The organism is Plantactinospora sp. WMMC1484, from assembly GCF_049315195.1.
Taxonomy (GTDB): domain Bacteria; phylum Actinomycetota; class Actinomycetes; order Mycobacteriales; family Micromonosporaceae; genus Plantactinospora.
On the sequence record NZ_CP186055.1, the window covers coordinates 6,750,540 to 6,807,147 of the forward strand.

Here is a 56,608-nt window from a genome sequence, read left to right on the forward strand (position 1 = left end):
GATCGGCTGGTACGCCTGACGCTTCACCACGACCTCCGGAAGGGGTGATGGTCGGTGTGCCCCGGAACATCCCTGCACCGGGCTGCCACGGTCCATCCTTGCACCTTCGACCATCCTCGCACTCGCGGCGGCCACCGCACCGGGCAGCCGCCCTCCCCCGCTCCTTCCTCGCCGCTCCCGTTGCGTGTTACGTGCGTGGTACGCTCCCCCGCGTGGGCAGCAGGTTCGGCTTCACCGACGAGGCGCTGGGCAACCTGAAGGTCCACGACGTCGCCCCCGGCGAGGTGTGGGAGGCGCTGCACAGCGCCCGACGGGTCATCCGGCACCTCGGTGACGACGTGATGGTGGTCTACGCGACCGCACGTCGCGGGCGGCGACTGGCCATCCTGCTGGCCGAGGCCGATCAAGTCGACAACGACTGGGACATCCTCTCCGCGCGTGACCTGACCGACATCGAGTCCAAGCGCTACGAGGAGGCGATCCAGAGGCGGCGAGGATGAGTCCGTCCCCAGGGGCGGGCCCGAGATCGCGCACCAGGAGACCGGGATCGATCACGCGATCGAGCACGGTGACGAGGAGGAGGCGGTGACGATGCACCGAGACGATGCCATCAAGCGATTCGACGCCGGAGACGACCAGCTCGCGGACCTCATCAACGACGCGCAGCCGGTCGAGCTGCCCGCCCCGGACAGCGACGTGCCGATGGTCAGCCGCTCGATACGCCTGCCACTGGACACCTACGAACGGGTCCGTTCGGCTGCCGAGGCACGAGGCATCGGCGTGACCACGCTGATGCGGCAGTGGATCGAGGCCGGTCTCGCCGACCTCGACGACTCGGCGACCGTGTCGCTGGCCGACGTGCGCCGCGCCCTGGCCTCGCTCGCCCACCCGACGGCGGCCTGAGGACCTCGCCGGGGCGGCCGCGGCGCCAGGTGTCGGACGTCAGGTCGGCGGCGTGGACCCTCGGACCCGTGGGTCCCACCCTCCGATTCGACTGCCTCGACCGTCAGATCGGCGGGGCCGGCTGCTCCGGGGCATGGCCACGCGCGCGGCGCAGGTCGGCCAGCGCGACCCCGAGGAGCACGGTGACGACGGTCGCGGCGACCGCCAGCAACGGCAGGATCTCCATCAACGGCACCACCGCACCCAGCAGGAGCACAGCGGCCACCCGGGGCCAGGAGATCCGGCCGAAAACCTGGAACTCGAAGAGGGACCGTCCGGCCAGGAAGAGCGCCGGACCGCCCAGGAGTGCGACCAGCCAGACCGGGACGATCTCTTCGGCCGGATGGGCGATGGAGAGCTCGTAGCCGACCCCGGTCAGCACGATTCCGGCGATCATGACCAGGTGCGTGTACGCGGCGGAGAGACCGAGCCCGGCCGAGTTCCGGGACCGGATGAACGCGGTCGGTAGCACGTGACCGGCCCGGTAGAAGTAGATGCGCCAGAGCAGCACGGTGCTCACCAGCGCCAACCCCAGCGCACCGGTCCGGCCGGGGGTGAACTCGCCCCCGTCACCGCCGAAGGCGATGCCCGTGACGAGGATCAGCTCGCCAAGCCCGATCAGCAGGAACTGCTGGTAGCGCTCGGCCAGGTGCTCCGCCGCGAACGGTTGCTCGCCGTAACGTGCCCGGCCCATGCGAGGGACCGGCCAGCCCAGCGTCAATCCGAGATAGTCGACGCCCACCGCGAGGGTCCAGAGCACCCCACGCAGCACGCTCTCGCCGGCCAACCCGCCGACGAGCCACGGCACGGCGCTCACGGCGAACCAGACGAGCACCCGTCGCGGCCCGGTCGGGTCGGCGGGAGCTGCCCGACCATGCGTGGCGAACAGGAAGAACCCGATCCGGCCCATCTGGACCGCAAGGTAGGCGACGACGAAGACGAGACCGTGTCTGCCAAATCCCTCCGGCAACGCGACCGCAACCACCATGCTGCCGATGACGGTCACCACCACCGCGCCCTGCACGGCGAACGCCTCCGGCTCCAGGGTGCTGGTGATCCAGGCCGTCGAGGACCAGATCAGCCAGAGCGCCAGGAACAGCACCAGGGTCTGGCCGACCTCCGAGAGCAGGACGCGCTGTTCCGCCGTGAAGTCCTCGACCAGCCGCTGCGAGACCCGGGTAAGCGCGAAGACGAAGACCAGATCGAAGAAGAGCTCCAGAAACGTGGCCCGCTGCGAACTGGACTCCGCGCGCAGCAGCGGGTCGGTGGGGGTGTCAGCCATCCGGCGTCGCTCCGGCGGCACCGGTCGGCGCCGCAGGGCGTACCCCGGCCGGTGCCGCAGGGCGTACCCCGGCCGGTGCCGCCGAGAGGTCCACAGCGCCCCCTGAGTGTCGTTGATCTCAACACTCAACGAGTCAGCGACGGATCAGGCGCTACCGTCGGCCGAATCGCCCGACGCCCTGGCCGGGTCAGCCCGCAGCGACCCTGGCGGCGGCCTTCATCTGCTGCTTGTGCTCGCGTACCTTCGCCAGCGACGTCTCGTCGACCACGTCGGCGACCGAATGGTGGACGCCGTCGCGGCCGTAGTCGCCGGCCGCCTCGCGCCAGCCGGGCGGCTGGACGCCGAACCGCTTGCCGAGCAGGGCCAGGAAGATCTGCCCCTTCTGCCGGCCGAACCCGGGCAGGGCGGTGATCCGCCTCAACAGTTCCCGGCCGTTCTCCGCCTCGGACCAGAGCCGGCTCGGGTCGCCGTCGTACCGCTCGACGAGAGCCCGGCAGACCTCCTGGACCCGGGCGGCCATCGCCTTGGGGAAGCGGTGCAGGGCGGGGCGCTCGGCGAAGAGCGCGGTCAGCGCATCCGGGTCGAAGGCGGCCAGTTCGGCCGCGTCCGGATCGTGGCCGAGCCGCCTGGCCAGCTCGTACGGCCCGGCAAAGGCCTTCTCCATGCTGACCTGCTGGTCCAGGACCATGCCGATCAACAGCGCCAGCGGGTCGCGCCGGAGCAGGTCGTTGGCTTCGGCGGCGATGGGCAGCGAGAGCGTCATGGTCTGATGATGCCGCAATCGCCGTGCGAGCAGTTCGACGGCGCGTTGACCGGTGACGAGGACGTCACCGGATAGGGTCATCACTTCCGATGAACGAGGGACGTCTGTCGTGTTCGGGCCGTGGCGGACCAGGAGATGACAATCCATGCACGGCGACATGGTCGGCCGGAGGTCGAGGGACCGGTGGATCTATCACTTCACCCACCTCGACAACATTGCGGTCATCTTCACCGCAGGTCATCTCGCCTGCGATCTGATGGCGCGAGAAGGCCTCACACGCACCGAGGTCGGCGATCCGGCAATCAAGCAGTCCCGCCGCCAGCGGTCGGTGCTGGCCGGACCAGGTGGTCAGGTCGGCGACTACGTCCCTTTCTACTTCGCACCCCGGTCTCCGATGATGTACCGGATAGCCTGCGAGCACCGCGATGGCAGACCAAACTGCTACCCGGACGGTGACCGACCGCTCGTGTACCTCGTGACAACCGTGGGCGCCGTGATCGACACCGGCTCGGACTGGGTTGCCACCGACGGCAACGCCGCCACCGCCACCAGTGAATTCACGGCAAACCTGCGGGCGATGGAAGAGATGGTCGATTGGCCGCTCCTGACTGCAGAACGATGGCACAACACCTCCGAGGACATGGATCGCCAGCGCCGACGCCAGGCGGAGTTCCTGGTCCACCAGAGGCTGCCGACGCGGGCGATCAGGTGGATCGGGGTGTACGACGGTGCCCGCAGGGCACAGGTAAGTGAGGTCCTGCATGATCATCTGCTCGCGCGCTCGCGCATTTCCCGAAGGAACCAACCCAGTTGCCGGTGCGGGACGGTGGAACCGATGTCGTCCGCCATGCAACCTCCTTCCTCGGTCCGAGAAACGTGTGTTGCACGGCTGGTGCAACACGTCGGCGTGGCGATAAAACGGCCCAGATTGCCATCGGAAAACGACCGGCACAACATTGCCGGCCCACAATTCCTATCGGATTCTGAACACGGGCACGGCGCCGATCCGAGGTGACTCCCCCACCGAATCGGGGGGCGCCGTGCCGTACCGGAAACCGGCGCGCCGGTGCGCGTCGTGACCGTACCCGAGACGACCGCCACGATCGAGACTGGAGCGTCGCCCATGAGCAGGACCGGAGCCGAGGCCACGAGTCGATATCCGCCCCTGCACGCGCCGGACGCACCGGAAGCGACACGTACGGCGGAGCGGGCGGACCGGCACCGCCCACCCAACCTCGGTCCGGTGCTACGCCGGCTGCCGTCCCGCCGCTCGCTGTGAAACCCGTGCGACCGCTGTAACGGGCCTGTCGTCGTACGGATCGAGGGTCAGCCGCCGAGAGCAGGCACCCCTGCCGGCCCCGGCCGGTGCCGGCAGGTCACCCGGCCATGAATCCGCTGAGGATCGTCGATGTTGCCGGAGCGGGTCCGGACGTGCTGGAATGGCTCGTATCGCCGCAGTGCGGGGGCAACCGCGCTGGGAACGGCCAGCACGGGAGCATCGCATCGCCGGCAGCGCGCCGCCTTGGCAGACGCTCGCGCTCCGCATCGCCGGGCCAGCTCCACACGACGACGGACACGCATACCCGGGCACGTGTCCCCGAGACGCGTGTCCCTCCGGTACGTGTCCCGGCGACGTCCGACGCACTCGACACTCCGACACAGGTCGGGGGCATGCCAAGCGGTCCGACGCGGTCTGCCAAACGCATCAGAACCGGCGACGAGGTGAGAAGCAATCATGATTACCCGGGAGAGTTTCGCGGGGTGGTACCGGAACCGCTTCGTGTGGGTGGCGGTGATCCTGCTGGCGGTGTCGGCCGGCGCGGTCGTACTGGTCAGGACGGCTGGCTCGAATGCCGAGCCGGCGGATCTGCAGGGACAGATCCTGACCCGGATGCGCACCACGCTCGAACAGGCGGACCCGGAGCAGCACAACCACGCCGGCCACGATATCCAGCAGGTGGCCACCGGCGAGGAGGCGAAGCCGGCGGTGATCTGCGGCGTGCGCGTCTACGGCTACGAGCCGGCCGAGGTCACCGCGCTCGCCGACGTGAAGACGGTCTACGGCTTCCACCTCTGCGGGGTCGCCGAGCAGAAGACACCCTGGGACTGGGCGGTCAAGCTGGCCGGACCGGTGATCATGGACATGTCCCGCGAGCCCCCGGGCATCCAGGTGGTCGAGGCGACGGAGAACGTCATGTTCATCGACCGGCTCCGGCAGATGTTCCCGCCCAAGTACGCGGATCTGGCGCAGAAGGAGGCGCTGGCCGACTCGGAAATGGCCGATCTGCGCCGCCGCTACGACGACGCCGCAGGCGTCTGACCGGGCTGCAGCCGAGCCGGGCGGGCTGGCGGCCGGGTGGGTTGGGTACCGCACCCACCCGGCCTCCCGAACCTCCCGAACCTCCCGAACTAGAGGCTGAACAGCTCCATCACCGGCCCGTTCGGAGCGCCGCCGGAGAGGCTGGCCCAGCCGGTGCCGGTCCACCGGGCGAGGTAGTCGGTCGGCGCGCCGTTCGCCTGGGTGAAGCCGCCGCCGATGATCAAGTCGCCGTAGTGCACGGTGACCGCGTAGACGGAGGTGTTCAGCACCGCGCCCGGCGCGGTGGTGAACGCCGACCACGCGCTGCCGTTCCACCGCGCGATGTAGTTGACCGCAAGCGAGCCGGCGTGGGTGAACTCCCCGCCGACCACCAGCGATCCCTGATAGACGACCAGGTCCCGGACACCGGCGGAGACTCCGGTGCCGGACGGCCCGGTCAGCGCCGACCACGCGCTGCCGTTCCACCGCGCGATGTTGTTGGCCTGCACACCGTCGGCGGTCTGGAAGTAGCCGCCCGCGATCAGTGCGCCGTTGTAGTTGACCAGCGACATCACCAGACCGTTCAGCTCACCGGGGTTGAGACCACCGGCCAGCGCCGACCAGGTGCTGCCGTTCCACCGGGCGACCCTGCTGGCCGGCACCCCGCCGGCCTCGGTGAAGTCACCACCGACGATCAGCGCCCCGCCGTAGATGGTCAGGTCCCAGACGGCGGCGCTGTTCACCCCTGTGCCGGACGACCCCGTCAGGGTGTGCCACTCGGCGCCGTCCCACCGGGCGATGTGGTTGGCCGGCAGGCCACCGGCGTTGAGGAACTGACCGCCGACGATCAGGCTGCCGTTGAAGACCTGGAGGCTGTGCACGAAGTCGAAGGGATAGGTCATCACGCCGGTGCCGGAGGAGCCGGTCAGCGGCAGCCAGTCCGAGCCGTCCCAGCGGGCGATGCCCCGGACCAGGTTGCCGCCGGCGTACATGAAGCCGCCGCCCGCGATGAGATCGCCGTTGAAGGTCGCCAGGACGCTCACCTGGCTGTCGGTGCCGTTGCCGCCGGGACCGGTGAACGCCGACCAGGCACCGCCGCTCCACCGGGCGATGTTGTCGGCCGCCACCGCGCCGACCTGGTCGAAGGAGCCCTCGACCATCAACCCCGGCAGCGCGGCGGCGCCCGCCGGCCAGGCGAAGGCGGATTCGGCACGCAGTGCGCCGAGGTCCCGGATCAGGGTACGCAGGAGCCGGCCCGAGGCACCGCGTACCTCCATCCGCAGCATCCCCGACGCGTCCCCGGCCAGCGCCAGGTCGAGCAGGTTGGCCCCGGCGGAGAGGACCTGGCCGGCGACGAGGACCTGGCCGGCGACGGGTGGCCGGGAGGCGCGCCCGGGCGTGCCGAGGCTGACCCGCAGGCGTACGCCGGGGCCGCCCTGCCAGTCGACGGCCAACCGGGACCGGTCGGCCCGCTCGGGGTCGGGCAGCAGTGTCGCGGTGAGGCCGGCACCGGCTGTGGCACCGGCCGTCGCCGGCACCTGGGCATGTGCCGGCCGGCCGCTCAGGAGTACGGAGAGGCAGATCGCCGCCAGCGCCAGCAACAATGTGCCGCGTCGATAGATCGTGGTCTCGCGTGGATGACTCATGCGGTTTCCCTCCACCAGGTCGGACGGTGCCAGTCGGGCACGGGACACGGTGACAGGGGGAGACACCGGCTGCCGAGACGCGGCTCGGGCCGGCATGCTGATTTCAGATTCCCCCGTGTACGCACCTTCGGCGCGTAGATCGATCCTCCACAATTCCTCAATCGGCTGTCAAGGCGTCGGAAGTCCCGACCCTCCAACCAGGAGCGGGCTGACATTACATTGCTGTGAACCGTTTCCGTCGAAACCGCCGCCGAGCCGGAAGTACGCCCGCAGAAACGCTCACCGGCGACCGGTCCCAACTTCCGGGAAGAATCGACAGTAAGGTTTCCGGTGGAACTCGGATCTCCGGAGACGCCGTCGTGCGGCGCCACCGGGCGGGCTCCGATCGCCCCGATACACTTCCGGATGTCCGGTGCCAGACGCGGCGGACCGGCAGCCGTACCCGAGCGTGGAGGTCGACCCGTGACGACGCCGAGCCGGCCACCGCTGGCCGAGCAGCTCGACCTGGCGGCACATCCGGAGGGCGGCTGGTTCCGCGAGACCTGGCGCTCGGCACACACCTTCACTCCCGACGGCTACGCCGGCCCGCGCGCCGCCGCCACCGCGATCTACTTCCTGCTGCACCCGGGGGAACGGTCCCGGTGGCACACGGTCCGCTCCGACGAGCTGTGGCTCTGGCACTCGGGCGGTCCGCTGCTGCTGCGGCTCGGCGGTTCGGCCGAGGTGCCGACGGCGGAGTACACGGAGATCCGACTCGGATCGGACCTGGCGGCCGGCGAGCGGCCGCAGCTGGTGATCCCGGGTGGCGTCTGGCAGGCGGCCGAGCCCACCGGTGGGCAGCCCGTCCTGGTCAGCTGCGTGGTGGCACCCGGCTTCGACTTCGCCGACTTCCAGCTGGCCTGACTCCCGGGCGCTTCGCCAGGTCTCGCCAAGCCCGGCGAGGCACGGCGGGGCGCCGGTGGCCCGAATTAGCACATGCGGGACCTTCGGCGCGTCACATATCGAGAGCCGCCTATTGATTGAGCCGGCCATCCATGCTGCAATGGTCCATATCGCCGCAGTACGGGGGCAACCGTACCGCGCACGCGGGATTCGGGCCCGCCTATCCAGCAGCAGCCGGTGACCGGGTGCGACAGCGCCACGAGCACGCCGCACACCCCGCCGGCTCCCACCCGGCCGCGCCGCCCGAGGACACCTCTCCCGGCCGCGGCCGCACAGAAGGGATCCACATCCGTGAAACTCCTGCGCAGACTGACAGTCGTCGGTGCCACCGCCGTGCTGACCGCCGGGCTCCTGACGGTGATCTCGCCGAACCAGGCCTCCGCACACGGCGCGCTGATGTTCCCGGCCAGCCGGACCTACGCGTGCTACATCGACGGCCTGACCCCGCAGGGAAACATCGTCAACAAGAACGCCGGTTGCGTCGCCGCCGCCAACGTGAGCGGCGTCTACCCGCTCTACAACTGGTTCAGCGTGCTGCGGTCCGACGGCGCCGGCCGGACCCGGGGCTTCATCCCCGACGGCCAGCTCTGCAGCGGCGGCAACTCCACCTTCCGCGGCTGGGACCTACCCCGGGGCGACTTCCCGAAGGCCCAGGTCAGCTCGGGCGCGAGCGTCGAGTTCCGATACAGCAACTGGGCCGCGCACCCCGGCCGGTTCGACCTCTACGTCACCCGCAACGGCTGGAGCCCGACCCGCCCGCTGGCCTGGAGCGACCTGGAGGCGACGCCCTTCTCCTCGGTCACCAACCCGCCGCAGCGGGGCAACGTCGGCAGCAACGACGGCCACTACTACTGGAGCGGCCGGCTGCCGTCCGGCAAGAGCGGCCACCACATCATCTACTCGGTGTGGACCCGCTCCGACAGCGCCGAGACCTTCTACGGCTGCTCCGACGTGACGTTCTGACGCGCGCAGACAGCACATAGCCCGCAGACAGCACATCGTGGGGCGGGCGGCCGCCACAGCATCCGGTGGCCGCCCGCCCCCGCGTCATCCGGTCCGGCACGCCCGACGTCGTACGCGATCACGGCAGAGTTCCGCCGCCGTCGGGGCCGCATCCTGGAAGGCATGACGACTCCACCTCGGCGATCTCGCCCTGACCCTGGCCATGATCGCGGTCGCGCTGCCGTTCGTGCTGCTCGCCGCGCGCCGGGTCCAGGCCCGGCCCGCCGGTACGGTCTCCTCGGTGCTCGGCCGGCTGAAGACTCGTCGTCAGCGTGCTGGTGCACCTCGGGTACGCGATCGTGGTGCTCGGGCCGGCCCGGCGCCGCCGCTTGCCGACCGCCGCACCGGGCCCGACGCCACCGGAGCCGACTTTGCCCCCGCACCGGAGCCGACGCCCGACGCCGCACCGGAGCCGGTGGGGATGGGGGTGGGTCGGGACGGCTGTGACGGGTACCGGCCGGTTACACCCGACGGGGTGTTACCGCAGGCGGACTGCGAGGGTTGGCGACCAGCCCGGCTCGACGGGCAGGCAGGATAGACGCCGTGGACGGCAATGACATGCTGCTCTCCCCCGCCGGGGTGGACCAGCTCCGGACGGCACTGACCAGCGCGGGCTACACGTCGAGTGGCATCGCCGACCGGCTCGGCGCGGCGGCGACCAGCGGCCTGGCCCGCAACGACTTCCGGGCGGCACTGCGGGCCACCGAAGACCGCGACCCGCTCGCCACCCTGATCCGGCTCTTCGTCTGCGCCCAGACCGAGCCCGAGGCGGCGGTACGCGCGGCACTCGCCCCGCTGCCGCTCGCCGAGGCGCTCGCCGGCGGGCTGCTGGAACGGGTCGGCGACGGCTTGCGGCAGGGCATCGACCTGGAGCCGTACGGGGACTCCTGGTGGGTCCTCTCCGACGTGCCGGCGAGTGCCCGGCCCGGCCAGCCGCTCGCCGCCGACCACGTGCTCGGGATCGGTGGGGCGACCACCACGCTGCTCGGGGCGACGATCCGACGCCCGGTCGGCAGCGCCCTCGACCTCGGCACCGGCAGCGGTGTGCAGGCCCTGCACCTGGCCGAGCACGCCCGCTCGGTGACCGCGACCGACGTCTCCGACCGGTCGCTGCGGTTCGCGGCCACCACCGCCGCGCTGAACGGCCACCGCTGGGACCTGCTCCGGGGCGACCTGGTCGCGCCCGTGGCCGGGCGCCGGTTCGACCTGGTGGTCAGCAATCCGCCGTTCGTGGTCGGTCCCGGCACCACCACGCACAGCTACCGCGACTCGGGCCGGGCCGGCGACGGGGTCGCCGCCGAACTCGCCGCCGCCGCGCCGACGCTGCTCACCGAGGGCGGCACCATGCAGTACCTGGCCAACTGGCTGCACGTGGCCGGGGAGGACTGGGGCGAGCGGGTGGCCGGCTGGTTCGCCGGCACCGGCCTGGACGCCTGGGTCATCCAGCGGGAGGTCGCCGACCCGACGGCCTACGTCGACCTGTGGCTGGCCGACGCCAGCGAGGCGGCCGACCCGCGGCGGGTGGCAGCCTGGCTGGACTGGTTCGACGGGCAGAAGGTGGAGGCGATCGGCTTCGGCGTGGTCAACCTGCGCCGGGGCGGCCACACCGAGCCGGTGCTCCGGGTCGAGGACCTGCGGCAGGCCGTACAGCCGCCGATGGGTGAACAGATCGCCGCCTGGTTCGACCGGCAGGACTGGTTGCGGGCCCGGGACGGTGAGGCACTGCTCGGCACCAGGTTCCGGGCCGTCGACGGGCTGAAGCTGCGCCAGGAGGCGTCGATGGGCGACGAGGGCTGGGCGGTGGACCGGCAGGTGCTGGTCCAGTCGCACGGGCTGCGCTGGACCGAGGAGGTGGACCCGCTGGTGCTGGCCCTGGTCGGCGGGGCCGACGGCAGGGTGCCGCTGCGCGAGCAGGTCGCGGTGCTGGCGCTGGCGCACGACGTACCGGCGGAGGATCTTGCGGAGGCGGCCGGGCCGATCGTCGCGCACCTGGTGGAACGCGGAGTCCTCGCCCCCGTGGCGGACTGACGGCCCGCGCCCGTCGGCGGGCGGACCGGCCGGCCCGGCGCCGTGGCAGACTGACCGCCGTGCGGGCGGTGGTGCAGACGGTCGGGCGGGCCAGCGTGACGGTCGACGGCGAGGTGGTCGGTGCCATCGCCGACGGGCTGCTGGTGCTGCTCGGGGTCACCCACGCCGACACCCGGGCCACCGCCGACACGATGGCCCGGAAGGTCCACGAGCTGCGCATCCTCGACGACGAGCGCTCCGCCGCCGACGCCGGAGCACCGCTGCTGGTGGTCAGCCAGTTCACCCTCTACGGCGACGCCCGCAAGGGCCGCCGGCCCAGTTGGGGCGCGGCGGCCCCGGCCGAGGTGGCCGAACCGCTGGTCACCGCCTTCGTCGAGGCGCTGCGCGGCCGGGGTGCCGAGGTCTCCACCGGCCGGTTCCGGGCGCACATGCTGGTCGAAAGCGTCAACGTCGGCCCGCGCACGGTGCTGCTGGAGCTCTGACCCGCTCTCCGGCCGCCGCCCGCCGGGCAGAGTGCGGTCGGAAGCGCAGAGTGCGGTCGGAAGCGCAGGGTGCGGTCAGAAGAAGAGCCCGCGCTTCTGCATCGACTGGCGCAGCCAGCCGTCGAGCTGCCCGGGCCAGTCGGTCCGGTCGACGCTGGCGTGGTCGACGGTGAACCGGCCGAACGCGTCGCGGCCCTCGGTGAAGAGCCCGCCCCGCTTGTCGATCTCCAGCACGATCTGCAACTGCTGCGGCGTGGCGACGAAGGTCAGCTCCAGCTGGTTGATCGCCCGGGCGTACTGCGGGCCGGGATAGAACTCGATCTCCTGGTAGAACGGCAGGGTCTGGTGCACGCCGTAGATGTGGCCGCGCTCGACGTCGGCCCGGCTGAACCGGAAGCCGAGTTGGAGCAGGGCGTCGACGACCCGCTCCTGGGCCGGCAGCGGATGCACCGCCACCGGGTCGAGGTCCCCCTTGTCCACGGCGCGGGCCACCTCGAGCTCGGTACGCAGCCCCATGGTCATCCCGTGCAGGTGGTGACCGCCGACCTCGGTCAGCGGCGTCTCCCACGGCACCTCGAAACGGAACGGGACGTCGTGGCGCTGCCCGCTCTCCAGCCGGAACGCACCGGTCAGGCGCTGCCGGTGGAACTCCTGGGTGGTGTTGTACTCGCTGTCACCGCTCTCCACCTCGACCCGGGTCACCAGGCCGACCGAGACGTACTCGACGTCGACCGGGTGGTCGCCGCCGGCGATGTGGACCTGGCCCTCCAGATAGCCGCCCGGCCGGCAGTTCGGGTTGCTGAGCACCGTCTCGACCGACGGACCGCCCACGCCCATCGCCTGCATCAACCGCTTGAAGACCACCACGTCCTCCATCCCTCGTTGATCTCGATCCGTCTCGCACGGTAACCGTCGCCGGCAAGCGCTCGCCCCGTCCGGCCCACCCGGCCGTCCGCGGCGCCACCAATCCGATCAAGGCATGGAAATCGGGTCAAACAGCGTCTGGCAACCTCCCGGATTCATGCCAACCCGACGCTCTCCTCACCTTGGCTTCACGCCCTACCGGCCAAGCTAGGTGTCACCAGCGCGGTTGTCGCTGGGACGCGCCACATTGTCGAAGCGGGGAGGCGACAGATGATGGTCCTGCACAACAGCGAGAGCCACACTCACCCGGCCGGCGGGGCCGGCGCCGACACCGAGCCGACCGTCGACGGCGCCGGGCAGGTCATGGTCGATCTCGACGCCACCGACGAGCGCGGAGCCTCAGCCGACCTGGTCCGGGCCTACCTGAACGGTATCGGCCGGACCAAGCTGCTCACCGCCGTCCAGGAGGTCGACCTGGCCCGGCGGATCGAGGCGGGGCTCTACGCGGAGGAAAAACTGAACGCCGACGTGCGGGGGGCACTGCCGGCGGAGTTGCGGGCCGACCTGGAGATCATCGCCAGCCAGGGACGGGCCGCCAAGAACCACCTGCTGGAGGCGAACCTGCGGCTGGTGGTCAGCATCGCGAAGCGGTACACCGGGCGCGGCATGGCCTTCCTCGACCTGATCCAGGAGGGCAACCTCGGCCTGATCCGCGCCGTCGAGAAGTTCGACTACACCAAGGGCTACAAGTTCTCCACCTACGCCACCTGGTGGATCCGGCAGGCCATCACCCGGGCCATGGCCGACCAGGCCCGCACCATCCGCATCCCGGTGCACATGGTCGAGCAGGTCAACCGGATGGTCCGGACCCGGCGCGACCTGGCCACCCAGCTGGGACGCGAGCCCACCGTGGCCGAGGTCGCCGCCGCGTTGGGTGTGCCGGAGTTCCAGGTCATCGAGCTCATCTCCTACGACCGGGAGCCGGTCAGCCTCGACCAGGCGGTCGGCGAGGACGGCGAGAGCGCCCTCGGTGACTTCGTCGCCGCCGTCGACCCTCGGGAGGAGCCGGGCGACGCGGTCTCGGCCGGCATGCTCCGCAACGAGGTGGAGATCGTGCTCGCCACCCTCTCGCACCGCGAGCAGGCGGTGATCCGGCTGCGCTTCGGCCTCGACGACGGCCGGCAGCGCACCCTGGACGAGGTGGGGCGCGAGTTCGGCCTCTCCCGGGAACGGATCCGGCAGATCGAGAAGGTCACCCTGCTCAAGCTGCGCCACCCCTCCCGCGCCGACCGGCTGGAGGCGTACGCGAGCTGATCTCCACGCTCGTCGCCCGGTACGGCACCGGAGCCCTCGCCACCGCATCGGTGGCGAGGGCTCCGGCCGTACGTGCCAGACCCTCGGCGTGCCGCGGGCCGGCCGACCACCAGGAGAGGCCACCGACTGATCGGCCGGTCCTGCCCGCGTTAGACCGGGTGTCGCCACCCGGCACCCCACCGCGGGGCGGTCAGCCGACCGCCAGGTCCCGGCGGCGGAAGGTCACCAGCCCGAGACCGGTCAGCGCGGCGGCGACGAGGAGAAGCACGACCAGCGGCGTGGCGGTCGGATCGGCGGCCGGCACTGCCGGCAGGTGAGTGAAGGGCGACACGTTCAGCACCGCCTGCGGCAACTCCAGCAGCGCGCCGAGCTGGCCGAGCAGCACGCAGAGCAGGAAGGCCGACCAGGACAGCGCCACGGCGAACTGTGGCAGCAGCCCGAAGAACAGCACCACCACGGCGGCGACCACCAGTGCAGCCGGCGCCTGCACCAGCCCGGCCACGGTGAGCCGGCCCACCGGGTCGGGCACGTCGCCGCTGACCATGCCGTAGCCCAGCCCGGTACTCGCCCCGGCCAGCGCCAGCAGGCCGACCGTGCCGAGCACGGTCCAGAGCAGGTGGCTGAGCAGCCAGCGGGGCCGGCTCACGGCGGTGGCCAGCACCCCCTCCAGGGTCCCGGCCGACTCCTCGGCCCGCAGCCGGAGCACCGACTGGACGGCGAACCCCCCGATCGCGAGCGCGAACATCGCCATCATGGTGCCGAGGAACGCGTCGACGAGTTCGTCGGTGCCGCCGAGCTGTGCCATCAACTCGGCGGCCGCCTCGTTTTCGCCGACGAGGCCGTCCAGCTCGTTACCGACCGACCCCATGGCGAAGCCCATCACCAGGACCCCGACCGCCCAACCGATCAGCACCCCGCGTTGCAGGCGCCAGGCCAGGCCGGTCGAGCTGAGCAGGCCCCGAGGCGCCTGCGCGGGCCCCCGGGCGACCTCCAGCAGCCCGGCGCCGTGGTCGCGGTGTGCGGTCAGCACGAACGCCGTCGCAACGGCGAGAACCGAGAACACGGCCGGCAGCGCCAGCACCGCCCAACGGTTCGCGTCGAAGGCCTGGATCTGGTTGGCCCAACCGAGCGGGGAGAGCCAGGAGGGCCAGGCACTGGACACCCGCATCCCGTCGGCGGAGACGTCCCCCCAGGCGTCCCCGGCGGCCCGGAGCAGGAAGGCGATTCCGACGGCGGCCGCGGCCATGCCGTTGGCGCCACGCGCCGTGCCCGAGATCTGGGCGGTCACCGCGGCAACCGCGGCGAACGAGATCCCGATCCCGGCGACCGCCGCGGCCAGGGCCAGCGAGCCGGCCACCGGCAGCCCGTTGGCGACCAGCGCTCCGACGAGCAGCAGCCCGCTGAGCAGGTTGGCCGCCACCGTGCTGAGCAGGGCCGCTGCCAGTGGGGCGTGCCGGCCGACCACCGCCGAGCCGAGCAGCTCCGCCCGGCCGGTCTCCTCGTTCTGCCGGGTGTGCCGGATCACCGCGAAGGTGCTGAGCAGTGCGGCGAGCAGGGCCAGCGACGTGTACGCCTCGGCGGTGACCACCGAACCGAGGCTCGGGCCCGAGACGGGTCCGTTGAACGCCCGGGCGACCACGCTGGCGGCGCTGGCGGTGGCGTAGCCGACCCGGTCCTGCTCCGTGCCGTAGAGGGCGGTGACGCTCTGCGCGACCGCCGCGGTGACCCCCGGCACGGCCAGCGCCCAGACCAGCAGCTTGACCCGGTCGCGCCGGATCGCGAGCCGGGTCAGCCGGGCGGTGCCGGTGAACGCCGTCACCGCGCGCCTGCCGGGACCGGCCGCTCGGCGGAGGCGTCGTCGCCACCGTCGCCGTAGTGCCGCATGAACAGCTCCTCCAGGGTCGGCGGCGTACTGGTCAGGCTGCGTACGCCGAACCGGGCCAGGTGGGCCAGCACCGGGTCGAGGGTGCCGGACTCGACCTCGAACCGGGTGGTCGCGCCGGTCACGGTCACCGCGTGCACCCCGGCAAGGTCGGCGAGGCCGTCCAGCGGGCGCTCCGTCTCGACGGCCATCGGCGTACGGGTCAGGTGGCGCAACTCGGCAAGCGCGCCGGACTCGACCGTCCGGCCGGCCCGGATGATGCTGACCCGGTCGCAGAGCGCCTCCACCTCGGACATCACGTGGCTGGAGAGCAGCACGGTGCGGCCGGCCTCGCGCAGCCTGCCGACGTAGTCCCGGAAGACCGCCTCCATCAGCGGGTCCAGCCCCGAGGTCGGCTCGTCGAGCACCAGCAGTTCGACGTCGGAGGCGAACGCGGCGACGATCGCCACCTTCTGCCGGTTGCCCTTCGAGTAGGTGCGGCACTTCTTGGTCGGGTCGAGGTCGAAGCGCTGCAACAGCTCGTCGCGTCGGGCCGGGTCCAGACCGCCGCGGAGCGAGCCGAACAGGTCGATCGCCTCCCCGCCGGAGAGGTTGGGCCAGAGGTTCACGTCGCCGGGCACGTAGGCCAGCCGGCGGTGCAGCGCCACGGCGTCCCGCCATGGGTCACCGCCGAGCACGCCGACCTCGCCCGCGTCCCTGCGGAGCAGGCCGAGCAGAATCCGGATGGTGGTGGACTTACCTGCCCCGTTCGGCCCGAGGAACCCGTGCACCTCGCCGGAGTGGACCGTCAAGTCCAGTCCGTCCAGCGCGCGGGTGGCCCCGAAGGTCTTCACCAGGCCGGCCACCGAGATTGCCGTCATGACCCTCCCCTGTCCAGTACCTCGGATGACACCATGTCGATGCCAGTGTACTGACCGATGGTAGGACGACCGTCACAGGCTTCTGATCGACGGTCAGTAGCCGGAGGTACGCTGCACCGATGGAGCGACCGCCGCCGCCGGACGACACCCGGTCCCGGATCCTGCGTGCCGCGCTGGACCTCTTCGCCGCGCAGGGCTACCAGCGCACCCCGCTGCGGCAGATCGCCGACCGGCTGGGCCTGACCAAGGCCGGCGTGCTCTACCACTACCCCAGCAAGGAGCACCTGCTGGTGGCGCTCGCCGAGCCGCTCATCTCCGACCTGGAGGCGGCCCTGGAGCGGGCTGCCCGGCTGCCCTGGCCGGCGTCCCGCCGGGCGACGCTGGAGGGGTGGCTCGACACCCTGCTGCGGCACCGCGGCCCTCTCGGGACGCTCTACCACGACATGACGTTGTTCTCCCAGGGCAGCACCTACAGCCGGCTGCTGCGGATCGCCACCCAGGCGTACGCCCTGGTGGCCGGGCCCGACGCGACCCGGCTTGAACGGGTCCGCGCCGTCCAGGCCACCGCGATGCTCTCCGATCCGATCATTTTCTTCACCGACGTGTCCGACGAGGAACTCCGGACGGAGATGCTCGACGGGGTGGCCAGGCTGCTGGGCGAGGCACCCCCACCGGCCGGCCACCCCGGAGGCCGGGATCCGCGCGCGGCGGACGAATCGGCGGCGGACGAATCGGCGGCGGACGACCGCCCCGGCCGGCGGAGCGGCCCGGCCGGATCGGACGATGCCGGCCCGTCGACGGAGGCTGGAGCCGGCCGTACGGACCGGATCTCCGCCGGCCGGCAACTCGGTTCGGAAGATGGCCGCCCGGGACGGCGGCGCCGGGCCGGTCGACGGCCGGGGCTCAACGCGGAGCAGGTCCGGACGGCGAGGTCGATGCATGTCGCCGGCCTGCACACCGTGGACCAGATCGCGGCGAGCCTCGGCGTTTCCCGGGCCACTCTCTACCGGCACCTGCGGGCCGCCGACCGGGCTGAGGCGGACCACAGCCAGACAGCGGACCACAGCCAGACAGCGGGTTATAGCGAGACATTTTCCGACACTAAATAGAGCCTATTTCGAGACGCGGATCCGGTCAGAGTGCCGGGTCCTGCGGGTCTAGGTCGTGCAGCGGGAAGACGGCCCTGCGGGTGGCCGTGATCGCCCCGTCCACCGCATCCGGCTCGCCGGTAGGCTGCCACGGCTCGTACGAGCCGTCCGAGTCGTCGGTCATCCGCAGCGGCACCTCCCGCTCGGGACGACGGCTCCGGGCCAGCGTCCGCCAGGCCGGCGGCGTCAGCGTCGCCGGCTCGATCGGCTCACCGCTGGCCACCGCGAGCAGGTGCGTCCAGGCCCGGGGCACCACCTCGACGAGTGCGTAGCCGCCACCGCCGGTGGCCACCCAGCGCCCGTCGCAGAGTTCGTCGGCGAGCGCCCGCAGCGCCAGATAGCTCGCCCGCTGGCCGTCCACGCTCAGCCGGAGGTCCGCGAGCGGGTCCAGCCGATGACTGTCCGCACCGCACTGGGAGACCAGGATCTGCGGCCGGAACGCGCGCAGCAGCGCCGGGACGGTGGCGTGGAAGCCACGCAGCCAGCCCGCGTCACCGGTACCCGGCGGCAGCGGCAGGTTGACGGCACTTCCCTCGGCGCCCGGCGCTCCGGTCTCGTCCGGAAAACCGGTACCGGGAAAGAGGGCGAGCGGCGTCTCGTGCAGGCTGATCGTCAACACCCGGGGATCGGCGTAGAACACCTGCTGCACCCCGTCACCGTGATGCACGTCGACGTCCACGTAGGCCACCCGCTCGGCGCCGAGGTCGAGCAGCCGCGCGATGGCCACCGCCGGGTCGTTGTAGACGCAGAACCCGGCCGCCCGGCTGGGCATCGCGTGGTGCAGGCCACCGGCCACGTTGACCGCCCGGCGGGCCTCGCCGCGCCAGACCGCCTCGGCCGCCGCCAGACTCGCCCCGGCCACCAGGGCGCTCGACTCGTGCATCCCCTCGAAGATCGGGTTGTCCGGTGTGCCGAGCCCGTATCCGGAGAAGAGCGGGTCGCTCGGTGCAGCCCGGACCGCGTCCAGGTAGTCCGGCCGGTGCACCCGGGCGAGCGCCGCGTCGTCGGCCGGGGTGGGCGGGACCAGTCGTACGCCGGGACGGTCCAGCACGCCGAGTTCCCGGGCCAGTGCGATGGTCAACTCCACCCGTACCGGATCGAGTGGGTGATCACCCAGGTCGTACGCCAGCAGACTCTCGTCCCAGACCACCACCGTGTCGTCCGACATGTGGTTCATGGTCGCACGCCGACCGGCGACCGACCGCAACCGCCTTCCCGAACACGGCGCGCCGTCGCAGGCCGTCGCCCACGCCGTCGCCCACGCCGTCGCCCACGCCGTCGCCCACGCCGTCGCAGGCCGTCGCCCACGCCGTCGCGGGGCCGTCGCCCACGCCGTAGCAGCACGCTCTGCCGGCGCGCGGCGGGTGATCAGGGGCCGCTCGGGCCGGGGTCGGCGCCGACCGCCACCGGGCGGTCGGGGTCGGTGATCCAGTGACTCCACGACCCCACGTAGAGGGCAGCGTCGGAGTGTCCGGCCCGGTGCAGGGCCAGCACCGCCTGCGCGGCGGTCACCCCGGAACCGCAGTAGGCGCCGACCCGTACCCCCGGCCGGACGCCGACCTCGGCGAACCGCGCGCGGAGCGAATCGGCGGCCGGAAACCGCCCGTCCGGGCCGACATATTCGGTGGCCGGCACGTTCACCGCGCCGGGAATGTGCCCGGCGACCGGGTCGACGGGCTCCGTCTCGCCCCGGTAGCGGGCCGCCGCCCGGACGTCGACGAGCACCCCTTCCGCCGCCACCTCCGCGGCGGTATGGGCGTCGAGCACCGGCATCCCGCCCGGACGCACGGTCACGTCACCCGGCGTGACCGCCGGCGGCTCGGTGCTGACGGGCAGCCCAATGCCGGCCCACGCCCCGAAGCCGCCCTCGAGGACCCGGACCTGCCGGTGGCCGGCCCAGCGCACGGTCCACCAGGCCCGCGCGGCCGCCATCCCGTCGCCTCCGTCGTAGACCACCACCGGACGGCCGGTGCGCACGCCGGCCGCCCGGAGGACCCGCTGCAACGCCTCCGGGTCGGGCAGCGGATGCCGGCCGCCCGGCCCGGGCGGCCCGGACAGCTCGGCGTCCAGATCGACGAAGACCGCGCCAGGCAGGTGTCCCGCCAGGTAGTCTGTGCGACCCGGCGGACCGACGAGCCGCCAGCGGACGTCCAGGACGACCGGTGGCTCGACGGACGCCAGTTCGGCGGCGAGCCCGGTCACGTCGACGAGAAGGTCATCCGGTACGGACACGGCGTCCAGTCAACACCATCCGGGCCGGCCCCGGGCCGCCCGGCTCGGCGACACTGAATATCGGTGCTCCGAGGTAGCATCGTCATCGGGAGGACCACTGACGTGAACGACCTAGTCGACACCACCGAGATGTACCTGCGCACCATCCTCGAGCTGGAAGAGGAGGGGGTGCCGGCCCTGCGCGCCCGGATCGCCGAACGGCTGCGCCAGAGTGGTCCGACCGTCAGCCAGACCGTGGCCCGGATGGAGCGGGACGGTCTGCTGACCGTCGAGGACGATCGGCACCTACAGCTCACCGCGCTCGGCCGGAGCCACGCCATCTCGGTGATGCGCAAACACCGGCTGGCCGAACTCCTGCTCGTCAACGTGATCGGGATGCCCTACGAGGAGGCCCACGAGGAGGCCTGCCGCTGGGAACACGTGATGAGCGACTCGGTGGAGAAAAAGGTCTACGAGCTGCTCGACCGGCCCACCCGGTCGCCGTACGGCAACCCGATCCCCGGGCTGGAGGCACTGGTCACCCCGAACTCGGACGTTGCGGTCGAAACCCTCGCCGAGGGTGAGCGAAACCTCGCTTTCCCGGGGCTGAGTGGTCCGGTCGTGGTCCGGCGGATCTGCGAGAGCGTCCAGAAGGACAGCGACGTGCTCCGGCAGTTGCACGCCGCTGGCGTGGACCCGGGCGTGACGGTGACCGTGGCGCAGGAGCGGGACGGGGTCATGATCGACCGCTCCGGCGACAAGGTGCGGCTGCCCCGGGAGGTCGCCTCCCGGGTCTTCGTCGCCGCGCACTGAGGCCCGAGCCGCTCGGCGCGCGCTGAGGGCCGAGCCGCTCGCTGCGCGCCGCGCGCTGAGGGCCGAGCCACTCGGCGCGCACTGAGCCGGAGCCACGCGCCGGACCGCCCCACCGACGTCATGCCGGGTTTTCCCCGCGCAGTCAGGATGACTCGCCACAGCTGACCGGAGACCGGTCCTGAGGCTCGCATGCCGAAGGTGGTCAGCGGTTGCTGGTGTCGATCTTCTTGGCCAGGTTGATCAGCTTCGGCGCCAGGGCATCGGCCCGAGCCTCGTCCTCGCCCGCCGGGAAGGTGAAACGCAGGCTGACCAGCCGGCTGTCGCCGGTGAGCCAGCCGATCTCCACGGAGCTTCCCACGCTTCCCGTCGGAGCGGCCGTGGCGCGGTAGGCGGCCTTGCCCAGCCCTTTCACGCTCTTGCCATCGCCCGGCACCATCTCGTCGGCGAAAATCGACGCGTCGGCGGTGGTCGGGGTGACCGAGAGTGCGAGCTCGGGGCGTGCTTCGGCCTCGCCACGCAGCACGCAGGTGTCGGTCTTGCCGTGCCGACTCGCCGCAGCGACCTCGAAGCGGGTGTCGATGGCCTTCTCGATCGCCGGGTACTCCAGCAGCTGACAGGCACCGCCGGCCGACGCCGCCGGCGGGCGCACCACCTTCGGGGCCGGCCCGATCGGCTCCGGCGCGGGCTCCCCGGCACAGCCGGCGAGCAGCAGCACACTGGCGATCAAACAGAGTCGTCCGCGCACCTCGCACCTCCCACCCGCCCGGCGTCCAGCGCCGGGGAATCCGTCGGACACCGTACGGGGTTCGGCGGGCCCGGCGAAACCCCGTACGGTGTCCCTCCACGACCGGGCACCCGCTGTCGCGGTACCTGGCCCTGGTGCGCCGCAGTCACAGTGCGCGGGCTTGCCCTCCACGCCGAACAACCAATGCCGGCCGGGGCCGGGCACCGGCGGCATGCGACCCTGGATCAGACTCTCGACCGCCTCGACCACGACTGCGGCCACGGTCACGATGCCTCCGGGACCGGGTCGTCGATGTAGGGGCAGTGCCGGCAGCCGCGCCCGCAACAGGTGCCGCGCCGGGCCAGGAACCCGGCGGTGAGCACGAAGAGCCCGGTGTCCGGGTCAGGGTAACCCGCCTCACCGGCGGCGAGTGCGGCGGCGTGCGCCGCGAGGATCCGCTCCCGGCCCGGATGCGTGGCCGGGAGCCGGGACGGGTGCGGCCGGTCGAGCGGTCGGGGCGCCAGCGGCAGGCGTCGCCCCGGCGGCTGCCCCTTCGGAGCATCCATCGCGCCGACCCTACGACAGCCAGCCGCCCCGCGACACGCCTGACGGCCCGGCCCGGACCCGCTCTTCCGTCAGCCGCCGAACCAGACCATCGACTGCCCGTGTCCCCGGGTCCAGGCGAGCGGTCCGCCGTCCAGCGCGAGCACGTTGTGCTGGGCTCCGCTCGGTTGCTCCGGCAGGTCGTCGTGGGGCAGCACCTCAGGCGCCTCGTTCGAGATCCAGTGACCGGGCAGTCCGCGTACCAGATGGACGAAGGCCGCCCGCCGCGGTGCCGGCACCTGGTAGAGCACGGAGCTGTGGAACACCACCAGGGTGGCGCCGGCCGGCGCCTGCGCCGCCAGCGCCGGCAGATCGTCCACGAGGTCCCCGCGGAGCAGCAGCGGCGGCTCGGCCGCGGCGACGGCCGCGGCGGCCCGCAGCCGGGCCCGTCGGTGCGCGTGCTCCGGCCAGATGACGGCGTCCAGCCAGGCGATGTCGGCGGGATCGCCCACCCGCAGCGGGTTCAGGTCAAGGCCGGCCCGCCACACCACCTCGGGCAGCCGGGCCGGCGGCGTCAGGCCGGTGGCGGCGCAGTCGAGCACCGGCTCGCCGGTGCCGAGCTGGTGGTCGCCGTAGCGGTAGGCGTACCGGTCGGGATAGAGGCAGAGGCCCGCGGAAGCGCCCACCTCCAGCAGCGCGAGCGGCTGCGGCAGCCTGGCGAGGATCGGCAGCAGCAGAGCGCAGCGGCCTGCCTCGTTCGTCTGGGTGGCCCGGAGACGCATCTCCGCCGCCACGAGCCGCCAGTTCGCCATCGTGTAGTCGCGGAACGCCGCCGGGTCCTCCACCGGCCCGCCGAGCAGCCGGACGACTCCGAACAGCAGGTTCGGCTGCCGCTTGGCCGGCGGGAGCGTACCGAGCAGGGCGAGCAGTTCGTCGTCGTCGGCAACGGCCAGAGAGAGGCGTTCGTACGCGGGCGACACGCCGCTCGCCTCGCGGACGCCGAAATCGGCGTAGTCGGCGGCGATCGTCATGCCGTCATGTTCCCAGAGGTCGCTTGCACACCCGCTGTTCCGCCCGTCACACAACCGGGCCCCGTCGACCGTCTCCGATCTCGCCGGCGGGGCCCACGTCGCAGCCGTCAGCTGGTTCGCCGAGCGTAGAAACCGGCGGTGAGGCTCACCCCGACAGCGGCGACGGCGACCTGGAGAATGAGTTCGATCCAGTCGACGCCCGGTGTCTCGGCGACGCCGAAGATGCCCGCGATGATGGTGCCGAGCAGTGCCGCGACGATGCCGATGGCCAGGGTCAGCCAGATGGGGATGTTCTGCTTGCCCGGCACGACGAGCCGGCCCAGCGCGCCGATGACCAGGCCGATGATGATGGCGCTGACGATTCCACCGATCTCCATGACGATCTCCCTCACGTTGTCGTTCGCCGGGCTCGGTGCCCAGTGCCGACGGACGGGAAACCTTTTTGGGATCCGGCACGTCGCCGTCGCGGTGCCTCGACGGCGCGACCGCCCGGTCCCCGTACGGGGACCGGGCGGTCGCGCACGCTACGCCCCCGCCTGCTGCCGGCGAGGGCGCCTTCTCAGCTGCAGCCGGAGGTGGAGCCGCAGCCCTCGCAGACATAGCAGCTGCCGGCGGGACGCATCTTCGTGCCGCAGGTGAAGCAGAGCGGCGCGTCCGCCGCCGTGCCGAGTACCGCCTCCAGCAGCTCGGTGGAGGAGCCGACCGGCGGCGCCGGCCGCTCCACCACCGTCTCGACCCGCTGCTGTTCGGCCGCCGGCTCCGGCTTCGCCGTCTCCACCGGTGCGGAGGCGGTCACCGGAGCGGAGGCGGCCATCGCGGCAAGGTCGACAGCGCTCTCCGCATCGGCCTCCGCCCGCAACTGCGCGGCCCGTTCCTTGGCGGTGAAGATGCCCAGCTCGGCCCGGCGCTCGTACGGCAGGAAGTCCAGTGCCAGCCGGCGGAAGATGTAGTCCATCACCGAGGCAGCCATCCGGACATCCGGGTCGTCGGTCATCCCGGCCGGCTCGAACCGCATGTTGGTGAACTTGCTGACATACGTCTCCAGCGGCACTCCATATTGCAGGCCGATCGAGATGGCCACCGAGAAGGCGTCCATCACCCCGGCCAGCGTCGAGCCCTGCTTCGACATCTTGAGGAAAACCTCACCGAGGCCGTCGTCCGGATAGGACGAGGCGGTGAGGTAGCCCTCGGCCCCGCCGACGGAGAACGAGACCGTCTCGGAGGGGCGCTTCTTCGGCAGCCGCTTGCGCACCGGCCGGTACTCGACGACCTTCTCGACCGCCTTCTCCGGCGCGGCCGGCTCGACCGCCTTCTCCTGCTCCTTCTTGGCCGCCTCCTTCTTCGCGGCCGAGAGCGGCTGACCGACCTTGCAGTTGTCCCGGTAGATCGCCAGCGCCTTGAGGCCGAGCTTCCAGCCCTCGTAGTAGATCCCCTCGACGTCCTCGACGGTCGCCGACTCCGGCATGTTCACCGTCTTGGAGATCGCGCCGGAGATGAAGGGCTGCACCGCCGCCATCATCCGGACATGGCCCATCGGGGCGATCGAGCGCTGGCCCATCGCGCAGTCGAAGACGGCGTAGTGCTCCGGCTTCAACCCGGGCGCGTCCATCACGTGGCCGTGCTCGGAGATGTGCTCCACGATCGCCTCGACCTGCTCCTCGGGATAGCCGAGGCTGCGCAGGGCGCGCGGCACGGTCTGGTTGACGATCTGCATCGAGCCGCCGCCGACCAGCTTCTTGAACTTCACCAGCGCGAGGTCCGGCTCGACCCCGGTGGTGTCGCAGTCCATCATCAGGCCGATGGTGCCGGTGGGCGCGAGCACACTGGCCTGGGCGTTGCGCCAGCCGGACCTGTCACCGATCTTGTTGCCCTGGGTCCACTGCCGGGTCGCCTCGCGGACGATCTCGGTGGCGACCGCGCCGGTCGGCTTGATCTCGTCGTTCGCGGCGGCGTGCTTGCGCATCACCCGCTTGTGCGGCTCGGCGTTGCGGGCGTACCCCTCGTAGGCGCCGACCACGCCGGCGAGCTCGGCCGAGCGGCGGTACGCGGTGCCGGTCATCAGCGAGGTGATCGCGGCGGCCACCGACCGTCCGCTCTCGGAGTCGTACGGGTGACCGGTCGCCATCAGCAGCGCGCCGAGGTTGGCGTACCCGATGCCGAGCTGCCGGTAGGCCCGGGTGGTCTCGCCGATCTTCTCGGTCGGGAAGTCGGCGAAGCAGATCGAGATGTCCATCGCGGTGATGACCAGCTCGACCGACCTGACGAACTTCTGCACCTCGAAGCCGCCGTCGGCGCGGAGGAACTTCATGAGATTGAGCGAGGCCAGGTTGCAGGAGGAGTTGTCGAGGTGGAGGTATTCACTGCATGGGTTGGATGCGGTGATCCGCCCGGTTTCCGGGCAGGTGTGCCAGTCGTTGATCGTGTCGTCGTACTGCAGCCCGGGGTCGGCGCACTCCCAGGCGGCCTGGGAAATGGTCCGGAACAGGCCCTTGGCGTCGATGGTCTCGATCACGGCACCGTCCAGCCGGCCGCGCAGGTCGAACGTGCCGCCGTCCTGCACCGCCCGCATGAACTCGTCGGAGACCCGGACCGAGTTGTTGGCGTTCTGGTACTGCACGCTGACGATGTCGGGGCCGCCGAGGTCCATGTCGAAGCCGGCGTCCCGGAGCGCGCGGATCTTGTCCTCCTCGCGCGCCTTGGTGAGCACGAACTCCTCGACGTCCGGGTGGTCGACGTCCAGGATGACCATCTTGGCGGCCCGCCGGGTGGCACCGCCGGACTTGATGGTGCCGGCGCTGGCGTCCGCACCCCGCATGAAGCTGACCGGGCCGGAGGCGGTGCCGCCGCTGGAGAGCAGTTCCTTGGAGGAGCGGATCCGGGAGAGGTTAACCCCGGAGCCGGAGCCGCCCTTGAAGATCAGCCCCTCCTCCTTGTACCAGTCGAGGATCGAGTCCATCGAGTCGTCGACGGCGAGGATGAAACACGCGCTGACCTGCTGCGGCGAGGCGGTGCCGACGTTGAACCAGACCGGCGAGTTGAAGCTGAAGACCTGGTGCAGCAGCATCCAGGTCAGTTCGTGCTCGAAGACCTCGGCGTCGGCGGGGCTGGCGAAGTAGCCGTGCTGCTCCCCCGACGCCCGGTACGTCTTCACCACCCGGTCGATGAGTTGCTTGAGCGACCACTCCCGCTCCGGCGTACCGACCGCGCCCCGGAAGTATTTCGTGGTGACGATGTTGGCCGCGTTGACGCTCCACGACTCCGGGAACTCGACACCCCGCTGCTCAAAGTTGATCGAGCCGTCCCGCCAGTTCGTCATGACGACGTCCCGGCGCTCCCAGGTCACCTCGTCGTACGGGTGCACCCCCTCGGTGGTCCAGACACGCTCGACCTTCAGGCCGGCGTTCGCCGCCGCCCTGGTACGTGACCTACTCGCTGTCACACCTTCCCCCGGCATTCCATCCGCCCCCTTACGCACGCACGGCGCTCCCGCCGCACGGCCTCGCTGATCTCCTGAAAGAGCTGATCTCCTGAAAGAACTAGCCGGCCCGCTCACCGGCCGGCTGGACACCCCCGACGTCCTCCGCCGGCCGGCTCCGGGCAGTCGTCGCCGACCGCAACGACTCGATCTCCCGCTCGAAGTCGTCCAGCGACTCGAACGACCGGTAGACGCTGGCGAAGCGCAGGTAGGCCACCTCATCCAGCTCACGCAGCGGACCCAGGATGGCGAGCCCGACGTCGTGACTGGGAATCTCGGCCGCGCCCCTGGCCCGGACCGTCTCCTCCACCCGCTGGGCCAGCAGGGCGATCGCGTCGTCGTCCACGGGACGCCCCTGGCAGGCCTTACGCACCCCACCGATGATCTTGGTCCGGCTGAACGGCTCGGTGACCCCGCTGCGCTTGACGACCGCGAGGACGGCCTCCTCGACGGTGGTGAACCGCTTGCCGCACTCGGGGCAGGAACGACGGCGCCGGATCAGCTGGCCGTCGTCGGCCTCGCGGGAGTCGACCACCCGCGAGTCGGCGTGCCGGCAGTACGGACACCGCATTTCCGACCTCCTTCGCACCCGCCGTGGCACACGCCTCCGGGCCCACCGGACAGCGCGGGCGCAGCCGCGCGCAGGCAGCCCGAAGCTGCGGGTGGCCATCCGGGACGACTCCCGCAGTGCGTGGCGAACCTGAGAGCTGTGGGTAGTGAAACCCCAACTTCTAGGCGACTTACACCCTTGTCACTACTATATCTAGGGGTCGACGGTAAGCCGCAGAGGAGTCGTGGTCAAGTTGGGCGGGCGTGGCGTGGCCCGCAATCTTCCAACCGCGCGGCCGGCACGGCGGTTACCGCCTCACCGGACGCGGTTTGCGGACCAGCGTCGGATGACCGCTGGCGCCGCACGGGTGGATCGCCATCCCCCGGCAGTAGCCGCTACCGCCTCGCCGGCAGGACCAGCCGTTGCCCGGCGTGCACGGTGTGATCTTCCAGCCCGTTGAGGCGACGGATCTCGTCGATCACGGCGAACGGCCGCCGACTCGGCCGGTGCCGCTCGGCAACCGACCAGAGGGTGTCGCCGGGACGAACCACCGCCGTCTCCACGGGCCGTGGCGGATCGGCGGCCCGGGACGCCGGGGAGAGGATCGCCGCCAGGCCCGCCACGAGCAGCAGCAGAAACACCGTCACCACGAGCCTGCCCCGCCGGGTCAGCCGCAGCCGACCACCGCCCGGTGACGCCCCCGGAAACCCCGTCGCACCCATTGCGGCCTCCAAGATCGAACAGGAGTTCGAACGAACGGACGTACGATGGTTTATCAGAACAGGCGTTCGATGTCGAGCCCCGCTCGAGGCGACACGCCGCGCCGATGTCGTACAGATGTTTGAAACTACGTGATCTCACCTATACGGTTTTGAACATCGACACCGGCACGCGGCGACGACCGCGAAGCCGGCGCCGAGACCTTACGCACCACGAGCCATCACCCACTACCAGCCGCCAGGGCACCGCACCCGCCACCAGGGAGGACGACGTGTCGACCGACGACCGGACGAGCCGGCAGAAGGCCCAGAAGATCGGCGCAGCGGGCAGCCGGGCAAGCCGGCGCTCGGCCACGCCACGCACCCGGGAGGATGCGCCCGCGCTGCGCGCGGTCACTCCGGTGGTGAGTGCCCTCCCGGAACTGGTCTCCACCGAGCTCACCGCACGGCAGCGGCGGATCCTGGAATTCATCCGGGACTGGGTGGAACGGTTCGGTTACCCGCCCAGCGTGCGGGAGATCGGCGAGGCCGTCGGGCTGGTCTCCCCGTCCAGCGTGGCCTACCAACTCAAGGAACTCGAGCGCAAGGGCTTCCTCCGGCGCGACCCGAACCGGCCGCGCGCCGTCGACGTGCGGCCGCCGAACGAGCTGGTCGACGACGAGACCGCCAGGGCCCAGCGCCCCACCCCGGCCTACGTGCCGATGCTCGGCCGGATCGCCGCCGGTGGCCCGATCCTCGCCGAACAGGCCGTCGAGGACATCTTCCCGCTCCCCCGCGAACTGGTCGGTGAGGGCGAGGTCTTCATGCTCCAGGTCAAGGGCGACTCGATGCTCGACGCAGCGATCTGCGACGGCGACTGGGTGGTGGTCCGCCAGCAGCCCACCGCGAACGCCGGGGAGATCGTCGCGGCGATGCTCGACGGCGAGGCAACGGTCAAGACCTACCGCCGCCGGGACGGGCACGTCTGGCTGATGCCGGCCAACTCCGCCTTCGACCCGATTCCCGGCGACAACGCGACGATCATGGGGCGGGTGGTCGCGGTGCTTCGCCGGATCTGACCCACCGGCCGCCGGGGCCACCGGTGGAAGGGCCGGCCGGTCCTCCGGTCTCGAGGCCCTGCTCCGAATCACTCGGCGCCGGGCGGTGATCCTCGGCGCCCGGCGGCGGCCGGTAATCAGTGATCAGCGGTGGTCAGCGGTAGTCGTAGTCGTCAGGGTGCCCGCCGGAGCGTTGCCGGGGCTGACCGTACTGCCCACCGCGAGGACCGCCACCGCGCGGGCCCGCACCGTGGCCCGACCGTGGCGATCCGCCGCGCTGCTCGGGCCACTGCTCGTCCGGCCCGGGACGCCCACCGTCCCGACCGTTGCCGTTACCGCTGCCATACGTGTTGTCGGCCGGCTGGCCGCCGTAGACCCCGCCACCGGCGCGGGGCCGGCCGGCCGGAGCACCACCACCGGCCGGGGCGCCGCCGTACACGCCGCCCGCGGAGGAGCGGCCACCGCCGCCCGGCGGGCGGCCACCACCTGCGGGCGGACGGCCACTACCGCCGCCACCCTGAGGCCGGCCACCCCCGTAGACGCCGCCAGCGGCCGGTTTCGCACCGTAGACCGCGCCGCTGCCCGGTTTCGCCCCATAGACACCGCCGGCGGGTCCACCGCGGCCGGCCGGCTCATAGTCGTCGGCGGGCCGGTCGGAGCGGTAGCCGTGGCCGTAGCCGCCGGATCGTGGCGGCCCCCAGCTCTCCTCGTCGTCATAGCCGGGTCGCCGGCCACCGGAAGGGTTCCGCCCTTCCCCGGGCCGCGCCTCCCCCCGGCCCGCCCGCGGATCGTTGTCGGTCCCATCCGGTCCGGTGACGCCCAGCCCGTCCTCGCGGGGTCGACGGCGGGCCCGCACGATGCCGAAGATGCCGAGCCCGACCAGCAGGGCACCGAGCACCCCCACGGCCGCGATGAGATAGGTGATGTCGTTCAGAGTCAGCGAATCGGTCCAGGACTGCTCGGATTTCTTGTCGCCCGCCGCCGCGCCGTCCGCGGCCGCCGCGACCTCCTTGGCCGGGGTGTAGCTCAGCACCGTCACGTCCTGCTCCTCGCCGAGCGAGGCGATGTCGGAAACGGTGAGGAAGCTCTTGCCGTCCGGGGTGTAGGCGATCGCCTCTCCGAAGGGGTCGGCCAGGGCCGTCATCCGGGGCCGACCGGTCGTCAGGGTCTTCACCACGTCGTCGCCCTGGACATCCCACTCGAAGGCGTCGGCGTAGGTGCGCAGGGCGATGCGCTTGCCATCCGGCGACCGGGCCGCACCTGTGATGGTCACCCGGCCCGCCCCGCCGAACGGGTTGGCGGTGGAGGACTTGGGCAGGGTGATCTCGCCGGCCTTCTCCAGCGGCACGCCCTCGTCGTTGTTCTTCGCCAACTCCGCCGTCGGACGGTAGATCTCCGCCTTCCCGGTCGACTTGGTGATGATCAGTGGCACGTCGTCGGGGCCGATGAGCAATGCCTCGGCGTCGTGCCGCTTGTTGCCGGGAAACGTCAGCCGGTGCAGCACCGGCTTGGCGGCCCCGCTGAGCGGCATGCTCCAGAGGACCACGCTCGTCCGCCGTTCGGAGTCGTTGTCACCGGTGTCGGCGATCCAGACCGTCTTGCCGTCCGCGGAGAGGGCGAGGTCCTCCGGGTCGCGCGGGTTGCTGGCGTACTGGACGACCTTCTTCAGCTTGCACTTGGTGTCCAGCAGGAAGACCCGCTCCCGGGCGGGGTCGTCGCTCCCGTCGTTGATCGCCACGTAACCACTCGAGGTAGCGATCAGGCCGGAGAGTTCGGTCATCCGCTCGTCCGTGATGGTGCAGACCTTCTTGCCGGCGGCGGCGGAGGCCGCGGTAGCGCCGAAACCGAGGGTGGCCCCGACCAGGCCCAGGGTCAGCCCGAGAGCGCCGAAGGCAACCAGCACCGTGGAAAGGACTCGCCGCATCCGCACAGTGTCGCATGCTGGTGCCGCCAACCGGGGAGGCGGCGTGATCAACCCTCCGTCACCGCCTGACGGGACTGCTGATCATCCCGCCAGCTCCCGGTACGGCGCCAACTCGGCGGCGAGCGCCTCGTCCACCCGTACGTGCAGCTTCGTCCCCTCCGCCAGATGCGCCGTGCCGAGCACCTCGCCCCGGCGGTGCACCCGGGCAACCAGGTCGCCCCGGTCGTAGGGCAGCACCGCGCGCACCTCGACCGCCGGACGGGGCAGCCGGGCCTCGATCGCGGCACGGACGTCCTCGACGCCCGCGCCGGTACGCGCCGAGACGAAGACCGCCTCCGGCCATTCGCGCTTCAGCCGGAGCAGCGTCTCCTCGTCCGCCGCGTCGGTCTTGTTGACCACCAGCAACTCGGGGAGCTTGTCGGCGCCGACCTCGGCCAGCACCTCGCGTACCGCCCGGACCTGCTCCTCGGGGTCGGCGTGCGCGCCGTCGACCACGTGCACGACCAGGTCGGCGTCGGCCACCTCCTCGAGGGTGGAGCGGAACGCCTCGACGATCTGGTGCGGCAGGTGGCGGACGAATCCGACCGTGTCGGCCAGGGTGTAGACCCGGCCGTCGGCGGCGTACGCCCGGCGCGTCGTCGGATCCAGCGTGGCGAAGAGCGCATCCTCGACCAGCACCCCGGCATTGGTGAGCCGGTTGAGCAGACTCGACTTGCCCGCGTTGGTGTAGCCGGCAATGGCCACCGCCGGTACGCCGTTGCGGGCCCGGCGGGCGCGCTTGGTGATCCGGGCGGTCCGCATGCCCTTGATGTCCCGGCGGAGCCGGGAGATCCGGATCCGGATCCGGCGCCGGTCGGTCTCCAGCTTGGTCTCACCGGGGCCACGGAGCCCCACCCCGCCGCCGGCACCGCCGCCCCGGCCGCTGCCGCCGGCCTGCCGGGACAGGCTCTCACCCCAACCGCGAAGCCGGGGCAGCAGGTATTCGAGCTGGGCGAGCTCGACCTGTGCCTTGCCCTCCCGGCTCTTGGCGTGCTGGGCGAAGATGTCCAGGATCAGGGCGGTCCGGTCGACCACCTTGACCTTGATCCGCTGCTCCAGATTACGAAGCTGCGACGGCGACAGTTCACCGTCGCAGATCACCGTGTCGGCGCCGGAGGCGAGGACCACCGAGCCGAGGTCGTCGACCTTGCCCCGACCGATGTAGGTGGCGGGATCCGGCCGGCTACGGCGCTGGATCAGGCCCTCGAGCACCTGTGAACCGGCGGTCTCGGCGAGCGCGGCGAGCTCGGCGAGGGAGTTCTCCGCGTCGGTCACCGTGCCGTCCGCCCAGACGCCGACCAGGACCACCCGCTCCAGCCGGAGCTGCCGGTATTCGACCTCGGTGACGTCCGCGAGCTCGGTGGAGAGGCCCGCGACCCGGCGAAGTGCCTGGCGATCCTCCAGCTCCAGCTCGCCGGTGGTGACGTCGTCGTCGATGACGATGGCGTCGAGGTCTGCGTCCGCCAGCCGAACGAAGCTTTCCTGGTCTCGCAAGCCGTTCCTCCTGATCTCTACCCACCGACGAGATCCCGTCACCCGACGCGATCTCGCTGTCCGTCGACGGGGGGTCTGGTCGTTACCCGCCGGCCGCCGGAAGGTGTCTGTCGTCTGTTGCACCCTCTGCACGCTCTGCGCGTCGTCGTCGCATTGATTACGCTGTGCGTGCTGGTGGCAATCAATCGTGACACGCGGGCCGGTCGGACGCACCTGCTATAAGTCGGCTCCGGCCACCCGACGGTGCACAACCCGCACCGCTCCCCAGCGAGATCAACCACTGGCGCCGGCCCGAAATTCCGCTCCGGCACCGTCTGCTCCGGACGTCGACGGACCGGGCAGCCTGGCGGAGACGACGACATCGGCTCGGCCTAGGGTGGTCCGGGTCGCCGGATGGCGGCGGAGGCCGGCCCGGCCGACGGCGGGGTGGGACCGGCAGGCGAGAATGCTGACGGCGGCAGCGAGGCCGCGGGAAGACGACGGAGGACCACGTGGCGATCACCCGACTGCCGAGTGCCGGATTCTCGATCACCATCCGGATCAGCGTAACGGCGGACGCCTCGGCCATCGGCCGGCTGACCACCTGCGTCGGCGAGGCCGGTGCCATCGTCACCGCGCTCGACGTGGTCGACTCCGACCCGACCACGGTGGTCGTCGACCTGACCTGCGACACCGCCGACGCGACCCACGCCGACCAGGTGGTGAAGGCGCTCAGCGCGCTGGACGGGGTTGACGTCCGGAAGGTCTCCGACCGGACCTTCCTGCTCCACCTGGGCGGAAAGATCGAGGTGTCACCGAAGGTGGCGCTACGCAACCGCGACGAGCTCTCCCGCGCGTACACCCCGGGGGTCGCCCGGGTCTGCCTGGCCATCGCGGAGAATCCGGCGGACGCCCGCCGGTTGACCATCAAGCGGAACACGGTAGCGGTGGTTACGGACGGCTCGGCCGTGCTGGGCCTGGGCAACATCGGTCCGGCGGCGGCGCTGCCGGTGATGGAGGGCAAGGCCGCGCTCTTCAAGCGGTTCGGCGGGGTGGACGCCTGGCCGGTGGTGCTGGACACCCAGGATCCGGACGAGATCGTCTCGATCGTCCGGGCGATCGCGCCGCAGTATGGCGGAATCAACCTGGAGGACATCGCCGCGCCGCGTTGTTTCGAGATCGAGAACCGACTGCGTGAACTGCTCGACATCCCGGTGTTCCACGACGACCAGCACGGCACCGCGATCGTGGTCCTGGCGGCGCTGACCAACGCGCTGCGGGTGGTGGGCAAGAAGCTCGCGGACGTCAAGGTCGTCGTCTCCGGCGCGGGCGCCGCCGGTACGGCGATCATGAAGCTCCTGCTCCGGCAGGGCGTCGGCGACATCGTCGCGTACGACCGGCAGGGCCCTCTGCACCGCGGCCTGGAGGGTCTCAATCCGGCCTGGCAGTGGCTCGCCGACAACACCAACCGGCACGGCTTCTCCGGTGACCTTCAGTCGGCCCTGCGCGACGCGGACGTCTTCATCGGGGTGAGCGCGCCCAACCTGCTCAGCGGCGACGACATCGCCACCATGGCGCCCGGTGCGATCGTCTTCGCGTTGGCCAACCCGGACCCCGAGGTGGATCCCCGAGAGGCCCGCAGGCACGCGGCGGTGGTCGCCACCGGCCGCTCCGACCAGCCCAACCAGATCAACAACGTCCTTGCCTTCCCCGGCGTCTTCCGCGGCATGCTGGATGCGCACGCCGAGGAGTTCACCGAGGAGATGGCGATCGCGGCCGCCCGCGCCATCGCCGACGTGGTGGGAACAGAGAAGATCAACCCAACGGTCATCGTGCCGAGCGTCTTCGACTCCCGGGTGGCTCCGGCGGTGGCCGCCGCCGTCCGGGCCGCCGCACAGCACCCGAGCCCGCCACCGGCCGCCGACTCCGGCCCGGCCGACCTGCCCGAGATCGCCGCTGGGGCAGCCGCCCCGGCGAGCCCGCTGTCAGGCTGATCCGCCGGGTACGCCGCTGGCGGCGGGGCAAGCCTCCGGCGGCACAAGCGTCCGCCGGGAGAAGCCTTTCGCAGAGGACGAGACTCCCGCAGAAAACGAGACACCCGCGGGACAAGGCTCGTGTCGGCCGTACCGACGGCTGGCTGATCAGGCGCCGAGTGTGGCCAGGTCGATCTCACCCTGCGCGACCAGGACCGCCGGGCCGGCAAGCCAGCAACTCCCGTCCTCCAGGGTGACCGTCAACCGGCCGCCCGGCACGTCCACGGCGACGACCCCGCCGGTCCGCCCGGCGTCGCGCAACGCCACCGCCGCCACCGCGCAGGCGCCGGAGCCGCACGAGAGCGTCTCCGCCGAACCGCGCTCGTAGACCCGCATCCGCACGTGCCGGTCGGCGCCGCCGACCGGCGGTGCACCGTGCGGCGAGTGCCAACTCGTGGCGCTGCTGTGCCTCGTCCAGTCGCCCCCGACACGGTCGGCAAGGTCGTCGCCGGCGGCGACGAACTCGACGTTCACGCCGGTCGGAAAGGCCGCCGGATCGAAGCCGGGTGAGCGGGTGAGGTCCAGCCCGGCCAGGTCGACGCTTTCCGGCAGCACGCAGACCAGATGCGGGTTGCCGCAGTCGACGGCGGTGCCGGCCAGGGTGAGCCCGCCGAGTGTGGCCAGGGCCGACCCGATGATGCGCGGTCGCCCCAGGTCCACCGAGATCTTCTCGCCACCGACCTCGGCCCGCACCACTCCGGCCCGGGTGGCGATCGGCAGGAGGCCGTCGACCGGCTCGGCCAGCCCGCTGGAGATCAGGTAGCGGGCGAAGACCCGCACCCCGTTGCCGCACATCTCGGCAAGGGTGCCGTCGGCATTCCAGTAGTCCATGAACCACTCGGCGGCGCCGGCGTACCCGACCGCGTCGGGATGCTTGGCGGCCCGCACCACCCGCAGCACGCCGTCCGCGCCGATCCCGCGCCGACGGTCGCAGAGCGCCGCCACGATCGACGAGGTCAGGCCGAGCTGGCCGTCTGGATCGGGCAGGAGCACGAAGTCGTTGCCGGTGCCGTGGCCCTTGGTGAACCGCACCCCTCCATCATTGCCGAACGGTTCCGGACACCGCCGGGCACCCTCGCCGGGCCAGCGCCAGGCGTCATCCCGGCCGCCCCTCCTGCACCAGGCGACTCCCCAGCCTCGCTCTCCCGGGGGTCGGCCGTCACCTGGACAGTCCGGGACCGCCGGTCAGCGGATCGCCGGCGGCGACCAGGGTGAGTGCCGCTTCGACCAGGTCGCTGCTGGCCGCATCCAACCAGTGGATCCGGGGATCGCGGCGGAACCACGCGCGCTGCCGCCGGACGAACCGCCGGGTCGCCTGGACCGTGTCAGCCAGCGCCTGCGCCTCGGAGGTCCGACCGTCGAGGAACCGGAGCACCTGCTGGTAGCCGAGCGCCCGGCTGGCGGTGCGGCCGTCCCGCAGACCCCGCTCCACCAATGTCCGGGTCTCGGTGACCAGGCCGGCTGCCCACATCCGCTCCACCCGTGCGGCGATCCGCTCGTCCAGGTCGGCGGTCTCCCGGTCGACACCGATCTGCACCGCGTCGTAGTGCGGGCTCGGGCGGGGCAGCGAGGCGGTGAACGGCGCCCCGGTCAGTTCGATCACCTCCAGCGCCCGCACGATCCGCCGCCCGTTGCTGGGCAGGATGCTCTCGGCGGCGACCGGATCGGTGGCCCGCAGCCGGGCGTGCAACAGCGCCGGCCCCGAGGCGGCAAGCTCCTCCTCCAGTCGAGCCCGCACCACGGGATCCGTCCCAGGGAACTCGAACTCGTCCAGCACCGCCCGCACGTAGAGCCCGGAGCCACCGACCAGGAGGGGTACCCGTCCCCGGGCCAGGATGTCGTCGACCGCCGCCCGGGCCAGCGCCTGGTACGCCGCCACGCTCGCCGGTTCGGTCACGGCCCAGATGTCGAGCAGGTGATGCGGCACGCCACCTCGCTCGGCCGGGCTGAGCTTGGCGGTACCGATGTCCAGCCCGTGATAGAGCTGCATCGAGTCCGCGTTGACCACCTCGCCGCCGACGGCCCGGGCCAGCTCGATGCTGAGCCCGGACTTGCCGGTCGCGGTGGGGCCCACGATCGCGACGACCCGGCCGCGTCCGCTCATGCCGGCATCCCTTCGGGCCCGCCCGCCTGCGCCGATCCGCCCGTATCCTCCGCCGCCCGACCGCCCACACCCTCCGGCATCCGACCGGCCGCATCCTCCACCGCCCGACCGCCCACACCCTCCGGCACCCGGCCGGCCGCATCCTCCGGCACCCGGCCGGCCGCATCCTCCGGCGTCCAGGTGGCCACGAAGTAGCTCACCCCGTAGGGCGCGGCATAGTAGGTCAGCGCGCCGCGCCAGGGCGCTCCACTCCGGAGCACCGCGGCGGCGGCCACCTGCCAGGGCCCCCGGCCGGCGACCCGCAGCCGCGCCGACAGCGCCGGCTCCAGCCCGAGCAGCGCCGGACCGTCGACGGCCCGCAGCGCCGCGGCGACCCGATCGTCGTACGGCCGGGCGCGCGGATCGTCGTATCCGGGGGAACGCTCGCCCCGGCAGGCCGACCCGTCCCCCATCACCAGCAGCGCGACCCGCTCCGCCGGATCCTCGACCAGTTCGGCACCGATCCGTCGGCACTCCTCCACCGGGACGTCCGTGCCGACGCTCTGTCCCCGGCGCGGTCCCGCCGCGCCGGCCCGGTTCAGCAGCCAGGCGCCGACCAGCAGGCTGAGCGGCAACTCCGCCGGGCTCTCGTACCCGCTGTCAGCGGGGCCGCCAGCAGCACCGTCACCGGCGTCGAACCCTGCCGGACCGCCGTCGCGCACCGGTCCCAGCCGCAGCAACCGGTCCAGGCCGTACGGCCGGAGGCTGCCCGAGTCGGCGGGATCGTGCCGGCGGGTCCGGTCACCGGTGCCGAGCACGAGAATGACGTCCGGCGTCGCGGCCGATAGCCGGCCGACCGCCTCGACGCAGGCGAATCGAAGATCATCCAGCTCGGCGGCCACGGCGCCGGCCAGTTCCGGGACGATCATCGGTGGATGCGGGCAGACGGCGGCGGCGACCAGTGGCACGCCACCACCGTAACGGGCGCCAGACTCTACACCCGTGGGCCTGGCGATCCGGGTGCGGTCTAGGACACCGTATGGTCACGGTCGACGATAGGCGCTCGACGCGGACCGGGTTGGACCTGTGACAATGCCGGGAGAAACTTAGCTGCGCCGTGGCGGCGACCGCCGGGGACCCCCATCCCCGGCAGCGCCGGGAGAACGAGGATGGGCTCATGAGTGACTGGACTGCCTTTGGACGGGTGGATGCGGACGGGAACGTCTACGTCAAGACGGCCGAGGGTGAGCGTATGGTCGGTTCCTGGCAGGCCGGTGCGCCGGAGGAAGGTCTGGCCCACTTCGCCCGCCGCTTCGCCGACCTGGTCACCGAGGTCGATCTGACCGAGGCCCGGCTCCAGTCGGGGGCGGCCGACCCGTCGGGATCACTCGCCACCATCCGGCGGTTGCGCGCCTCGCTCGCCGAGGCGCACGTGGTCGGCGACCTCGACTCGCTCGCGGCCCGGCTGGACCGGCTGGCCACGCTCGCGGAGAGCAAGGCCGGCGAGGCCCGCGCCGCCCGGGAGACCGCGCGGGCCGAGGCGGTCACCCGGAAGACGGCGCTGGTCGAGGAGGCCGAGAAGTTGGCCGCCGAGTCCACCGGGTGGAAGACCGCGGGCGACCGGCTCAAGGAGATCCTCGAAGAGTGGAAGACCATCCGCGGCGTCGACAAGAAGACCGACGGCGAGCTGTGGAAGCGGTTCGCCGCCGCCCGGGACGGCTTCACCCGTCGCCGCGGGGCGCACTTCGCGACCCTCGACGCCCAGCGTAAGCAGGCCCAGGCGGCCAAGGAGGAGTTGGTCGTCGAGGCCGAGTCGCTGGCCGACTCGACCGACTGGGCACCGACGGCCAACCGGCTGCGGGAGTTGATGGCACAGTGGAAGGCCGCGCCGCGCGCCTCCAAGGAGGCGGAGGAACGGCTCTGGGAGCGGTTCCGGGGTGCCCAGGACGCCTTCTTCTCCCGGCGTAGTGAGGTCTTCTCGGCCCGGGACGCCGAGCAGCGGGGCAACCTGGAGCGCAAGCAGGCACTGCTCGCCGAGGCGGAGTCGCTGGACGTCGATGCGGATCCGCGCGGCGCCCAGACGAAGCTCCGGGAGATCCAGGGCCAGTGGCACGAGGCGGGCCGGGTGCCCCGGGACGCGGCAGCCAACCTGGACCGGCGACTGCGGGCCGTGGACGAGAAGGTCCGCCAGGCGATGGACTCCGCGTGGCGCCGGACCGAGCCCTCGGCCAACCCGCTGCTCGCGCAGATGCGTGACCAGGTCGCCGAGGCCGAGCAGCGGCTCACGCGGGCCCAGGCGGCCGGTGACGCCAAGCGGATCCGGGAGGCCGAGCAGGCTCTCACCGCAAAGCGGCGCTTCCTCGAACTGGCGGAACAAGCGAGCTGAGCCGACCCGGGCGGGCGGATACGACCCGTCCGGGCAGCCTGGTCGCCGCCCGGAACAACCGGCGGTGCCGGCACCGGCCGCATCGGCCGGTAACCCGGTCGGCGGTTAGGAAGGGCCCCCGCTACAACAGAAAACGATAAGCGGGGGCCCTTCCTTACCCGCCGCAGGCGGAGCTGGGCAGCGGCGGTGGTACGCCGACCGTGGGCAGGCCGAGCGAGACCCCGCCGGTACGCGGTGCCCGGCCCGCCTCGGCGGCGTCACCGGCCCGGGTGCGGCGGTGTGCCAGCGGTTCGCCGTCGGCGTTCAGGTGGTGCGGCGCGGCGTAGCTGACCGTGGTCCGGACGATGTCGCCGGGACGGATCTTCCCCTCGTACGAGCCGGCGGCGAAGTGCACCAGTCTGCCGTCCCGGGCCCGCCCGGAGAGCCGGCCGGTGCGCTCGTCCTTGCGCCCCTCCCCCACCGCGACCAGCACCTCGACCGGGGTGCCGACGAGCCTGCGGTTCTCCGCCCAGGTGATCTCCTCGACGCAGCCGATCAGCCGGTCGTAGCGCTCCTGGACCACCTGCTTCGGCAGTTGGTCCGGCATGGTCGCGGCCGGGGTGCCGGGTCGCTTGGAGTACTGGAAGGTGAAGGCCGAGGCGAACCGGGCCTCGCGGACCACCTCCAGGGTCCGCGCGAAGTCTGCCTCGGTCTCGCCGGGGAAGCCGACGATGATGTCGGTGGTGATCGCCGCGTCCGGCATCGCCGCCCGGACCTTCTCGATGATCCCGAGGTAGCGCTCGGCCCGGTACGACCGGCGCATCGCCCGGAGCACGGCGTCGGAACCGGACTGCAGCGGCATGTGCAGCGAGTGGCAGACGTTCGGCGTCTCGGCCATCGCCGCGATCACGTCGTCGGTGAAGTCCTTGGGATGCGGGCTGGTGAACCGGACCCGCTCCAGCCCGTCGACCTCGCCGGTTGCCCGGAGCAGCTTGCCGAAGGCGAGCCGGTCGCCGAACTCGACACCGTACGAGTTCACGTTCTGGCCGAGCAGGGTGATCTCCAGCACACCCTCGGCGACCAGGGCGCGCACCTCGGCCAGGATGTCACCGGGGCGGCGGTCCTTCTCCCGGCCGCGCAGCGACGGCACGATGCAGAAGGTGCAGGTGTTGTTGCAGCCCACCGAGATCGACACCCAGCCGGCGTACGTCGACTCGCGCCGGGTCGGCAGGGTGGAGGGGAAGACCTCCAGCGACTCCAGGATCTCCACCTCGGCGGCGGCGTTGTGCCGGGCCCGCTCCAGCAGCACCGGCAGCGAGCCGATGTTGTGGGTGCCGAAGACCACGTCGACCCAGGGCGCCCGGCGGACGATCTCGCCCCGGTCCTTCTGGGCCAGGCAGCCGCCGACCGCGATCTGCATGCCGGGGTGCTTGTCCTTGGCCGGGCGGAGGTGGCCGAGGTTGCCGTACAGGCGGTTGTCGGCGTTCTCGCGTACGGCGCAGGTATTGAAGACCACCACGTCCGGATCGTCGGAATCGGCCGCCGGGACGTAGCCGGCCTGCTCCAGCAGTCCGGAGATCCGCTCGGAGTCGTGCACGTTCATCTGGCAGCCGTAGGTGCGCACCTGATAGGTACGCGGGCTGCCGGGGGCTGCGGTAGTCATGACAGTGACAGAGTATCCGCAGCACCCGGGAAGCCAGTTTCCCCGGGACGTCCACCCCCGCCACGGGAAGGAAGTGCCATGTGCCGGAGCATCAAGACCCTTCGCCAGCCGTACGCCGAGGTCGTCACCGAGGCGGACATCGAGGCGGCGGCGTTGCAGTACGTCCGCAAGATCTCCGGTTTCCGTGCCCCGGCCGCGCACAACGCGGCGGCCTTCGACGCCGCGGTAGCCGCCGTCGCCGAGGCGACCCGGAACCTGCTCGACCAACTCGTGGTCAAGGGCACCGGGCAGGCGGCGGCGGATCGCTAGGCGGCGGCGAGGGCCGGGATGACCGAGTCGGGGACCCAGCGCGACCGCTGGCAGGGTGACCAGCCTCGGCAGCGCGGGCTGAGCTGCGTGCAGAGCCGCTGCTCGGAGAGGATCTCGCCGTCGTCGGTGTCCCGTACCTCGTGGTGGACGGGCCGGATGGTGCCGTCCACCGCCACCAGCAGGTGCCGCCCGGCGTCGAGGGTGTCGTCCGGCAGCAGGCAGGCCCGGCCGAGCCGGCGGGCGAAGGCCGAGACGGCGCTCACCTCCGGCAGGTCGGCCGGCACGCCGTAGCAGTCGACGGCGGTGGGGAACTCACCGGGGCAGTGCCAGACGTCGACCAGGAGCGCGCCGTGCGGCAGCCGGGCCGGGTCGACCCCGCCGAGCGGCAGCACCGGTACGTCGAGCGCGTCGGCAAGCGCCAGGCGGATCTCCGAGGCGGCGACCCGCCCCTCCGTCCTCCAGTTCCACAGCTCGATCATTGCCGCCTCCTCGCCGTCATCGGTCGTGGCTGGATGCCAGTCTCGGTCGGCATCCCCCGTCGGGCCGAGCACCTCCGTACCTGGGTGTAACGGCCTCACCCACGATGGTGCCGGGCCGACCGGGTCGGGAGCGGCTAAGTTACCGGTCTGTGACCATATCCGCCGAAATCGACGACCCTTGACTACCTATTGTAGTCGGCGACCGCCACCCTCCCGGCGCAGCGCGCCGACGCCGCTCACCGAGCGTGGTTTGGTAGAGCGGCTCGCGTCGGGCACCGGACACTTCGGGCACCGCCCATGTCCGCCCGCCCTGGAGATCAGCCGATCGGAACGATCGCGAGAACCGTTCCACGCATCGAGGTGTACGGTCCGAAGTGGCGGTCCCAGTGCCCGCCACCACCCAGCCCTACCCGGGAGGCTCCGGTGGAACCGACCCTCGGCGAGAACATCGCTCGCATCCGCCGGCAGCGGAGCCTGACCCAGGAGCGACTCGCCGAGCGCGCCGGCCTCAGTGTCGAGACGATCGGCAAACTGGAACGCAACGAGCGCACCGTGGCACGCATGTCGACACTGAACCAACTCGCGCGGGCGCTGGAGGTACCGACGTCGAGGCTGCTCGGCGACGTGTCCCTCTCGGCCGCTCGCCGCGAACGAGACCGCGACCAGATCGGGCTGATCGAACTCCGCAAGGTGCTCACGCCGGCCCGTGGCCTGGGTGGTGTCACAATCGGCAGGCAGGATGGCGAGCCTCCGACCCTCGGAGGCGTACGGGGCGCCGTCCGAGCGGCCGACCGGGCGTACCACGACGACGACTATCGAACGGCCCTCGCAGCGCTTCCGTCGTTACTCGCCGACGCGGCCATTCTGGTCAACGTGCTGGACGGCGACGCGCGGACAGAGGCACACGACCTGCTGGCGCAGGCGCACCAGGTCGCCGGGACGGCGCTCATCCAGCTTCGCGCGTTCGACCTGGCACACCGGGCCTTGACCCTGGCGATGGAGGCGAGCGACCGGTCCGGAAACGATCTCGTCGGCGCGTCGACGGTGACCACCATGTGTTGGCTGCTGCTACGACAGGGCCGGCTCATGGAAGCGGAGCAACTTGCGGTCACCACCGCCGACCAGATCGAACCCCGGTTTTCCCGTGCGGCCCCGGCAGAACTGACGACGTGGGGCTGGCTGCTGCTCCGCGCGTCCGCTGCGGCAGTACGTGACAACCGCGGTGACGATGCGGAGACCCTGCTCGACGCGGCTGCGGCAGCCGCGACCCGCCTCGGCGACCGTGCGTCGGTCGAAGCCCTCTCCCCAGGGCCGGCCTCGATCGGCGTCTTCTGCTCCAGAACCGTCGAGATGAAGCGGGTCGAAAACGTGATCGTGGCGGGCGATCCGGGACGCGCACTGGAACTCGCCCGCCGGATTCCTCCAGGAGGTCGGCCCACCTCCAACAACCGCAACAGGCACCGGTTGGACATCGCCTCGGCTCTCACACAGGTCGGCGAGCTCCCGGCCGCGACGGACGTCCTGCTCGACCTGCGCCATGCTGCACCGACATGGCTTCGGCACCAGCGGTACGCCCGAGACATCGTGCGCACCATCCGTGCTCGCCGCCGCCGACCCATGTCAGAGGAGTTGGTCGACCTCGCGTCGTTGATGGGCCTCGAACCCTGATCCGTACGTGACGTACGGATTCTTGCTGCACCAACATGCTATCCGTACGTCGCGTACGTTCCCTCCCGGTCGACGAAAGCGCACCCTGGCGTGGGGCTGAGAATGGCAGCCGACCACTGCGTCCGATCTCCGGCTGTCGACCGGCCCGCTGCCCGTCCCCCGGCGTTCCGCTTCAGCGCCGGAACCAGGTTGGGAGTGGCGTTCCGCGGGACAGGGCTCCGGGGCGCCACAGACCCGGGAGGTGAAACAGCCGATGTATACCTTGGACCAATGGCTCTCCGACCGCCGAACCGAACGCCAACACCAGGGCGGCGGCCGATGCCCCGACTGCGCACCCCGAGCCGGCTGCCTCCGGCTGCTCATCGCCGTACGCCGCCGCATCGACCACACCACCACAACCGGCATCCCGTCCGGACCAGGACGGCTGCTGTGATCCGACACATCCGCCGCTGGCTCACCGTCGAATGGCCCATCCCCGTCGAATGCGCCCTCGCCCGCCTCATTCTCGGCGCCCACGCCCTCCGCCAGTGCGCCCGCTGCGGCCCCGACGGCTGCCCCCTCTGGAACTGGGCCACCAACATCCACCGCCGCGAACACGCCGTACGCGTACTCCTCGACGGCACCCTCCCCGCAGCCGTCACCGCCGCAGACGTCCGCACCGCCCTGGAACGAATCCGATGAACACACCCGAGACCCCACCTGCCCCCGCCGTCGACTGGGCCTGGACCACCATCACCACCCACGCCCACACCGGACACTGCGCCAACTGCCGAGGCACCTGGTGCCCCACCGCCGAATGGGCCCTCTGGCTCCTCATCACCGACCGACTCGTCACCGACAGCCGCCGCCCCGCCATCACCACCGTCGCCCGACAGGTCATGACCGCCCACTGGCCCCACACCCCCCACGGCTGCCGCCCCTGCGCCCTACCCGACTGCCTCCGCATCCAACTCGCCGCCACCTGGCTCGAAATCCACGACCCGCACTGGATACCCGACCCACTCCGACCCCGCCTACCCACCACCACACCCACACCCGACGACCTACGCCGAATCACCGGCATGGGCGGGCCGCCCACGACATGATCAACGACTGCCACACGGCGTGCCCGGCAAATTGTCCGAATGACGCACACCGTACGATCAGGGACGGAAGTTGCCGCTGGCCGGGGAGGCGGGCAGGCGCCTGGTGGTCCTCACGGTCTTCAAAACCGGTGCGGCCGAGTAGCTCGGTCGGGCGGGTTCGATTCCCGTACGCCTCCGCCAGCAACTTCCGCGACGTTCCGTGACGGCCTCGCTGCCCGATTTCCCGCGCACGCCGGAGCCGGTTGCGCAGCCACTAGCAGCACTCGCCTGCCCATGGTCGCCACAGCATTACGCTCAGCAACGATCACCATCGTCGGTGTTATCGCCCCGTGATGAACTCGATTACATTCCAGCACGTCAGGTCCCCTAGAGTTGCCTAACCGATTCGGCTGGAATCCGGTGTGGCAGACCAGGACGAGACAGGTGGGGGCATGACCGAGCGGAGCGAGGCGGGCGGAGTGAACGGTGCGACCGACCAGCCGCTCATCAGGCTTGACGGGGTCAACAAGTGGTTCGGCCCCCTGCACGTGCTGCAGGACGTCGACCTGACGGTCGCTCGCGGCGAGGTCGTCGTGGTGATCGGTCCCTCGGGCTCCGGCAAGTCGACGCTCTGCCGGGCGATCAACCGGCTTGAGCCGATCAACTCCGGCACGATCACCTTCGACGACCAGCCGCTGCCGGCCGAGGGCAAGGCCCTGGCCCGGCTGCGCAGCGAGGTCGGCATGGTCTTCCAGTCGTTCAACCTCTTCGCGCACAAGACGATCCTGGAGAACGTCACTCTCGGCCCGATCAAGGTCCGCAAGGAGAAGTCCGCCGTTGCCCGGGAACGGGCGATGAAGCTGCTCGAGCGGGTCGGCATCGCGAACCAGGCCGGGAAGTATCCCGCGCAACTCTCCGGCGGCCAGCAGCAGCGGGCGGCGATCGCCCGTGCCCTGGCCATGCAGCCCAAGGCGATGCTCTTCGACGAGCCCACCAGCGCCCTCGACCCGGAAATGGTCGGCGAGGTGCTGGACGTGATGACCTCGCTGGCCCGGGACGGCATGACGATGGTGGTGGTGACCCACGAGATGGGTTTCGCCCGGCACGCCGCCAACCGGGTCATCTTCATGGCCGACGGTCAACTCGTCGAGGATGCCCCACCGGAAGAGTTCTTCGCCAACCCCCGCAGCGAGCGAGCCAAGGACTTCCTGTCCAAAATCCTCACCCACTAGGTAACCACAGTGGAGCGGACCGCCCCGGCGGGTCTGGCCGCTCCGTCGAAGAAGGAGAGAGCAATGCGCATGACGCGAGTGGCGGCGGCAGCCGCGGCCGCGGCACTGGCCCTCACCGTGGCCGCCTGTGGCGGTGACGACGGAGGCGACGAGGGCACCGGTGCCGGCAGCAAGACCTTCGAGGCCGGAACGACGATGGAGCGGCTGAACAAGGCACAGAAGATCGTCATCGGCACCAAGTTCGACCAGCCGGGCTTCGGCCTCAAGGGCCTGGACAACAAGCCGGCCGGCTTCGACGTCGAGATCGGCAAGATCCTTGCCGGCGAGCTCGGCATTCCCGAGGACAAGATCGAATACATCGAGACGCCCTCCGCTGTCCGGGAAGAGGTCCTGGAGCAGGGCAAGGCCGACATCGTGGTGGCGACCTACACCATCAACGACAAGCGCAAGGAGCGGATCGATTTCGCCGGTCCGTACTACGTCGCCGGGCAGCACATCATGGTCCGCTCCGACGACAGCTCGATCACCGGCCCGGACTCGTTCAAGGCCGGCGACAAGAAGGTCTGCTCGGTGCAGGGTTCGACCCCGGGCGACAACATCAAGCAGTACCTGGCCAACCCGGCCAGCCCCGGCGAGCAGCTCGTCCTCTTCGACGGCTACCAGAAGTGCGTGGACGCGTTGACCAACGGGCAGGTCGACGCGGTCACCACCGACAACGTCATCCTGCTCGGCTACGTGGCCAACAGCGACGGCAAGTTCAAGCTCACCGGTGAGAAGTTCACCGAGGAGCCGTACGGGATCGGGGTCAAGAAGGGCGACACCGCCTTCCGCGACTTCATCAACGACACCCTGGAGAAGATCTACGCCGACGGTCGGTACGAGAAGGCGTGGAAGGACACCGCGGGCAAGTTCGACGAGAACGTCCCGCAGGGCCCGGCCGTCAACCGGTACTGACGCCACCGGCGTCGACGGACGCAACAGGTAGGAGCTGGAAGGTGACCATGAGAGAGGCGTGCCCGTGAGTGTGCTCGTCGAACACTTCGACGTCTTCGTCGGAGGATTCTGGCTCACCTTCCAGCTCTGCGTCCTCGCCGCCATCGGTGCCCTGCTGATCGGCACCCTGGTGGCGGTGATGCGGATCTCACCCGTCCCGCCACTGCGCTGGATCGGTACGGCGTACGTGACGGTGTTCCGGAACAGTCCGCTGACCATCGTGATGTTCTTCGCCGCGTTCGGGTTGCCGGCGCTCGGCTCCAACGCCGACTTCCTCCGCATCCCCGGACTCACCGGTATCTTCTCCCGGCTCGGCATCGACCTGCCGTACTTCCGCTTCGCCGTGCTCGCGCTGGCGCTCTACACCGCCGCCTTCGTCTGCGAGGCGATCCGCAGCGGCATCAACGCCGTGCCGGCCGGGCAGGCCGAGGCCGCCCGGGCCATCGGTCTCACCTTCGGGCAGAACCTGCGGTACGTCGTCCTGCCGCAGGCGTGGAAGTCGGCGATCGTGCCGCTCGGCTCGGTCATCATCGCGATGATCAAAAATTCCGCGCTCGCCGGCTTCTTCGGGGTCGTCGGGGAGCTGTCCAACACGGCACAGAACCTGACCAGCGCACTCGGTGAGCCGATCATCCCGGTCTTCGTCGGGGTCTCGATCGGCTACCTCGTGATGACCGTGCCGCTGGGCATCCTCCTCGACCGGATCGAACGGCGCCGGGCGGTGGCGGCCCGATGACCGCGACGGGATCCCGGGAGACGACCGACGGCATGCGCGTGACCATGAGGGAGTGCCGGCATGAGTGAACAGCAAACGGTGCTCTACGACGCCCCCGGGCCCCGGGCCCGCCGGCTCACCCTGATCGTGAGCGTGCTCGCCGCCCTCGGCATCGCCGCCGTCGGCTACCTCCTCGTCTACCGGCCGCTCGACGAGAACGGTCAGTTCACGATGGAGAAGTGGGGTCCGCTGATCGACCCCGGCAACGAGGTGTTTCCGCTGGTATGGGCGCGGCTGCGGGACGGCTTCGTCGCCACCCTCACCGCGGCCGGCCTGGCGATCGTCTGCTCACTCGTCTTCGGCACCCTGCTCGCCGTACTCCGGATCCAGCTCAAGGCGCTCAAGAAGCGGCAGTTCGCCGGGCTCCCCGCGCCGGCCGCCTGGTCGCTGCGCGGGCTCGGCTGGGTCCTCAACGCGATCACCCGGTTCTGCGTGGAGATCTTCCGCGGCCTGCCGGTCGTGATCACCATCTTCTTCGTCGCCAGCGCCCTGCCCGATCTCGGCGTCGACCTCGGCGACGTCCTCTGGTATCTGGTCATCGGCCTGACCATCTACAACGGCGTGGTCATCGGCGAGATCCTCCGCTCCGGCATGGAGGGCCTGCCCGGCGGCCAGCGGGAGGCGGCCCAGGCGGTCGGTTTCACCTCGTTCCAGACCACCCGGATGATCCTGCTGCCGCAGGCATTCCGGATCATGCTGCCGGCCCTGATCAGCCAGCTCGTGGTGGTGCTCAAGGACACCTCGCTCGGCTTCATCATCAGCTACGAGGAAGTGCTCCGGGTCAGCCGGTTCATCATCGACAACCTGGAGAACCCGATCCAGGTCTACGCGGTGGTCGGCGCCATCTACATCCTGATCAACTACCTGCTCTCGAAGCTCGCCGAGTACGCACAGCGGCGGCTGGCCCGGGGCCGCAGGACCCGCGCCCTACCGGCCGGGACCGCCCCGCCGTCGATCCTGCCGCAGGGCCTGCCCGGGGCGGCGAGAGATCCCGAGGCGGCGGAGACCAGCTCCGCGCGGGGCGCGGCGCCCACCACCGGCACCGGCACCAGCACCAGCAGGGCGGACGCCGGAACCAACTGAACCCGGGGTGCCGGGGTGCCGGGGTGCCTCGCCCGGTCCCGAGTCCGGGCGGGGGGATTCAGCGGGCGATCTCGGTGACCCGGGACTCGCGTACCACGGTCACCCGGATCTGACCCGGATAGGTCAGCTCCTCCTCGATCTGCTTTGCCACGTCCCGGGCCAGCACCGCCGAGCCGATCTCGTCGACATCGTCCGGCTTGACCATCACCCGGATCTCCCGGCCCGCCTGCATCGCGAAGACCTTCTCCACGCCCGTCTTGCCTGCGGCGATCTCCTCGATCCGCTCAAGCCGCTTGACGTACGCCTCCAGGCTTTCCCGGCGCGCGCCCGGCCGGCCGCCGGAGCAGGCGTCCGACGCCTGGGTCAGCACCGCCTCGATCGTCTGCGGCTGCACCTCGTTGTGGTGCGCCTCGATGGCGTGCACGACCTCCTCGGCCTCGCCGTACTTGCGGGCCAGATCGGCGCCGATCAGGGCGTGGCTCCCCTCCACCTCGTGCGTGAGCGCCTTGCCGATGTCGTGCAGGAAGGCGGAACGCTTGATCAGCGGCACGTCCAGGCGCAGCTCCGCGGCCATGATCCCGGCGATGTGCGCGGTCTCGACGAGGTGCTTGAGCACGTTCTGCCCGTACGACGTCCGGTAGCGCAGCCGACCCAGCAGACTGACCATCTCCGGATGGATCTCGGTGATGCCGACCTCGACCAGGGCGTCCTCGGCGGCCCGCTGGCAGAGCCGCTCCACCTCGTGCCTGGCGGTCTCGAAGACCTCCTCGATCCGGTGCGGATGGATCCGCCCGTCCAGCACCAGCTTCTCCAGGGTCAGCCGGCCGATCTCCCGGCGTACCGGGTCGAAGCAGGAGAGCAGCACCGCCTCCGGGGTGTCGTCGATGATCAGGTTGACGCCGGTGACCGACTCGAACGCCCGGATGTTGCGCCCCTCGCGGCCGATGATCCGGCCCTTCATCTCGTCACCGGGCAGGTGCAGCACGCTGACCACGCTCTCGGCGGTCTGCTCGCTCGCCACCCGCTGGATGGCGTCCACCACGACGTGCCGGGCCCGCTGCTCGGCGGTGTTCCGGGCATCGGCCTCGATGTCCCGGACCAGGATCGCCGCCTCGCGCTTGGCCTGGCCCTCGATCGCCTCCACCAGCTCGGCGCGGGCGGCGTCGGCGGTCAGCCCAGCGACCCGCTCCAGCTCCCGCTTCAGCTTCTCCTCCGCCTCGGTCAGCGCCGCCTCCCGAGCCTGCAACGCCGCCTTCCGGGCCGCCAGCTCGGTCGCCTTCGCGGTCAACTGGCGCTCCCGTTCGGCGAGCCGCTCGGCCTCCTCGGTGTGCAGCCGCTCCCGCTCGTCCATCCGCTGCGCCCGCCGCTCCACCTCGGCCGCCTGCTCCCGGGTGGTGGAAGCGAGCAGGGAGATCTCCCGCTCGCCGCTGCGCCGGGCCGATGCGCGGACCTGTTCGGCGTCCTGCTCCGCCTGCCGGTGCGCCCGGTCCAGCACCGTGTCGGCCTCGGCGCGGGCGGCGTCCAGCACCCGCTGCGCCTCGGCGCGGGCGGCGCTCGCCTCCGCCTTCGCGGCGGCGGCGTCGGCCCGGGCCGCGGCAGCGGCGGACTTGGCCGTGTCGACGCTCGACGACGCCTCGTCGGCCGCGGTACGCAGCGCGGCGAGGGACTGCTCCTGCCGGTCCTTCTCGGCGACGAATGCCGGATCGTCCGAAGGCGGTGTGACTGTCACGCTTCCGATCCGGCGCAGCGCGCGGGCGCCGAGGCTGATCGCGACGAGCACCAGCGTGGCGAGCCCGACCATCGCGGCCAGCAGGGCCCATTCGAGGCCGCTCATGCCGGCTCCTCGGTGTGGCGCAACTCCCTGCTGATTCTGGCCCGCTCGGTCATGGCCGCCTCCCCTATGCCGTCCGCGCCGGAGAGCCACGCCCATGGGTGAGGCGTGCCCTACGGCTGTCACGACGCCCGACCGAGGCGGCTGGCCGAGGGTACGGCCACCGGGCAGTGTCCCCCGGGGACACCGCCGACGACCGTGTGGTGGTGCTCTGCGGTTACCGGACCGGCCCGCCCGGTAACCACGAATCTGGCCGAGGAGCCGGCCGAAGTGATGCCGTACTGTTACGCGATCTATGTTGTGCGCTTAGCCTGCGATGGTCGGGAAAACTCGTCTAAGGCGAGGCTAGGTCGCGATGGGGCATTCGGTCAAGAATCTCATGATCCGACCGCGTGTCTGACTCTGGGCAATGACACGCTCACGCGAAGCTGTTTTCCGGGCGGGCATAAGGGGCGAGTCCGGTATCCGACTCCTCCGACCGGCACTTCTCGGGGTATCCGGCGCCTACGACGGAACCGCTCCCAGTGGGCAGATCAATCGATGTCTGCCGATTGAACGGGTCGCGCTGGACATCCCCGGCGCTGGAGGCGGCTGCGCCGCGTCAGCGTGCGCCCAGCTCGACCGCGGCCGTGATCAACGCCGGGCTGCCGGGTGCGACCGTGTCCGGCAGGGTACGAACGTCCCGCCTCGACGCCGACGCCGCGCTCGTGCAGCAGACCTGCTACCAGCTCGCCTGCGGCGACCGCGCCGCCTCTCGGCGGGTCAGGTGATCGCTTCTCCTGACGGCTCAGCGGGCCACGCCTCCTGACGGCTCAGAACATGTCGCGATCGGGGTCCGTGCCGGCCTCGGCGAGGGCGTCCGCGTCGACCTGGTCGGCGAACTCGGCCGCCTCGGCGTCCCGCTCGGCCAGCGCCTCCTTGACGGCCCGGATCGCCACCCCGGCCGGGTAGCCCTTCCGGGCCAACATCGCGACCAGCCGCCGGAAGACCGCCTCCGGGGAACCGGTGGCGCTGCGAAGCTTCCGGTCGACCAGGAGGCGGGCGGTCTCGGCCTCGGTCGTGTCGTCCAGCTCGCCGAGCGCCTCGGTCGCGATGCCGGCCTCGACCCCGCGCTGGCGCAACTCGTTGGCGAGCGCCCGGCGGGCCAGCCCTCGGCCCTGGTGACGGCTGCTGACCCAGGCGCGGGCGAAGGCGGCGTCGTCGACGATGCCGACCTCGTCGTAGCGGTCGAGCACCTGCTCCACGACCTCTGGAGAGATCCCGTGCCGGGCCAGTGCGGTCGCGAGCTCGGCGCGGGTACGGGGCCGCACGGCGAGCTGGCGCAGGCAGATCTCCCGGGCACGCTCCGCCTCGTCATGGGGAGTTGCCGTCCCTGCCACGGCTCCGCCGGCTCCTTCCGCCGCCGCTGGCACCGGCTCGCCGTGCTCCTGCCCCGCCGGCCGCCTCTGCCCCCGTCGCTGCCCGTGTCTCGACGGCTGCCGCTGCCGTTGCGGTGACGGCGACGACTCGGTCGACTCGTCGCCTGCCCACTCGGTATCGCCGGGCCACTCGCCGGGCTGTCCGGTCGAGCCGCCGGGCTGTCCGGTCGAGCCGCCGGACTGTCCGGCGGAGCCGGCCGGACCCCCTCGCCGGGAGCGGCCACTGCCGCCCGTACGGGCCGACGGGGCGGCATCCCACCCCCGGCCCGTACGGGCACCACGTCGTCCTGCCACGTCGGTGTGGACCCGGCCGACCGTCAGAAGTCCACCGGCGGCAGCTCCGGACCGCCGGTGGCGTCGGCTCCGGCGGTCACGCCGACACCGAGCTTCTCCAGGATCTTCTTCTCGATCTCGGCGGCCACGTCCGGATTCTCCCGCAGGAACTCGCGGGCCTTCTCCTTGCCCTGGCCGAGCTGGTCACCGTCGTAGGTGTACCAGGCACCGGACTTACGGATGATCGACTGCTCCACGCCGACGTCGATAAGCGAGCCCTCCCGGGAGATGCCCTTGCCATACATAATGTCGAACTCGGCCTGTTTGAATGGCGCGGCGACCTTGTTCTTCACCACCTTGACCCGGGTGCGGTTGCCGACCACGTCGGTGCCGTCCTTGAGACTCTCGATACGCCGCACGTCGAGCCGGACCGAGGCGTAGAACTTCAGCGCCCGACCACCGGTGGTGGTCTCGGGACTGTTGTGCACCAGGATGCCGTCCGCGAGGTAGTTGTGCGAACCCTCGACTTCGATGTCGAACCGATCCATCGTCTTGTAGTCGCGTCGCATCTCGATGTCGAGAATCCGCGCGGGAAGCGGATGCATGACCGGCTCCATGAACTCCGGCACCATGGCACACTGCCCACGGAACTTTGGCAGGAGCTTGTATTCCATGCATTCGGGGATGTAGGGGGCCACGAGTTCCTGGAACTTCTCCGACGCGGCAGTGGTGAACAACAAGGTATTGACCTGGCGCTTACCTCGGCGGTCCAGTTTGACGTCGAGGCGCCAACCGTCACGTAGGTACTCCAACAGACGCTGCCGGCTTCCCTCGCTCATCGCCTCGACACAGATCTCGATGCGACCGTTGCCGCCCCTGGTCCGCTCCTGGAGCCCCTTCGAGCGCAGGGTGAAAGTCCCGTCGTCCATGTACCACACAGCGAGCGCCAGCGGAGTGAGCCCCTTGAGGTAGTCCCAGCTCAGGTGCTTCTTACCGTCGCCCAGGTAGACCGCCTGACGCAACTCGCCCAGCTCGGCGAGCGGTGTGAAGTCGGCGAAGACGGCCCCCTTGGCGTTGGAACTGCGGCTGTGTGGGACGTTGGCCAGCAGCGAGACCTTCCAGTCCAGGTAGGCTGCCTGCTTGGCGCCGTGCCCCATCCGGAACCGTCCGCTCTCACTGTCTGGCCGGACGGCAGGCGAGAGATTGCCGTCTCCCATCAGCGAGCCGAGCACGATCTGCCACTGCGAGGGGCCGAGCAGGTGCGGCTGGGCGAGCATCACCCGGTCGCCGACCGCAAGCTCGCCGGCTTCGCGCCAACCACCAGGGGTCATGATGAGGTGGTTACGCGTCATGGACATGGTCGCCCGACCATGCCCCGAGCCACCACCGGCCCGATCGACCTTGAACCGCAGGAACTCCTCGGTCTTACCGTTGTTGAACCAGTTGACGACCCGGCGCGGTCTGAGACAACCCAGCTCTCCGTCGTAGGAGAGCACCTCGACGTCCATCTTCTCCGCGACGATCCTGCCAAGAAGCTCCTGGGACCCGTCGGCCAGAGTCACCCTCGTGTCCCATGATCCACATCCGAACATGACGCCGATCTTTTCCCGGAGCTGGTTGATGAAGATCGCGGTGGTGCCGGTGTGGCTGAGCACACCGGTGATCTTCCGCAGCGCCTGGCTCATCAGCCGGGCCTGGAGGCCGACGTGACTGTCGCCCATCTCGCCCTCGATCTCGGCGCGCGGCACCAGCGCGGCGACCGAGTCGATGACGATGATGTCCAGCGCACCGGACCGGATCAGCATGTCGGCGATCTCCAGCGCCTGCTCACCGGTGTCGGGCTGGGAGACCAGCATCGCGTCGGTGTCGACACCCAGCGCCTTCGCGTATTCCGGGTCGAGGGCGTGCTCGGCGTCGATGAACGCGGCGATGCCGCCGGCCTTCTGCGCGTTGGCCACCGCGTGCAGCGCGACGGTGGTCTTACCGCTGCTCTCCGGCCCGTAGATCTCGACGACGCGGCCGCGCGGCAGGCCCCCCACCCCGAGTGCCACGTCGAGCGCGATGGAGCTGGTCGGGATCACGGCGGTCTGGATGACCGGCCGCTCGCCCAACCGCATCACCGAGCCCTTGCCGAACTGCTTGTCGATCTGAGCGAGAGCAAGGTCGAGTGCCTTCTCCCGGTCAGGTCCTGCCGCCATGGTTGCCACCCCTGCCTTCGCCGGCTGCTTCGCTGAGCTTTTCGTCACGCGCACACGCTAGGCGCTCGGTCCGACAGAAAACAGCCGGCTGGCCGCGACCTGTGGACGGCGCCCCGCTGTGGACAATAGCCGAACAGGTGTACGACTCAACCCACGACACGCCAAACTACCGTAAGTGCCCTATCGATCACTCGGAGACGTGCATCGATCAACGGCTCATCGTAGCCGGGCCGGCACCCGGTCGGGGTACGCCGCGCAGACCGCACGCCACACGACCACGGTCTCCTCGCCGGCCTCCAACGCCTCCCGGATGGTCCGGCCACCCAACTGCGGCAGCACCTGGTCGGCGGCGATGCTGCCGGCGTACGCCGGACCGAACGCCTGCTCCAGCCGCGCCCAGAAGTCTGTCAGCCGCACCGGGAACTCCCCTTCCACACCGGGCGGTCCCACCCGGTCTCACGCTCCGGCCCGCACCCTCGACGGCACCGTCCGCAACGCTAGCGCCAGCAGCGGCACCACGGCGACCGCCGCCAACAGGTTGAGGGTGGGGTAGCCGGCGACCTGGATGACGAACCCGCTCAGTGCTCCGGCGAGCGCCCCGGCCAGCCCCATGGTCAGGTCGGAGAGCCCCTGCACCGCCGGGCGTACCGCCACCGGCACCGACTCCGAGAGCAGGGTGGAGCCGGCCACCATCGTGCCGGACCAGCCGAGGCCGAGCAGGGTGAGCCCGATCGAGATCCGTACCGTGTCGTGCCCGGCGGTGCCGGCGACCGCGCAGGCGGCGAGCAGCAGGCCGAGACCGCCGAGGATCACGGCCCGCCGCCCGAGCCGGTCGGTGAGCCAGCCGACCACCGGGGCGAGCGCGAACATCCCGGCGATGTGCAGGCTGAGCACGATGCCGACCACCCGCAGCAGGTGGGCGTCGGAGTGCCACTCGCCGAGGCGTACCGGGGTCATCACCATCACCCCCACCATCACCAGGTGTCCCATCGCGACGGCGGAGATGCCGAGCCGTGCCGCCGGCAGGTCGCGGACCACCCGGAGCGCCGCGCGCAGCCCCTCCTCCCGACCGGCCGCCCGGTCGCCGGGAGAGCTTGCGGCGGGAACGCCGGCAGCAGCCCTCGCGGCGGGAGCGCCGGCAGCAGCCCTCGCGGCGGGAGCGCCGGCAGCAGCCTTGGCGGCGAGCCGACGCGCGGTGAGCAGCGGGTCGGGCCGGAGGAACACCAGGATGACGACGGCGGCCAGCACGAAGGCGAGGACGCTGAAGACGAAGGGGCCGGCCAGCTCGGGTACCCCGGTCCAGGCGAGCGCCCGGTCGGCCGGCGCGGCGAGGTTCGGCGCGGTCACCGCGCCGACCGTGGTGGCCCAGACGGCGATCGACAGATGCCGGCCCCGGCGCGCCGGGTCGGCCAGGTCGACGGCGGCGTACCGGGCCTGGAGGCCGGCGGTCGTGCCGCCACCGAAGAGCAACGCCCCGAGGAAGAGCAGCGGCACCCATCCGCTGACCGCCGCGACGACGATCAGGACCCCGCCCACGGCACCGACCAGGTACGCGGTGGCCAGCCCCGACCGCCGGCCCCCGCTCCGCATGATCCGACTCACCGGCAGGGCGAGCAGCGCGGCGCCGACCACCGAGGCGCTCTGCACGAGACCGGAGATCGCGGTGCCGCCGAGCCGGGCGCCGAGCAGCACGCCGACGGTCATCCCGATGGTCATCCCGGTACCGCCGATGATCTGGGTGAGGCAGAGCAGCAGCAGCGTGCGCCGCTGGACCCGGGGAACGTCGAGCGGTTCCGCCCGGTCGGGCGGGGCGGTGATCTCCCCGGTGGTCAGTTCCGCCGTCATCCGCCACTCCCCGTCCCGGTGCTTACCGGCACCATTCCGCGATGCCGGCGGGCGGCATCCCTCCCGCGACACCGGCAGGCAGCCCCGGCCGCGACACCGGCGACCGGCCTGCACCCGCAAGGAGAGGTAGGCGTGCCCGTCCTTACCAGCGGATCGAAGCACGATCGTGGGATCGTATTCAACCCTGATTCGCCGTCGGCGTAGCGCGGCTCATGCCCCTGGCCCGCCCGGCGGCGCGGCGGGGCCCGGGGCTTGCCCGTCCGGCGGCACGGCCCGATCGGCCGGCCGCTCCAGGCCGAGGAGATCCCGGCCGACGATCTCCTTCATGATCTCGGTGGTGCCGCCGTAGATGGTCTGCACCCGGGCATCCAACCAGGCCCGGGCGACCGGGTACTCCAGCATGTAGCCGTAGCCGCCGTGCAGTTGGACGCAGCGGTCGGCGACCCGGTTCTGCAACTCGGTGGTCCACCACTTGACCTTCGCGGCGTCCACCGCGGACAACCGGCCCGCGTTGAACTCCGCGACGCAGTGGTCGAGGAAGGTACGGGCGATGGTGATCTCGGTGTCCAGCTCGGCGAGGAGGAACCGGTTGTGCTGGAACGCGCCGATCGGCCGGCCGAAGGCCTCCCGGGACCGGGCGTGCGCGACGGTGACCGCGAGCAGCCGCTCGGCGGCGGCCACCGCCACGACCGAGATGCCGAGCCGCTCCCGGGGCAGGTTCGCCATCAGGTGGTAGAAGCCCCGGTTCTCCACACCGAGCAGGTTTGCCACCGGCACCCGGCACTGGTCGAAGAAGAGTTCGGCGGTGTCGTTGGCCTTCAGCCCGACCTTGGCCAGCCGCCGCCCCCGGGTGAAACCCGGCGTGCCGCGCTCCACCACCAAGAGGCTCACGCCCCGGGCACCCCGCTCCGGCGCGGTCTTGGTCACCACCACGACCAGGTCGGCCAGCTCGCCGTTGGTGACGAACGTCTTCTGTCCGGTCAGGACGTAGTCGTCCCCGTCCCGGCTGGCGGTGGTGCGGATCCCGGCCAGATCGGAACCGGCGCCCGGCTCGCTCATCGCTATCGCGGTGACCAGGTCACCGGAGCAGAAGCCGGGCAGCCAGCGCATACGTTGCTCCTCGGTCCCGAGTTCGGCGAGATAGGGTGCCACGACGTCGTTGTGCAGCCCGAACCCGAGACCGGAGCAGCCGCTGGCGACGATCTCCTCGACGAGTACCGCGTTGAACCGGAAGTCCCGCTGGCCGCCACCGCCGTACCTCTCCGGGACGTCCATGCCGAGGAGGCCGGCGGCGCCGGCCCGG

At 71.3% G+C, this 56,608-nt stretch carries 52 protein-coding genes, 1 tRNA gene and 4 pseudogenes (2 of these 57 only partly in view); 26 read left to right on the top strand and 31 right to left on the bottom strand.

Translation table 11 applies throughout. The annotated features are described in order from the left end of the window. On the bottom strand, positions 1–27 hold the 5' end (the start) of the coding sequence (locus ACN28C_RS28995) for a DUF3099 domain-containing protein (RefSeq protein WP_422770682.1). It extends 330 nt beyond the left edge of the window; the window shows 27 of its 357 coding nt (coding positions 1–27); its start codon is at positions 25–27; the stop codon falls past the left edge of the window. A 185-nt stretch (positions 28–212) separates the two neighbouring features. Here ACN28C_RS28995 and ACN28C_RS29000 point away from each other — a divergent pair, with 185 nt between their 5' ends. After that, entirely contained in the window at positions 213–500 is a 288-nt protein-coding gene (locus ACN28C_RS29000) for a hypothetical protein (RefSeq protein WP_422770683.1), read from the top strand. A gap of 91 nt (positions 501–591) precedes the next feature. Continuing rightward, positions 592–903, top strand: coding sequence for a hypothetical protein (locus ACN28C_RS29005; protein ID WP_422774846.1), 312 nt, complete (start codon positions 592–594; stop codon positions 901–903). Positions 904–1,006: 103 nt separating this feature from the next. Here the strand turns inward: ACN28C_RS29005 and ACN28C_RS29010 are convergent, their stop codons facing one another. Beyond that, entirely contained in the window at positions 1,007–2,224 is a 1,218-nt protein-coding gene (locus tag ACN28C_RS29010; RefSeq protein ID WP_422770684.1) for a low temperature requirement protein A, read from the bottom strand. A gap of 187 nt (positions 2,225–2,411) precedes the next feature. After that, positions 2,412–2,987 carry an HhH-GPD-type base excision DNA repair protein gene (locus ACN28C_RS29015; RefSeq protein WP_422770685.1) on the bottom strand — a complete coding sequence of 192 codons (576 nt, stop codon included), beginning with the start codon at positions 2,985–2,987 and terminating at the stop codon, positions 2,412–2,414. Positions 2,988–3,132: 145 nt separating this feature from the next. On the opposite strand from ACN28C_RS29015, the gene darT reads away from it, so the two are divergent. The 3 genes from darT (at position 3,133) to ACN28C_RS29030 (ending at position 5,307) form a co-directional block, all read left to right on the top strand. Next, entirely contained in the window at positions 3,133–4,002 is an 870-nt protein-coding gene (gene darT, locus ACN28C_RS29020; RefSeq protein ID WP_422770686.1) for a type II toxin-antitoxin system toxin DNA ADP-ribosyl transferase DarT, read from the top strand. 108 nt (positions 4,003–4,110) lie between these two features. Then, positions 4,111–4,266, top strand: coding sequence for a hypothetical protein (locus ACN28C_RS29025; RefSeq protein ID WP_422770687.1), 156 nt, complete (start codon positions 4,111–4,113; stop codon positions 4,264–4,266). A 456-nt stretch (positions 4,267–4,722) separates the two neighbouring features. Beyond that, positions 4,723–5,307 carry a hypothetical protein gene (locus tag ACN28C_RS29030; RefSeq protein ID WP_422770688.1) on the top strand — a complete coding sequence of 195 codons (585 nt, stop codon included), beginning with the start codon at positions 4,723–4,725 and terminating at the stop codon, positions 5,305–5,307. A gap of 89 nt (positions 5,308–5,396) precedes the next feature. Here the strand turns inward: ACN28C_RS29030 and ACN28C_RS29035 are convergent, their stop codons facing one another. Then, positions 5,397–6,932, bottom strand: coding sequence for a hypothetical protein (locus ACN28C_RS29035; protein ID WP_422770689.1), 1,536 nt, complete (start codon positions 6,930–6,932; stop codon positions 5,397–5,399). A gap of 462 nt (positions 6,933–7,394) precedes the next feature. Here ACN28C_RS29035 and ACN28C_RS29040 point away from each other — a divergent pair, with 462 nt between their 5' ends. The 5 genes and pseudogenes from ACN28C_RS29040 to dtd all read left to right on the top strand — a co-directional run bounded on the left by ACN28C_RS29040 (position 7,395) and on the right by dtd (position 11,386). After that, positions 7,395–7,835, top strand: coding sequence for a cupin domain-containing protein (locus tag ACN28C_RS29040; RefSeq protein ID WP_422770690.1), 441 nt, complete (start codon positions 7,395–7,397; stop codon positions 7,833–7,835). Between the two features lie 348 nt (positions 7,836–8,183). Next, positions 8,184–8,834: pseudogene (locus tag ACN28C_RS29045) on the top strand (lytic polysaccharide monooxygenase auxiliary activity family 9 protein); the annotation flags it as partial. A 205-nt stretch (positions 8,835–9,039) separates the two neighbouring features. Continuing rightward, complete coding sequence (locus ACN28C_RS29050) at positions 9,040–9,414, top strand: hypothetical protein (protein WP_422770691.1); 375 nt, start codon at positions 9,040–9,042, stop codon at positions 9,412–9,414. 5 nt (positions 9,415–9,419) lie between these two features. After that, positions 9,420–10,904: a DUF7059 domain-containing protein gene (locus ACN28C_RS29055; protein WP_422770692.1), complete on the top strand. Its 1,485-nt coding sequence runs from the start codon at positions 9,420–9,422 to the stop codon at positions 10,902–10,904. A 59-nt stretch (positions 10,905–10,963) separates the two neighbouring features. After that, positions 10,964–11,386, top strand: a complete 423-nt coding sequence (gene dtd, locus ACN28C_RS29060; protein WP_422770693.1) for a D-aminoacyl-tRNA deacylase — start codon at positions 10,964–10,966, stop codon at positions 11,384–11,386. 75 nt (positions 11,387–11,461) lie between these two features. Here the strand turns inward: dtd and ACN28C_RS29065 are convergent, their stop codons facing one another. Beyond that, positions 11,462–12,250 (bottom strand): sporulation protein, encoded by a 789-nt coding sequence (locus tag ACN28C_RS29065; RefSeq protein ID WP_422774847.1) that lies wholly within the window; start codon positions 12,248–12,250, stop codon positions 11,462–11,464. Positions 12,251–12,613: 363 nt separating this feature from the next. Between ACN28C_RS29065 and sigB the strand changes: the two genes are divergently transcribed. Next, positions 12,614–13,564, top strand: coding sequence for an RNA polymerase sigma factor SigB (gene sigB / locus ACN28C_RS29070; RefSeq protein ID WP_422774848.1), 951 nt, complete (start codon positions 12,614–12,616; stop codon positions 13,562–13,564). A 190-nt stretch (positions 13,565–13,754) separates the two neighbouring features. On the opposite strand, the gene ACN28C_RS29075 is transcribed toward sigB, so the two are convergent. Together ACN28C_RS29075 and ACN28C_RS29080 are read right to left on the bottom strand one after the other, a co-directional pair. Continuing rightward, on the bottom strand, positions 13,755–15,383 hold the full coding sequence (locus ACN28C_RS29075) for an ABC transporter permease (RefSeq protein ID WP_422770694.1): 1,629 nt from the start codon (positions 15,381–15,383) through the stop codon (positions 13,755–13,757). Further along, positions 15,380–16,306: an ATP-binding cassette domain-containing protein gene (locus ACN28C_RS29080; RefSeq protein WP_422770695.1), complete on the bottom strand. Its 927-nt coding sequence runs from the start codon at positions 16,304–16,306 to the stop codon at positions 15,380–15,382. The genes ACN28C_RS29075 and ACN28C_RS29080 overlap by 4 nt, the downstream gene beginning before the upstream one ends. Positions 16,307–16,425: 119 nt before the next feature. Here ACN28C_RS29080 and ACN28C_RS29085 point away from each other — a divergent pair, with 119 nt between their 5' ends. Beyond that, the gene (locus ACN28C_RS29085; RefSeq protein WP_422770696.1) at positions 16,426–17,415 is read left to right on the top strand and encodes a TetR family transcriptional regulator; all 990 of its coding nucleotides are present in this window, start codon (positions 16,426–16,428) and stop codon (positions 17,413–17,415) included. A gap of 25 nt (positions 17,416–17,440) precedes the next feature. On the opposite strand, the gene ACN28C_RS29090 is transcribed toward ACN28C_RS29085, so the two are convergent. Both ACN28C_RS29090 and ACN28C_RS29095 read right to left on the bottom strand, forming a co-directional pair. Then, positions 17,441–18,622, bottom strand: coding sequence for an acetoin utilization protein AcuC (locus ACN28C_RS29090; RefSeq protein WP_422770697.1), 1,182 nt, complete (start codon positions 18,620–18,622; stop codon positions 17,441–17,443). Between the two features lie 200 nt (positions 18,623–18,822). Then, positions 18,823–19,686 carry a sulfurtransferase gene (locus tag ACN28C_RS29095; protein ID WP_422770698.1) on the bottom strand — a complete coding sequence of 288 codons (864 nt, stop codon included), beginning with the start codon at positions 19,684–19,686 and terminating at the stop codon, positions 18,823–18,825. Positions 19,687–19,788: 102 nt separating this feature from the next. Here ACN28C_RS29095 and ACN28C_RS29100 point away from each other — a divergent pair, with 102 nt between their 5' ends. Further along, positions 19,789–20,478 carry a metal-dependent transcriptional regulator gene (locus tag ACN28C_RS29100; protein ID WP_422770699.1) on the top strand — a complete coding sequence of 230 codons (690 nt, stop codon included), beginning with the start codon at positions 19,789–19,791 and terminating at the stop codon, positions 20,476–20,478. A 202-nt stretch (positions 20,479–20,680) separates the two neighbouring features. Here ACN28C_RS29100 and ACN28C_RS29105 read toward each other — a convergent pair whose 3' ends face one another. The 7 genes from ACN28C_RS29105 to ACN28C_RS29135 all read right to left on the bottom strand — a co-directional run bounded on the left by ACN28C_RS29105 (position 20,681) and on the right by ACN28C_RS29135 (position 27,523). Then, a complete protein-coding gene (locus ACN28C_RS29105; RefSeq protein WP_422770700.1) occupies positions 20,681–21,223 on the bottom strand; it encodes a hypothetical protein in 543 nt (180 codons plus the stop codon). A 263-nt stretch (positions 21,224–21,486) separates the two neighbouring features. Continuing rightward, complete coding sequence (locus ACN28C_RS29110; protein WP_422770701.1) at positions 21,487–21,768, bottom strand: DUF5522 domain-containing protein; 282 nt, start codon at positions 21,766–21,768, stop codon at positions 21,487–21,489. A 69-nt stretch (positions 21,769–21,837) separates the two neighbouring features. After that, complete coding sequence (locus tag ACN28C_RS29115; protein ID WP_422770702.1) at positions 21,838–22,776, bottom strand: DUF2332 domain-containing protein; 939 nt, start codon at positions 22,774–22,776, stop codon at positions 21,838–21,840. Positions 22,777–22,883: 107 nt separating this feature from the next. After that, the gene (locus ACN28C_RS29120; RefSeq protein WP_422770703.1) at positions 22,884–23,153 is read right to left on the bottom strand and encodes a GlsB/YeaQ/YmgE family stress response membrane protein; all 270 of its coding nucleotides are present in this window, start codon (positions 23,151–23,153) and stop codon (positions 22,884–22,886) included. 182 nt (positions 23,154–23,335) lie between these two features. Then, positions 23,336–26,230 (bottom strand): vitamin B12-dependent ribonucleotide reductase, encoded by a 2,895-nt coding sequence (locus ACN28C_RS29125; protein ID WP_422770704.1) that lies wholly within the window; start codon positions 26,228–26,230, stop codon positions 23,336–23,338. Positions 26,231–26,312: 82 nt separating this feature from the next. Beyond that, a complete protein-coding gene (gene nrdR, locus ACN28C_RS29130) occupies positions 26,313–26,822 on the bottom strand; it encodes a transcriptional regulator NrdR (RefSeq protein WP_422770705.1) in 510 nt (169 codons plus the stop codon). A gap of 374 nt (positions 26,823–27,196) precedes the next feature. Next, positions 27,197–27,523: a LysM peptidoglycan-binding domain-containing protein gene (locus ACN28C_RS29135; protein ID WP_422770706.1), complete on the bottom strand. Its 327-nt coding sequence runs from the start codon at positions 27,521–27,523 to the stop codon at positions 27,197–27,199. Positions 27,524–27,792: 269 nt separating this feature from the next. Here ACN28C_RS29135 and lexA point away from each other — a divergent pair, with 269 nt between their 5' ends. Beyond that, positions 27,793–28,578: a transcriptional repressor LexA gene (gene lexA, locus ACN28C_RS29140; RefSeq protein ID WP_422770707.1), complete on the top strand. Its 786-nt coding sequence runs from the start codon at positions 27,793–27,795 to the stop codon at positions 28,576–28,578. Positions 28,579–28,711: 133 nt separating this feature from the next. On the opposite strand, the gene ACN28C_RS29145 is transcribed toward lexA, so the two are convergent. Both ACN28C_RS29145 and hflX read right to left on the bottom strand, forming a co-directional pair. Then, a complete protein-coding gene (locus ACN28C_RS29145; protein ID WP_422770708.1) occupies positions 28,712–30,481 on the bottom strand; it encodes a hypothetical protein in 1,770 nt (589 codons plus the stop codon). Positions 30,482–30,562: 81 nt separating this feature from the next. Next, entirely contained in the window at positions 30,563–32,014 is a 1,452-nt protein-coding gene (hflX, locus tag ACN28C_RS29150; RefSeq protein WP_422770709.1) for a GTPase HflX, read from the bottom strand. 491 nt (positions 32,015–32,505) lie between these two features. Here hflX and ACN28C_RS29155 point away from each other — a divergent pair, with 491 nt between their 5' ends. After that, positions 32,506–33,987: an NAD-dependent malic enzyme gene (locus tag ACN28C_RS29155; RefSeq protein ID WP_422770710.1), complete on the top strand. Its 1,482-nt coding sequence runs from the start codon at positions 32,506–32,508 to the stop codon at positions 33,985–33,987. A 147-nt stretch (positions 33,988–34,134) separates the two neighbouring features. Here ACN28C_RS29155 and dapF read toward each other — a convergent pair whose 3' ends face one another. From dapF to ACN28C_RS29170, 3 genes and pseudogenes are all read right to left on the bottom strand, one after another. Beyond that, positions 34,135–35,058, bottom strand: coding sequence for a diaminopimelate epimerase (gene dapF, locus ACN28C_RS29160; protein ID WP_422770711.1), 924 nt, complete (start codon positions 35,056–35,058; stop codon positions 34,135–34,137). Between the two features lie 127 nt (positions 35,059–35,185). Beyond that, complete coding sequence (miaA, locus tag ACN28C_RS29165; protein ID WP_422770712.1) at positions 35,186–36,130, bottom strand: tRNA (adenosine(37)-N6)-dimethylallyltransferase MiaA; 945 nt, start codon at positions 36,128–36,130, stop codon at positions 35,186–35,188. A gap of 158 nt (positions 36,131–36,288) precedes the next feature. Further along, a pseudogene (locus tag ACN28C_RS29170) lies at positions 36,289–37,038 on the bottom strand (hypothetical protein); the annotation flags it as partial. Between the two features lie 248 nt (positions 37,039–37,286). Here ACN28C_RS29170 and ACN28C_RS29175 point away from each other — a divergent pair. Next, a complete protein-coding gene (locus ACN28C_RS29175) occupies positions 37,287–38,495 on the top strand; it encodes a DUF349 domain-containing protein (protein WP_422770713.1) in 1,209 nt (402 codons plus the stop codon). Between the two features lie 154 nt (positions 38,496–38,649). Here the strand turns inward: ACN28C_RS29175 and miaB are convergent, their stop codons facing one another. Further along, complete coding sequence (gene miaB / locus ACN28C_RS29180) at positions 38,650–40,137, bottom strand: tRNA (N6-isopentenyl adenosine(37)-C2)-methylthiotransferase MiaB (RefSeq protein WP_422770714.1); 1,488 nt, start codon at positions 40,135–40,137, stop codon at positions 38,650–38,652. Positions 40,138–40,215: 78 nt separating this feature from the next. Here miaB and ACN28C_RS29185 point away from each other — a divergent pair, with 78 nt between their 5' ends. Beyond that, complete coding sequence (locus ACN28C_RS29185) at positions 40,216–40,446, top strand: DUF2277 family protein (protein WP_422770715.1); 231 nt, start codon at positions 40,216–40,218, stop codon at positions 40,444–40,446. Here the strand turns inward: ACN28C_RS29185 and ACN28C_RS29190 are convergent. Beyond that, positions 40,443–40,925: a hypothetical protein gene (locus ACN28C_RS29190; protein WP_421491593.1), complete on the bottom strand. Its 483-nt coding sequence runs from the start codon at positions 40,923–40,925 to the stop codon at positions 40,443–40,445. The genes ACN28C_RS29185 and ACN28C_RS29190 overlap by 4 nt on opposite strands. 423 nt (positions 40,926–41,348) lie before the next feature. Between ACN28C_RS29190 and ACN28C_RS29195 the strand changes: the two genes are divergently transcribed. The 9 genes from ACN28C_RS29195 (at position 41,349) to ACN28C_RS29235 (ending at position 47,740) form a co-directional block, all read left to right on the top strand. Then, on the top strand, positions 41,349–42,593 hold the full coding sequence (locus tag ACN28C_RS29195) for a helix-turn-helix domain-containing protein (RefSeq protein WP_422770716.1): 1,245 nt from the start codon (positions 41,349–41,351) through the stop codon (positions 42,591–42,593). Positions 42,594–42,846: 253 nt separating this feature from the next. Next, on the top strand, positions 42,847–43,026 hold the full coding sequence (locus ACN28C_RS29200) for a hypothetical protein (RefSeq protein ID WP_422770717.1): 180 nt from the start codon (positions 42,847–42,849) through the stop codon (positions 43,024–43,026). Beyond that, positions 43,023–43,274: a hypothetical protein gene (locus tag ACN28C_RS29205; RefSeq protein WP_422770718.1), complete on the top strand. Its 252-nt coding sequence runs from the start codon at positions 43,023–43,025 to the stop codon at positions 43,272–43,274. The genes ACN28C_RS29200 and ACN28C_RS29205 overlap by 4 nt, the downstream gene beginning before the upstream one ends. Beyond that, positions 43,271–43,678, top strand: a complete 408-nt coding sequence (locus ACN28C_RS29210) for a hypothetical protein (RefSeq protein WP_422770719.1) — start codon at positions 43,271–43,273, stop codon at positions 43,676–43,678. Before ACN28C_RS29205 ends, ACN28C_RS29210 begins: the two co-directional genes overlap by 4 nt. Positions 43,679–43,762: 84 nt before the next feature. Beyond that, a tRNA-Sec gene (locus ACN28C_RS29215) sits at positions 43,763–43,858 on the top strand. A gap of 251 nt (positions 43,859–44,109) precedes the next feature. After that, a complete protein-coding gene (locus ACN28C_RS29220) occupies positions 44,110–44,889 on the top strand; it encodes an amino acid ABC transporter ATP-binding protein (RefSeq protein ID WP_422770720.1) in 780 nt (259 codons plus the stop codon). A 63-nt stretch (positions 44,890–44,952) separates the two neighbouring features. Further along, positions 44,953–45,843, top strand: a complete 891-nt coding sequence (locus tag ACN28C_RS29225) for a glutamate ABC transporter substrate-binding protein (RefSeq protein ID WP_422770721.1) — start codon at positions 44,953–44,955, stop codon at positions 45,841–45,843. 64 nt (positions 45,844–45,907) lie between these two features. After that, complete coding sequence (locus ACN28C_RS29230; RefSeq protein WP_422770722.1) at positions 45,908–46,618, top strand: amino acid ABC transporter permease; 711 nt, start codon at positions 45,908–45,910, stop codon at positions 46,616–46,618. A gap of 60 nt (positions 46,619–46,678) precedes the next feature. Further along, positions 46,679–47,740 (top strand): amino acid ABC transporter permease, encoded by a 1,062-nt coding sequence (locus tag ACN28C_RS29235; protein ID WP_422770723.1) that lies wholly within the window; start codon positions 46,679–46,681, stop codon positions 47,738–47,740. Positions 47,741–47,798: 58 nt separating this feature from the next. Here the strand turns inward: ACN28C_RS29235 and rny are convergent, their stop codons facing one another. The 8 genes and pseudogenes from rny to ACN28C_RS29275 all read right to left on the bottom strand — a co-directional run. After that, a complete protein-coding gene (gene rny / locus ACN28C_RS29240; RefSeq protein WP_422770724.1) occupies positions 47,799–49,574 on the bottom strand; it encodes a ribonuclease Y in 1,776 nt (591 codons plus the stop codon). A gap of 809 nt (positions 49,575–50,383) precedes the next feature. Further along, on the bottom strand, positions 50,384–50,950 hold the full coding sequence (locus ACN28C_RS29245) for a regulatory protein RecX (protein WP_422770725.1): 567 nt from the start codon (positions 50,948–50,950) through the stop codon (positions 50,384–50,386). 356 nt (positions 50,951–51,306) lie between these two features. Continuing rightward, the gene (locus ACN28C_RS29250) at positions 51,307–51,810 is read right to left on the bottom strand and encodes a hypothetical protein (RefSeq protein WP_422774849.1); all 504 of its coding nucleotides are present in this window, start codon (positions 51,808–51,810) and stop codon (positions 51,307–51,309) included. Between the two features lie 171 nt (positions 51,811–51,981). Continuing rightward, positions 51,982–52,854: pseudogene (locus ACN28C_RS29255) on the bottom strand (recombinase RecA); the annotation flags it as partial. Beyond that, a pseudogene (gene recA / locus ACN28C_RS29260) lies at positions 52,846–53,460 on the bottom strand (recombinase RecA); the annotation flags it as partial. The pseudogenes recA and ACN28C_RS29255, both read right to left, overlap by 9 nt. A 216-nt stretch (positions 53,461–53,676) precedes the next feature. After that, the gene (locus ACN28C_RS29265; protein ID WP_422770726.1) at positions 53,677–53,877 is read right to left on the bottom strand and encodes a DUF3046 domain-containing protein; all 201 of its coding nucleotides are present in this window, start codon (positions 53,875–53,877) and stop codon (positions 53,677–53,679) included. A gap of 39 nt (positions 53,878–53,916) precedes the next feature. Further along, complete coding sequence (locus ACN28C_RS29270) at positions 53,917–55,305, bottom strand: MFS transporter (protein WP_422770727.1); 1,389 nt, start codon at positions 55,303–55,305, stop codon at positions 53,917–53,919. A gap of 210 nt (positions 55,306–55,515) precedes the next feature. Then, positions 55,516–56,608: the 3' portion of an acyl-CoA dehydrogenase family protein gene (locus ACN28C_RS29275; protein ID WP_422770728.1), read on the bottom strand. It continues 131 nt past the right edge of the window; 1,093 of the gene's 1,224 nt are visible here — the last part of the coding sequence; its start codon lies off the right edge, out of view; the stop codon is at positions 55,516–55,518.

Excerpts from the sequence above, each read along its gene's own strand:
- ACN28C_RS29005 (WP_422774846.1), top strand. The coding sequence starts at position 592 with ATGCACCGAGACGATGCCATCAAGCGATTCGACGCCGGAGACGACCAG.
- ACN28C_RS29010 (WP_422770684.1), bottom strand. The coding sequence starts at position 2,224 with ATGGCTGACACCCCCACCGACCCGCTGCTGCGCGCGGAGTCCAGTTCG.
- ACN28C_RS29015 (WP_422770685.1), bottom strand. The coding sequence starts at position 2,987 with ATGACGCTCTCGCTGCCCATCGCCGCCGAAGCCAACGACCTGCTCCGG.
- darT (WP_422770686.1), top strand. The coding sequence starts at position 3,133 with ATGCACGGCGACATGGTCGGCCGGAGGTCGAGGGACCGGTGGATCTAT.
- ACN28C_RS29025 (WP_422770687.1), top strand. The coding sequence starts at position 4,111 with ATGAGCAGGACCGGAGCCGAGGCCACGAGTCGATATCCGCCCCTGCAC.
- ACN28C_RS29030 (WP_422770688.1), top strand. The coding sequence starts at position 4,723 with ATGATTACCCGGGAGAGTTTCGCGGGGTGGTACCGGAACCGCTTCGTG.
- ACN28C_RS29035 (WP_422770689.1), bottom strand. The coding sequence starts at position 6,932 with ATGAGTCATCCACGCGAGACCACGATCTATCGACGCGGCACATTGTTG.
- ACN28C_RS29050 (WP_422770691.1), top strand. The coding sequence starts at position 9,040 with ATGATCGCGGTCGCGCTGCCGTTCGTGCTGCTCGCCGCGCGCCGGGTC.
- sigB (WP_422774848.1), top strand. The coding sequence starts at position 12,614 with ATGGTCGATCTCGACGCCACCGACGAGCGCGGAGCCTCAGCCGACCTG.
- ACN28C_RS29080 (WP_422770695.1), bottom strand. The coding sequence starts at position 16,306 with ATGACGGCAATCTCGGTGGCCGGCCTGGTGAAGACCTTCGGGGCCACC.
- ACN28C_RS29085 (WP_422770696.1), top strand. The coding sequence starts at position 16,426 with ATGGAGCGACCGCCGCCGCCGGACGACACCCGGTCCCGGATCCTGCGT.
- ACN28C_RS29090 (WP_422770697.1), bottom strand. The coding sequence starts at position 18,622 with ATGTCGGACGACACGGTGGTGGTCTGGGACGAGAGTCTGCTGGCGTAC.
- ACN28C_RS29110 (WP_422770701.1), bottom strand. The coding sequence starts at position 21,768 with ATGGATGCTCCGAAGGGGCAGCCGCCGGGGCGACGCCTGCCGCTGGCG.
- ACN28C_RS29115 (WP_422770702.1), bottom strand. The coding sequence starts at position 22,776 with ATGACGATCGCCGCCGACTACGCCGATTTCGGCGTCCGCGAGGCGAGC.
- ACN28C_RS29120 (WP_422770703.1), bottom strand. The coding sequence starts at position 23,153 with ATGGAGATCGGTGGAATCGTCAGCGCCATCATCATCGGCCTGGTCATC.
- ACN28C_RS29125 (WP_422770704.1), bottom strand. The coding sequence starts at position 26,230 with ATGCCGGGGGAAGGTGTGACAGCGAGTAGGTCACGTACCAGGGCGGCG.
- nrdR (WP_422770705.1), bottom strand. The coding sequence starts at position 26,822 with ATGCGGTGTCCGTACTGCCGGCACGCCGACTCGCGGGTGGTCGACTCC.
- ACN28C_RS29135 (WP_422770706.1), bottom strand. The coding sequence starts at position 27,523 with ATGGGTGCGACGGGGTTTCCGGGGGCGTCACCGGGCGGTGGTCGGCTG.
- ACN28C_RS29145 (WP_422770708.1), bottom strand. The coding sequence starts at position 30,481 with ATGCGGCGAGTCCTTTCCACGGTGCTGGTTGCCTTCGGCGCTCTCGGG.
- miaA (WP_422770712.1), bottom strand. The coding sequence starts at position 36,130 with ATGAGCGGACGCGGCCGGGTCGTCGCGATCGTGGGCCCCACCGCGACC.
- ACN28C_RS29175 (WP_422770713.1), top strand. The coding sequence starts at position 37,287 with ATGAGTGACTGGACTGCCTTTGGACGGGTGGATGCGGACGGGAACGTC.
- miaB (WP_422770714.1), bottom strand. The coding sequence starts at position 40,137 with ATGACTACCGCAGCCCCCGGCAGCCCGCGTACCTATCAGGTGCGCACC.
- ACN28C_RS29185 (WP_422770715.1), top strand. The coding sequence starts at position 40,216 with ATGTGCCGGAGCATCAAGACCCTTCGCCAGCCGTACGCCGAGGTCGTC.
- ACN28C_RS29190 (WP_421491593.1), bottom strand. The coding sequence starts at position 40,925 with ATGATCGAGCTGTGGAACTGGAGGACGGAGGGGCGGGTCGCCGCCTCG.
- ACN28C_RS29200 (WP_422770717.1), top strand. The coding sequence starts at position 42,847 with ATGTATACCTTGGACCAATGGCTCTCCGACCGCCGAACCGAACGCCAA.
- ACN28C_RS29210 (WP_422770719.1), top strand. The coding sequence starts at position 43,271 with ATGAACACACCCGAGACCCCACCTGCCCCCGCCGTCGACTGGGCCTGG.
- ACN28C_RS29220 (WP_422770720.1), top strand. The coding sequence starts at position 44,110 with ATGACCGAGCGGAGCGAGGCGGGCGGAGTGAACGGTGCGACCGACCAG.
- ACN28C_RS29225 (WP_422770721.1), top strand. The coding sequence starts at position 44,953 with ATGCGCATGACGCGAGTGGCGGCGGCAGCCGCGGCCGCGGCACTGGCC.
- ACN28C_RS29235 (WP_422770723.1), top strand. The coding sequence starts at position 46,679 with ATGAGTGAACAGCAAACGGTGCTCTACGACGCCCCCGGGCCCCGGGCC.
- rny (WP_422770724.1), bottom strand. The coding sequence starts at position 49,574 with ATGAGCGGCCTCGAATGGGCCCTGCTGGCCGCGATGGTCGGGCTCGCC.
- ACN28C_RS29250 (WP_422774849.1), bottom strand. The coding sequence starts at position 51,810 with ATGGATCGGTTCGACATCGAAGTCGAGGGTTCGCACAACTACCTCGCG.
- ACN28C_RS29270 (WP_422770727.1), bottom strand. The coding sequence starts at position 55,305 with ATGACGGCGGAACTGACCACCGGGGAGATCACCGCCCCGCCCGACCGG.